The sequence below is a fragment of the Enterobacter sp. RHBSTW-00318 genome, from assembly GCF_014101375.1.
GTDB lineage: Bacteria > Pseudomonadota > Gammaproteobacteria > Enterobacterales > Enterobacteriaceae > Enterobacter > Enterobacter ludwigii.
In genome coordinates, this window is sequence record NZ_JABXQH010000001.1 from 226,010 (window position 1) to 283,073 (window position 57,064).

At 54.5% G+C, this 57,064-nt stretch carries 52 protein-coding genes and 8 pseudogenes (2 of these 60 cut by a window edge); 30 read left to right on the top strand and 30 right to left on the bottom strand.

Annotated features, from left to right (window positions below; genetic code table 11):
* Together ompD and yddG are read right to left on the bottom strand one after the other, a co-directional pair.
* Positions 1–972: the 5' portion of a porin OmpD gene (ompD, locus tag HV157_RS01185; protein ID WP_020884056.1), read on the bottom strand. It extends 102 nt beyond the left edge of the window; only the first 972 of its 1,074 coding nucleotides appear in the window; it begins with the start codon at positions 970–972; the stop codon falls past the left edge of the window.
* Positions 973–1,602: 630 nt separating this feature from the next.
* Positions 1,603–2,481, bottom strand: coding sequence for an aromatic amino acid DMT transporter YddG (gene yddG / locus HV157_RS01190; protein WP_014170222.1), 879 nt, complete (start codon positions 2,479–2,481; stop codon positions 1,603–1,605).
* A 221-nt stretch (positions 2,482–2,702) separates the two neighbouring features.
* On the opposite strand from yddG, the gene fdnG reads away from it, so the two are divergent.
* From fdnG to fdnI, 3 genes are read left to right on the top strand one after another with little or no spacing between them, the layout of a single operon-like run.
* Positions 2,703–5,750, top strand: coding sequence for a formate dehydrogenase-N subunit alpha (fdnG, locus tag HV157_RS01195; RefSeq protein ID WP_182268670.1), 3,048 nt, complete (start codon positions 2,703–2,705; stop codon positions 5,748–5,750).
* 11 nt (positions 5,751–5,761) lie between these two features.
* On the top strand, positions 5,762–6,646 hold the full coding sequence (fdxH, locus tag HV157_RS01200; RefSeq protein ID WP_014170219.1) for a formate dehydrogenase subunit beta: 885 nt from the start codon (positions 5,762–5,764) through the stop codon (positions 6,644–6,646).
* Positions 6,639–7,292: a formate dehydrogenase-N subunit gamma gene (gene fdnI, locus HV157_RS01205; protein ID WP_044859317.1), complete on the top strand. Its 654-nt coding sequence runs from the start codon at positions 6,639–6,641 to the stop codon at positions 7,290–7,292. The genes fdxH and fdnI overlap by 8 nt, the downstream gene beginning before the upstream one ends.
* 43 nt (positions 7,293–7,335) lie before the next feature.
* Here fdnI and HV157_RS26155 read toward each other — a convergent pair.
* The 3 genes and pseudogenes from HV157_RS26155 to ppk2 form a co-directional block, all read right to left on the bottom strand.
* Positions 7,336–7,446 (bottom strand): annotated as a pseudogene (locus HV157_RS26155) (polyphosphate kinase 2); the annotation flags it as partial.
* A 36-nt stretch (positions 7,447–7,482) separates the two neighbouring features.
* Positions 7,483–8,691 carry an IS256 family transposase gene (locus HV157_RS01210; protein WP_015386429.1) on the bottom strand — a complete coding sequence of 403 codons (1,209 nt, stop codon included), beginning with the start codon at positions 8,689–8,691 and terminating at the stop codon, positions 7,483–7,485.
* Positions 8,692–8,751: 60 nt separating this feature from the next.
* A pseudogene (gene ppk2, locus HV157_RS01215) lies at positions 8,752–9,477 on the bottom strand (polyphosphate kinase 2); the annotation flags it as partial.
* 166 nt (positions 9,478–9,643) lie between these two features.
* On the opposite strand from ppk2, the gene araJ reads away from it, so the two are divergent.
* A complete protein-coding gene (gene araJ / locus HV157_RS01220) occupies positions 9,644–10,822 on the top strand; it encodes an MFS transporter AraJ (protein ID WP_040017569.1) in 1,179 nt (392 codons plus the stop codon).
* 30 nt (positions 10,823–10,852) lie between these two features.
* Here araJ and HV157_RS01225 read toward each other — a convergent pair whose 3' ends face one another.
* Positions 10,853–12,055: an NAD(P)/FAD-dependent oxidoreductase gene (locus HV157_RS01225; RefSeq protein WP_063156452.1), complete on the bottom strand. Its 1,203-nt coding sequence runs from the start codon at positions 12,053–12,055 to the stop codon at positions 10,853–10,855.
* A 199-nt stretch (positions 12,056–12,254) separates the two neighbouring features.
* On the opposite strand from HV157_RS01225, the gene HV157_RS01230 reads away from it, so the two are divergent.
* A complete protein-coding gene (locus HV157_RS01230; protein WP_014170178.1) occupies positions 12,255–12,761 on the top strand; it encodes an Rrf2 family transcriptional regulator in 507 nt (168 codons plus the stop codon).
* A gap of 43 nt (positions 12,762–12,804) precedes the next feature.
* Here HV157_RS01230 and adhP read toward each other — a convergent pair whose 3' ends face one another.
* The 6 genes from adhP to HV157_RS01260 all read right to left on the bottom strand — a co-directional run bounded on the left by adhP (position 12,805) and on the right by HV157_RS01260 (position 19,458).
* Complete coding sequence (adhP, locus tag HV157_RS01235) at positions 12,805–13,815, bottom strand: alcohol dehydrogenase AdhP (protein ID WP_025204137.1); 1,011 nt, start codon at positions 13,813–13,815, stop codon at positions 12,805–12,807.
* A 204-nt stretch (positions 13,816–14,019) separates the two neighbouring features.
* Positions 14,020–15,729, bottom strand: a complete 1,710-nt coding sequence (locus HV157_RS01240; RefSeq protein ID WP_182268605.1) for an ABC-F family ATP-binding cassette domain-containing protein — start codon at positions 15,727–15,729, stop codon at positions 14,020–14,022.
* Between the two features lie 323 nt (positions 15,730–16,052).
* On the bottom strand, positions 16,053–17,750 hold the full coding sequence (locus HV157_RS01245) for an NAD-dependent malic enzyme (RefSeq protein WP_020884079.1): 1,698 nt from the start codon (positions 17,748–17,750) through the stop codon (positions 16,053–16,055).
* Between the two features lie 176 nt (positions 17,751–17,926).
* Complete coding sequence (sra, locus tag HV157_RS01250; protein ID WP_013096533.1) at positions 17,927–18,064, bottom strand: stationary-phase-induced ribosome-associated protein; 138 nt, start codon at positions 18,062–18,064, stop codon at positions 17,927–17,929.
* A gap of 95 nt (positions 18,065–18,159) precedes the next feature.
* Positions 18,160–18,375 (bottom strand): biofilm-dependent modulation protein, encoded by a 216-nt coding sequence (gene bdm / locus HV157_RS01255; protein ID WP_020884080.1) that lies wholly within the window; start codon positions 18,373–18,375, stop codon positions 18,160–18,162.
* Positions 18,376–18,606: 231 nt separating this feature from the next.
* Positions 18,607–19,458, bottom strand: a complete 852-nt coding sequence (locus tag HV157_RS01260) for a Vmh family MBL fold metallo-hydrolase (protein ID WP_182268669.1) — start codon at positions 19,456–19,458, stop codon at positions 18,607–18,609.
* Positions 19,459–19,569: 111 nt separating this feature from the next.
* Here HV157_RS01260 and HV157_RS01265 point away from each other — a divergent pair, with 111 nt between their 5' ends.
* Entirely contained in the window at positions 19,570–20,382 is an 813-nt protein-coding gene (locus HV157_RS01265) for a LysR family transcriptional regulator (RefSeq protein ID WP_249420787.1), read from the top strand.
* A 100-nt stretch (positions 20,383–20,482) separates the two neighbouring features.
* On the opposite strand, the gene HV157_RS01270 is transcribed toward HV157_RS01265, so the two are convergent.
* Positions 20,483–21,463, bottom strand: a complete 981-nt coding sequence (locus HV157_RS01270; protein WP_000019445.1) for an IS5-like element ISKpn26 family transposase — start codon at positions 21,461–21,463, stop codon at positions 20,483–20,485.
* 62 nt (positions 21,464–21,525) lie between these two features.
* On the opposite strand from HV157_RS01270, the pseudogene HV157_RS26160 reads away from it, so the two are divergent.
* A pseudogene (locus HV157_RS26160) lies at positions 21,526–21,645 on the top strand (LysR family transcriptional regulator); the annotation flags it as partial.
* Positions 21,646–21,668: 23 nt separating this feature from the next.
* On the opposite strand, the pseudogene HV157_RS01275 reads toward HV157_RS26160, so the two are convergent.
* The 3 genes and pseudogenes from HV157_RS01275 to HV157_RS01285 form a co-directional block, all read right to left on the bottom strand.
* A pseudogene (locus HV157_RS01275) lies at positions 21,669–21,878 on the bottom strand (hypothetical protein); the annotation flags it as partial.
* Positions 21,871–23,022 carry an IS30-like element IS30 family transposase gene (locus HV157_RS01280; protein WP_001254932.1) on the bottom strand — a complete coding sequence of 384 codons (1,152 nt, stop codon included), beginning with the start codon at positions 23,020–23,022 and terminating at the stop codon, positions 21,871–21,873. The pseudogene HV157_RS01275 and the gene HV157_RS01280, both read right to left, overlap by 8 nt.
* Positions 22,979–23,851: a hypothetical protein gene (locus HV157_RS01285; RefSeq protein ID WP_249420786.1), complete on the bottom strand. Its 873-nt coding sequence runs from the start codon at positions 23,849–23,851 to the stop codon at positions 22,979–22,981. Before HV157_RS01285 ends, HV157_RS01280 begins: the two co-directional genes overlap by 44 nt.
* 127 nt (positions 23,852–23,978) lie before the next feature.
* Here HV157_RS01285 and HV157_RS01290 point away from each other — a divergent pair, with 127 nt between their 5' ends.
* Entirely contained in the window at positions 23,979–24,407 is a 429-nt protein-coding gene (locus HV157_RS01290; protein WP_014170171.1) for an OsmC family protein, read from the top strand.
* Positions 24,408–24,486: 79 nt separating this feature from the next.
* Here HV157_RS01290 and HV157_RS01295 read toward each other — a convergent pair whose 3' ends face one another.
* From HV157_RS01295 to HV157_RS01305, 3 genes are all read right to left on the bottom strand, one after another.
* The gene (locus tag HV157_RS01295; RefSeq protein ID WP_182268604.1) at positions 24,487–24,906 is read right to left on the bottom strand and encodes a hypothetical protein; all 420 of its coding nucleotides are present in this window, start codon (positions 24,904–24,906) and stop codon (positions 24,487–24,489) included.
* Complete coding sequence (locus tag HV157_RS01300; RefSeq protein ID WP_223862526.1) at positions 24,884–25,186, bottom strand: polymorphic toxin type 44 domain-containing protein; 303 nt, start codon at positions 25,184–25,186, stop codon at positions 24,884–24,886. The genes HV157_RS01295 and HV157_RS01300 overlap by 23 nt, the downstream gene beginning before the upstream one ends.
* A gap of 237 nt (positions 25,187–25,423) precedes the next feature.
* Positions 25,424–26,329, bottom strand: a complete 906-nt coding sequence (locus tag HV157_RS01305) for a LysR family transcriptional regulator (protein ID WP_182268603.1) — start codon at positions 26,327–26,329, stop codon at positions 25,424–25,426.
* 153 nt (positions 26,330–26,482) lie between these two features.
* On the opposite strand from HV157_RS01305, the pseudogene HV157_RS01310 reads away from it, so the two are divergent.
* Positions 26,483–27,231 (top strand): annotated as a pseudogene (locus HV157_RS01310) (SDR family oxidoreductase).
* Positions 27,232–27,260: 29 nt separating this feature from the next.
* Here the strand turns inward: HV157_RS01310 and HV157_RS01315 are convergent.
* The 7 genes from HV157_RS01315 to HV157_RS01345 are packed head-to-tail and all read right to left on the bottom strand — an operon-like array spanning position 27,261 to position 34,095.
* Entirely contained in the window at positions 27,261–28,190 is a 930-nt protein-coding gene (locus HV157_RS01315) for an ABC transporter ATP-binding protein (protein ID WP_182268602.1), read from the bottom strand.
* Positions 28,183–29,169, bottom strand: a complete 987-nt coding sequence (locus HV157_RS01320) for an ABC transporter ATP-binding protein (protein ID WP_047744694.1) — start codon at positions 29,167–29,169, stop codon at positions 28,183–28,185. Before HV157_RS01320 ends, HV157_RS01315 begins: the two co-directional genes overlap by 8 nt.
* Positions 29,166–30,062 carry a D,D-dipeptide ABC transporter permease gene (gene ddpC / locus HV157_RS01325; protein ID WP_181216536.1) on the bottom strand — a complete coding sequence of 299 codons (897 nt, stop codon included), beginning with the start codon at positions 30,060–30,062 and terminating at the stop codon, positions 29,166–29,168. Before ddpC ends, HV157_RS01320 begins: the two co-directional genes overlap by 4 nt.
* Complete coding sequence (locus HV157_RS01330; RefSeq protein ID WP_014170162.1) at positions 30,059–31,081, bottom strand: ABC transporter permease; 1,023 nt, start codon at positions 31,079–31,081, stop codon at positions 30,059–30,061. The genes ddpC and HV157_RS01330 overlap by 4 nt, the downstream gene beginning before the upstream one ends.
* A 23-nt stretch (positions 31,082–31,104) precedes the next feature.
* Complete coding sequence (locus tag HV157_RS01335; protein WP_025204146.1) at positions 31,105–32,637, bottom strand: ABC transporter substrate-binding protein; 1,533 nt, start codon at positions 32,635–32,637, stop codon at positions 31,105–31,107.
* 15 nt (positions 32,638–32,652) lie between these two features.
* Positions 32,653–33,228 (bottom strand): D-alanyl-D-alanine dipeptidase, encoded by a 576-nt coding sequence (gene ddpX, locus HV157_RS01340; RefSeq protein WP_014170160.1) that lies wholly within the window; start codon positions 33,226–33,228, stop codon positions 32,653–32,655.
* 12 nt (positions 33,229–33,240) lie between these two features.
* Positions 33,241–34,095, bottom strand: coding sequence for a MurR/RpiR family transcriptional regulator (locus tag HV157_RS01345; protein ID WP_025204147.1), 855 nt, complete (start codon positions 34,093–34,095; stop codon positions 33,241–33,243).
* Positions 34,096–34,361: 266 nt separating this feature from the next.
* On the opposite strand from HV157_RS01345, the gene HV157_RS01350 reads away from it, so the two are divergent.
* From HV157_RS01350 to HV157_RS01390, 9 genes are all read left to right on the top strand, one after another.
* Positions 34,362–35,843, top strand: coding sequence for an alpha/beta hydrolase (locus HV157_RS01350; RefSeq protein ID WP_182268601.1), 1,482 nt, complete (start codon positions 34,362–34,364; stop codon positions 35,841–35,843).
* Positions 35,844–35,936: 93 nt separating this feature from the next.
* Positions 35,937–37,148: a diguanylate phosphodiesterase gene (locus HV157_RS01355; RefSeq protein ID WP_182268600.1), complete on the top strand. Its 1,212-nt coding sequence runs from the start codon at positions 35,937–35,939 to the stop codon at positions 37,146–37,148.
* An 89-nt stretch (positions 37,149–37,237) separates the two neighbouring features.
* Complete coding sequence (locus HV157_RS01360) at positions 37,238–38,143, top strand: aminoimidazole riboside kinase (protein ID WP_151887476.1); 906 nt, start codon at positions 37,238–37,240, stop codon at positions 38,141–38,143.
* A gap of 173 nt (positions 38,144–38,316) precedes the next feature.
* Positions 38,317–39,834, top strand: a complete 1,518-nt coding sequence (locus tag HV157_RS01365) for a carbohydrate porin (protein ID WP_182268599.1) — start codon at positions 38,317–38,319, stop codon at positions 39,832–39,834.
* Positions 39,835–39,901: 67 nt separating this feature from the next.
* Positions 39,902–41,272, top strand: coding sequence for a sucrose-specific PTS transporter subunit IIBC (locus HV157_RS01370; protein WP_182268598.1), 1,371 nt, complete (start codon positions 39,902–39,904; stop codon positions 41,270–41,272).
* Positions 41,272–42,678: a sucrose-6-phosphate hydrolase gene (locus tag HV157_RS01375; RefSeq protein WP_182268597.1), complete on the top strand. Its 1,407-nt coding sequence runs from the start codon at positions 41,272–41,274 to the stop codon at positions 42,676–42,678. Before HV157_RS01370 ends, HV157_RS01375 begins: the two co-directional genes overlap by 1 nt.
* Before the next feature lie 28 nt (positions 42,679–42,706).
* Complete coding sequence (locus HV157_RS01380; RefSeq protein ID WP_182268596.1) at positions 42,707–43,723, top strand: LacI family DNA-binding transcriptional regulator; 1,017 nt, start codon at positions 42,707–42,709, stop codon at positions 43,721–43,723.
* Between the two features lie 97 nt (positions 43,724–43,820).
* Positions 43,821–45,371: a methyl-accepting chemotaxis protein gene (locus tag HV157_RS01385; protein ID WP_040017542.1), complete on the top strand. Its 1,551-nt coding sequence runs from the start codon at positions 43,821–43,823 to the stop codon at positions 45,369–45,371.
* A gap of 71 nt (positions 45,372–45,442) precedes the next feature.
* Complete coding sequence (locus tag HV157_RS01390) at positions 45,443–45,604, top strand: phage virion morphogenesis protein (RefSeq protein WP_249420785.1); 162 nt, start codon at positions 45,443–45,445, stop codon at positions 45,602–45,604.
* Positions 45,605–45,606: 2 nt separating this feature from the next.
* Here HV157_RS01390 and HV157_RS01395 read toward each other — a convergent pair whose 3' ends face one another.
* Positions 45,607–46,260 (bottom strand): hypothetical protein, encoded by a 654-nt coding sequence (locus HV157_RS01395; RefSeq protein ID WP_182268595.1) that lies wholly within the window; start codon positions 46,258–46,260, stop codon positions 45,607–45,609.
* 25 nt (positions 46,261–46,285) lie between these two features.
* Between HV157_RS01395 and HV157_RS01400 the strand changes: the two genes are divergently transcribed.
* The 12 genes and pseudogenes from HV157_RS01400 (at position 46,286) to dsbG (ending at position 54,569) form a co-directional block, all read left to right on the top strand.
* Positions 46,286–47,266 (top strand): IS5-like element ISKpn26 family transposase, encoded by a 981-nt coding sequence (locus HV157_RS01400; protein ID WP_000019445.1) that lies wholly within the window; start codon positions 46,286–46,288, stop codon positions 47,264–47,266.
* Positions 47,248–47,433 carry a hypothetical protein gene (locus HV157_RS26415; protein ID WP_346010509.1) on the top strand — a complete coding sequence of 62 codons (186 nt, stop codon included), beginning with the start codon at positions 47,248–47,250 and terminating at the stop codon, positions 47,431–47,433. Before HV157_RS01400 ends, HV157_RS26415 begins: the two co-directional genes overlap by 19 nt.
* 530 nt (positions 47,434–47,963) lie before the next feature.
* Positions 47,964–48,502 (top strand): annotated as a pseudogene (locus tag HV157_RS01410) (phage baseplate assembly protein V).
* 9 nt (positions 48,503–48,511) lie between these two features.
* A pseudogene (locus tag HV157_RS01415) lies at positions 48,512–48,679 on the top strand (phage late control D family protein); the annotation flags it as partial.
* Between the two features lie 36 nt (positions 48,680–48,715).
* Positions 48,716–49,144, top strand: coding sequence for a hypothetical protein (locus tag HV157_RS01420; RefSeq protein WP_233100372.1), 429 nt, complete (start codon positions 48,716–48,718; stop codon positions 49,142–49,144).
* Positions 49,145–49,200: 56 nt separating this feature from the next.
* A pseudogene (locus HV157_RS26165) lies at positions 49,201–49,315 on the top strand (phage tail protein); the annotation flags it as partial.
* 308 nt (positions 49,316–49,623) lie between these two features.
* Entirely contained in the window at positions 49,624–50,043 is a 420-nt protein-coding gene (locus HV157_RS01425) for a hypothetical protein (RefSeq protein WP_182268593.1), read from the top strand.
* Between the two features lie 5 nt (positions 50,044–50,048).
* On the top strand, positions 50,049–50,609 hold the full coding sequence (locus HV157_RS01430) for an RNA polymerase sigma factor (RefSeq protein WP_080010525.1): 561 nt from the start codon (positions 50,049–50,051) through the stop codon (positions 50,607–50,609).
* An 87-nt stretch (positions 50,610–50,696) separates the two neighbouring features.
* Positions 50,697–51,068: a hypothetical protein gene (locus HV157_RS01435; protein WP_040017533.1), complete on the top strand. Its 372-nt coding sequence runs from the start codon at positions 50,697–50,699 to the stop codon at positions 51,066–51,068.
* A gap of 47 nt (positions 51,069–51,115) precedes the next feature.
* Entirely contained in the window at positions 51,116–53,149 is a 2,034-nt protein-coding gene (locus HV157_RS01440; RefSeq protein WP_182268592.1) for a protein-disulfide reductase DsbD domain-containing protein, read from the top strand.
* A gap of 7 nt (positions 53,150–53,156) precedes the next feature.
* Positions 53,157–53,768 (top strand): DsbA family protein, encoded by a 612-nt coding sequence (locus tag HV157_RS01445; RefSeq protein WP_020884110.1) that lies wholly within the window; start codon positions 53,157–53,159, stop codon positions 53,766–53,768.
* 42 nt (positions 53,769–53,810) lie between these two features.
* A complete protein-coding gene (dsbG, locus tag HV157_RS01450) occupies positions 53,811–54,569 on the top strand; it encodes a thiol:disulfide interchange protein DsbG (RefSeq protein WP_032678179.1) in 759 nt (252 codons plus the stop codon).
* Positions 54,570–54,614: 45 nt separating this feature from the next.
* On the opposite strand, the gene HV157_RS01455 is transcribed toward dsbG, so the two are convergent.
* The 3 genes from HV157_RS01455 to HV157_RS01465 all read right to left on the bottom strand — a co-directional run.
* A complete protein-coding gene (locus HV157_RS01455) occupies positions 54,615–55,907 on the bottom strand; it encodes a glycoside hydrolase family 10 protein (RefSeq protein WP_025204161.1) in 1,293 nt (430 codons plus the stop codon).
* Positions 55,908–55,914: 7 nt separating this feature from the next.
* Positions 55,915–56,202, bottom strand: coding sequence for a VF530 family protein (locus HV157_RS01460; protein WP_014170105.1), 288 nt, complete (start codon positions 56,200–56,202; stop codon positions 55,915–55,917).
* A gap of 153 nt (positions 56,203–56,355) precedes the next feature.
* A protein-coding gene (locus HV157_RS01465; RefSeq protein WP_020884113.1) for a UbiD family decarboxylase crosses the window boundary here: on the bottom strand, positions 56,356–57,064 show its end. It continues 782 nt past the right edge of the window; only the last 709 of its 1,491 coding nucleotides appear in the window; the start codon falls outside the window, past its right edge — the gene reads right to left on this strand; the stop codon is at positions 56,356–56,358.

Below are 57,064 nucleotides of genomic sequence, written 5' to 3' on the forward strand. Positions count from 1 at the left end.
GTAGGTAGACATGTTTTTGTTGAAGTAGTAGCTCGCGCCAACGTCAACGTATTCAACCAGATCCTGGTCGCCGTAAGTACCAATGTCTTTACCTTTGGATTTCAGGTAAGCAATGGATGGACGCAGACCGAAGTCGAACTGGTACTGAGCAACCACTTCGAAGTTCTGCGCTTTGTTAGCGATGAAACCGCTACCGAAGTTGGTCATGTTACGGGTTTCAGAGTAGGTGGTTGCCAGGTAGATGTTGTTGGCATCGTATTTCAGACCCGCAGCCCATACTTCCGCGTTTTCGCCGCCTGCATTCAGATTGCTTGCAGCAGCAACCTGACGGTCAGTACGGTCAGATTTCGCGTAGGTAGCACCTACACCGAAGCCTTCGAATTCATAAGTAGAAGACAGACCCCAGCCGTCACCGTTCGCTTCGGTGATGTCGTTACGGTCGTTTTTACCCTGGTACTGAGCAGCCACGTTCAGGCCATCAACCAGACCGAAGAAGTCGGTGTTACGGTAAGTTGCAACGCCAGTCGTACGGCCAGTCATAAAGCCATCAGTCTGAGTCCAGGTATCACCACCGAATTCTGGCAGAACGTCAGTCCATGCGCCGATGTCGTAAGCAACACCGTAGTTACGACCGTAGTCGAAAGAACCGAATTCGTTGAATTTCAGGCCCGCGAATGCCAGACGGGTTTTGTTGCCGTCAGAACCCTGAGATTCAGAGCGGTTGCCTTTGAACTCGTATTCCCACTGGCCGTAACCGGTCATCTGGTCGTTGATCTGAGTTTCACCTTTGAAGCCCAGACGAACATAGGTTTTGTCGCCGTCGTTGCCAGCGTCATCAGAGAAATAGTGCAGACCTGTTACTTTGCCGTACAGATCCAGTTTGTTACCGTCTTTGTTAAAAACTTCAGCCGCGTTTACAACGCCTGCTGCCAACATGGAAGTCACTGCCACTGCAACTAATTTAAGTTTCATCTTAAATATTCCTTATAATTTTCTTCAGTATTTCCTGAGCCACTTTGAACGATTTCTAAACGAGGCTAATCATCAATGGCATGCTATTTTTAAGAATCTTGTAGTAGGGTTTCAATAATAAGTTTCAAAATATTAGCAATAATTTCAATTAGTGTGATCCGGATCGGATAAATTGCGGCTGTAACGAATGAGATGGTGGGGATTTGTGCATTTTTTGATGAATTATTCAACAAAACCATTGGCCGCAATATAGTTTTCGGCCGTTTTAGTTTCTTTTGTTAATTGTCGGTATTTTCTGTCTTTTTGCTCGTTTGATATAAATGTCAGTTGTTTAAAATCAATGGGTTAACTATTCCATTGTACGGGATGATCGTTGTTGGACATGAAACACACAGAAACACACTATTGCACTTTGTGCTATATACATTGTTAATATTCGCAAGGGATTAATAACGTAACGGTGTCAAGTTATGTCAATAAAAGACGACGGGGATTTACGAAAGGGCGGTAATATAAACAGAATCTAAACGGCTTTTCTAACGCGCCGATCATTATTTTGACGCGCGATCACATATTAAATTTATGTTAATTCCCGCCGGGCGATTATGGACCCGGCAGAGAAGAGCGATATTATTTTCGCGTGGCGTACCAGCACAACAATGACCCGGCACAAACCATTAATGCGCCTTGCCAGAAAGAAAACGAGAGGGGGGAATTCAGCAATACGGCAGCAAGTGCTGCTGAGAGTACAGGCGTGAAATAGGATACCGCTGCGAGTACCGTGACGTTGCCATGAAGAATACCGATATTCCATGCCGCATAGCCAAACCCCAGTGCGACGCTGCACATGATGAGCTTCACGACCACCGGGAGAGTAAACACCATTTGCGGCTGTTCGCTGAACGCATATTTCACCCACAGACTGAGCGCGGTGAGCAGCACGAAAAGCGTTATCCCGTTTTGCCCGTTGGCAAACTTACTGGTGACGGTGCAGTAAGCCGCCCAGATAAAAGCCCCGGCGAACGCCAGCGCGTAGCTGAGCGGGCTAGAGATGACATTACGCATGATGTCATCAAGATGTAGCCCTTGTTCTCCGCCTAATACCCAACAGACGCCCAACAATGAGACGGCTAAGCCCGGGATCACCCACAGGGTGGACCGTTGGCCGTTAAATAAAATGGCAAACACTATCGTCAGGCTTGGCCAGAGATAATTGACCATTCCCACTTCGATAGCCTGGGAGCGCGTTGCGGCATAGCCTAACGACAGGGCGAGGCAAATTTCATAGCTGACAAACAGCACGCTGCCGGCAATAAGATACCGGGGTGAAAACCGTCTGATATCAGGAAATCCTACCGTCACCAGGCACAGTAATCCGCTGAGGGTGTATATCATTGCTGCGCCTCCCACCGGTCCCAGCCCCTCACTGACGCTACGAATGAGGCCAACCATGGTGCTCCACAACAGTATCGCCGCCAGTCCCGTGAGCGTTGCTCTCTTTCTGTCCATAACCCTGCCATCGCTATAAAAATCAAAGGAAAAATTTATAGCATTAATCCTCCTGCCATCGCGAATTATTCTCTTAAGTCTTTAATCAAAAAGAGGTATTTAAACTCCGTGGGGGTGACTATTAAGGGGGTGAAGACAAGTGACCTTGATTTGACGCAAAAAAAACAGGGGCTTTACTGCTAGTTTGCGGCGCGAAGTCTTAAATGAAAACGAGGACAACAATGGACGTCAGCCGCAGACAATTTTTTAAAATCTGCGCGGGCGGTATGGCCGGAACAACAGCCGCAATGCTGGGATTTGCACCCAAAATGGCGCTGGCTCAGGCACGCAACTATAAACTGCTGCGCGCGAAAGAGATCCGTAACACCTGCACATACTGTTCCGTAGGTTGTGGGCTTTTAATGTATAGCCTGGGCGATGGCGCGAAGAACGCCAAAGAAGCGATTTATCATATTGAAGGGGACCCGGATCATCCGGTGAGCCGTGGCGCACTTTGTCCGAAAGGGGCGGGTCTGCTGGATTATGTCCACAGCGAAAACCGTCTGCGCTATCCGGAATACCGTGCGCCAGGATCTGACAAATGGCAGCGTATCTCCTGGGATGAGGCGTTTTCCCGAATCGCAAAACTGATGAAAGCTGACCGCGACGCCAACTTTATCGAAAAGAACGCGCAGGGCGTTACGGTGAACCGCTGGCTGTCGACCGGCATGCTGTGCGCATCCGCGGCAAGTAATGAAACCGGCATGCTGACGCAAAAATTTGTGCGTTCCCTCGGCATGCTGGCGGTAGATAACCAGGCGCGCGTCTGACACGGACCAACGGTAGCAAGTCTTGCTCCAACATTTGGTCGCGGTGCGATGACCAACCACTGGGTTGATATCAAAAACGCCAACGTCGTGATGGTGATGGGCGGTAATGCCGCTGAAGCCCATCCGGTGGGTTTCCGCTGGGCGATGGAAGCGAAAAACAATAACGATGCGACGCTGATCGTTGTCGATCCGCGCTTTACGCGTACGGCATCGGTGGCGGATATCTATGCGCCTATTCGCTCCGGTACGGACATTACGTTCCTCTCGGGCGTTCTGCTGTACCTGATTGAAAACAATAAAATTAACGCTGAATACGTTAAGCATTACACCAATGCCAGCCTCCTGGTACGGGATGATTTTGCCTTTGAAGAGGGGTTGTTCAGCGGTTATGACGCGGAAAAACGGCAGTACGATAAATCGTCCTGGAACTACCAGTTCGATGAAAACGGCTACGCCAGACGCGATGAGACCCTGAGCCATCCGCGCTGCGTATGGAATTTGCTGAAACAGCATGTTTCCCGCTATACGCCGGACGTCGTGGAGAATATCTGCGGTACGCCAAAAGCAGATTTCCTCAAGGTGTGTGATGTACTGGCCTCTACCAGCGCCGCCGACAGAACCACGACGTTCCTGTATGCGCTCGGCTGGACGCAGCATACCGTCGGTGCGCAAAACATCCGCACCATGGCAATGATTCAGCTGTTGCTCGGAAACATGGGGATGGCCGGCGGTGGCGTGAACGCCCTGCGCGGACACTCCAACATTCAGGGCTTGACCGATCTGGGCCTGCTGTCGACCAGCCTGTCAGGCTATCTGACGCTGCCGTCTGAAAAGCAGACTGATTTGCACAGCTATCTGTCGGCCAACACGCCAAAAGCAACGCGTGCCGATCAGGTGAACTACTGGAGTAACTATCCGAAGTTCTTCGTCAGCCTGATGAAGTCGTTCTATGGCGATGCCGCGCAGAAGGAAAACGACTGGGGCTTCGAGTGGTTGCCGAAATGGGACCAGGCCTACGACGTCATTAAGTATTTCAACATGATGGATAAGGGCAACGTTGCGGGCTACATCTGCCAGGGCTTTAACCCGGTGGCGTCTTTCCCGGACAAAAACAAGGTCGTTCGCAGCCTGAGCAAACTGAAATACATGGTGGTTATCGATCCGCTGGTGACCGAGACCTCCAACTTCTGGCAGAACCACGGCGAGATGAACGACGTCGATCCTGCATCGATTCAGACCGAAGTGTTCCGCCTGCCGTCCACCTGTTTTGCAGAAGAAGACGGGTCGATTGCCAACTCCGGCCGCTGGCTGCAGTGGCACTGGAAAGGCCAGGATGCACCGGGTGAAGCGCGTAACGACGGCGAAATCCTCGCCGGGATTTACCATCGTCTGCGTGAAATGTATCGCACCGAAGGGGGGAAAGGCGCTGAACCGCTGCTGAGGATGAGCTGGAATTACAATCAGCCGGACCATCCTGAATCCGAAGAGGTCGCCAAAGAGAATAACGGCGTTGCGCTGGCGGATCTGTATGACGCGAACGGCACGCTGCTGGCGAAGAAAGGTCAGTTGCTCAACAGCTTCGCGCTGCTGCGGGATGACGGCACGACCGCGTCGTCATGCTGGATCTACACCGGTTGCTGGACGGAGCAGGGTAACCAGATGGCTAACCGCGATAACGCTGACCCGTCAGGGCTGGGCAATACGCTGGGCTGGGCGTGGGCATGGCCACTGAACCGTCGCGTGCTGTACAACCGTGCTTCTGCGGATATCAACGGCAAACCGTGGGATCCGAAACGGATGCTGATCGAATGGAACGGCAGCAAATGGACGGGTAACGATATTCCGGACTTCAGCACCGCCGCACCGGGCAGTGAGACCGGGCCGTTTATCATGCAGCCGGAAGGGCTGGGACGCCTGTTTGCCCTCGATAAGCTGGCGGAGGGGCCGTTCCCGGAACACTACGAGCCAATGGAAACGCCGCTCGGCACCAACCCGCTGCACCCGAACGTTATATCCAGTCCGGTGGTGCGTATCTATGAAGAGGACGTCCTGCGTTTAGGCAAGAAGGACAGGTTCCCGTATGTCGGGACAACCTACCGCCTGACCGAGCATTTCCATACCTGGACCAAGCATGCACGGCTTAACGCCATTGCCCAGCCGGAACAGTTTGTGGAGATCAGCGAAACGCTGGCGAAAGCGAAGGGTATTGCCAACGGTGACCGCGTGAAGGTGAGCAGCAAGCGCGGCTTTATTCGCGCGGTTGCGGTGGTAACGCGTCGTCTGCAGGCGTTGAACGTGCATGGTCAGCAGGTGGAAACTGTCGGTATTCCGCTGCACTGGGGCTTTGAAGGGGTGGCGCAAAAAGGCTACCTCGCCAATACCCTGACGCCAAACGTCGGCGATTCCAACTCGCAAACGCCGGAGTACAAAGCGTTTCTGGTCAACATCGAGAAAGCGTAAGGAGCGAATACATGGCAATGGAAACACAGGACATTATTAAACGCTCCGCGACCAACTCCATCACCCCCGCGCCTCGTGCGCGGGATGATAAGGCAGAAGTCGCCAAGCTTATCGATGTCACTTCCTGCGTAGGCTGTAAAGCCTGCCAGGTGGCCTGCTCGGAGTGGAACGATATCCGCGATGAAGTGGGACACTGCGTCGGGGTTTACGATAATCCGGCGGACCTGAGTGCCAAATCCTGGACGGTGATGCGTTTTAGCGAAACCGATCAGAACGGCAAGCTGGAGTGGCTGATCCGTAAAGACGGTTGTATGCACTGCGAAGATCCGGGATGCCTGAAGGCCTGTCCGTCAGCCGGGGCCATCGTCCAGTACGCCAACGGGATTGTCGATTTCCAGCAGGATAACTGCATCGGTTGCGGCTACTGCATTGCGGGCTGTCCGTTTAATATTCCGCGCCTCAGTAAAGAGGATAACCGGGTCTACAAATGCACCCTGTGTGTCGATCGCGTGAGCGTCGGGCAGGAGCCTGCCTGCGTGAAAACCTGTCCGACCGGGGCTATCCACTTCGGGACAAAAAGAGAGATGCTGGAGGTAGCCCAGCAGCGCGTGGACAAACTGAAAGCGCGCGGTTACGCCAGTGCGGGCATTTATAACCCGCAGGGGGTGGGGGGAACGCACGTGATGTATGTTCTGCACCATAACGACCAGCCGGAGTTGTACCACAATCTGCCGAAAGATCCTGCGATCGATACCTCGATCAACCTGTGGAAAGGGGCGCTCAAACCGCTCTCTGCGGCGGGCTTTATCGCTACTTTCGCCGGGTTGATTTATCACTACATCGGTATCGGACCCAACAAAGAGGTGGATGACGATGAGGAGGAACCTCATGAGTAAGTCATGGATTGTGCGCACGAAGTTTGTCGACCGCGCCTGTCACTGGACGGTAGTGATCTGCTTCTTCCTGGTGGCGGTCTCGGGGATCTCCTTCTTCTTCCCGACGCTGCAGTGGCTGACGGAAACCTTCGGGACGCCACAGATGGGGCGTATTTTGCATCCGTTCTTCGGCGTGCTGATTTTCGTGGTGCTGATGTTTATGTTTGCGCGCTTCGTACATCACAATATTCCGGATAAGCATGACATTCCATGGCTGAAGGGGATTATTGAGGTTCTGAAGGGCAATGAGCATAAGGTTGCGAAGGTCGGGAAATACAACGCCGGGCAGAAGATGATGTTCTGGACCATCATGAGCATGATTTTTGTTCTGCTGGTCACCGGCGTCATTATCTGGCGGCCGTACTTTGCGCACTACTTCCCCATTCAGGTGATTCGCTACGCGCTGCTCATTCACGCGACGTCAGCCATCATTCTGATCCACGCCATCCTGATCCACATGTATATGGCCTTCTGGGTCAAAGGGTCGATTAAAGGCATGATTGAAGGGAAAGTGAGCCGCCGCTGGGCGCAGAAACACCACCCGCGCTGGTACCGTGACGTTGAGCGGCTGGAAGCGAAACAGGAAAGTACGAAAGGGATGCCGTAAGTCCCGCGCTCGCGGGTCAGCGAATGACCCGCGAACGCTTCAGTCAAAAACGCTCTTCAACATACCGGAACGGGTATTGGGTCGGCTTCACTTTACCAATCTTACGCTTCGGCAAACTCACCGCTTCGATGTGAATGGCTTTGTACGGGATTTGCGGACCCTGTACACGATTCTGTGTAAATGCCTTTTCTCAGAAGTGACCGTCCAGGCGGTCACCGAACTCGATAATAAAGCGGCTCATTGCCATACGCCAGTCCCTCAGCGGCATCGTCCATTTCTGTGAGGCCGCCTGGATTGCCAGCCACACCACCTTTTTCACCGCGTCGTCCGTCGGGAACACCTTACGCTTTTTGATAGCATGCCGGATCACGCTGTTCAGTGATTCTATGGCGTTGGTGGTGTAGATGACTTTGCGGATGTCTGCCGGGTAAGCGAAGAACGTCGCCAGGTTGGCCCAGTTTGCCTGCCAGCTTCGGCTTATCTGCGGATAGCGGCTGTCCCAGGCTGCGGCGAACGCTTCCAGCGCCTGCTGGCCTGCTTCTTCCGTCGGTGCCTGGTAAATCGCTTTCAGGTCGCGGGTGACGGCTTTGTAGTCCTTCCAGGAGACGAACCGCAGGCTGTTGCGCACCATATGCACGATGCACAGCTGGATGCGGGCCTCCGGATACACCGCGTTGATGGCGTCCGGGAAACCTTTCAGGCCGTCAACGCAGGCAATGAGGATATCGTTCAGGCCACGATTCTTCAATTCTGTCAGCACATTCAGCCAGAACTTCGCCCCTTCATTTTCGGCCAGCCACATCCCCAGCAACTCTTTCTGGCCTTCGATATTAATGCCCAGCGCCAGGAACACTGATTTATTGATGACACGACTATCCTGTCGGACTTTCAGGACGATACAGTCAAGATAAACAATGGGATAGACTGCATCCAGCGGACGATTTTGCCATTCGACAACCTGCTCCATGACCGCATCGGTGACCTTTGAGACCAGCGCGGGTGAGACATCCGCGTCATACAACTCTTTGAACGCGGCGGCGATCTCGCGTGTGGTCATCCCTTTGGCATACAACGATAAAATCTGGTTATCCATGCCGGTAATGCGGGTCTGGTTTTTCTTCACCAGTTGGGGTTCGAAGGAGCCATCACGATCGCGTGGGGTACGTAGTTCCAGAGGGCCATCGCCGGTGGTAACGGTCTTTGTGGAATAGCCGTTACGGGAATTAGCCCCCAGTTTGGGCTGATTTTTATCGTAGCCCAGATGGTGGGACATTTCGGCGTTGAGAGCCGCCTCAACGCTGATTTTCTTCAGCAGGCGATCGAACTGGTTGAGATCGTCAGGGGTTTTGAGATTTTTGGCCAGTTCGTTAGCCAGAGCCTGCAACTGTTTTTCGTCCATAAATTAACCTGCTTTTGATGTTGGATTGAACATATCAAAATCAGGCAATTACACAAATTTATGTACAGACTCGATTTGCGCCAGCAGGTGCGAAATAATGTTCAGGCGCACGCGTTTTTTATCTTCCGAACGGGCGACAAACCACGGCGCCCAGGCGGTGTCGGTGGCTGCAAACATCGCATCTCGCGCCACGGTATATTCATCCCACAAATTGAAAGACTTAATGTCCATTGGCGATAATTTCCAGGTCTTTCGCCCGTCGTTAATACGATCGCGCAGACGACGCTCCTGTTCTTTCGGCGTGACCTCCAGCCAGTATTTAAGCAGGATGATCCCGGCATCCACCATTGCTTTTTCCATCACCGGCGTGCCATCAAGAAACTTCTCGACCTGCTCCGGTGTGCAGAATCCCATCACTCGTTCAACGCCCGCGCGGTTGTACCAGCTGCGGTCAAAAATGACGATTTCGCCGGCGGCTGGCAGGTGGGGGACATAGCGCTGGAAATAGAGCTGGGTCTTCTCTTTTCCCGTCGGCGCGGGGAGCGCAACAACCCGGAAGACGCGTGGGCTAACGCGTTCAGTGATGGCTTTAATGGTTCCGCCTTTACCGGCACCGTCGCGCCCTTCAAAGACAATACAGACCTTTAAACCCTTTGCGACGACCCACTGCTGGAGTTTAACCAGTTCAACGTGGAGGCGACGAAGCTCTTTTTCATACTCTTTCGTTTTTAACGGCTCATGCTTTATGACATCAACTGCGACACTGGTTTTCTTCTTGCTTCCCATGATTGTCATCCTCAGGTTGTCCGGCGCGGGAAAAAGCGGGGCCGCACTATGAAGTGTAATCCACCTGAATTAATGGATTAACGTGTCAGCCAGCTGATTTGAACTGGCTCACCATACAAGATTGTTCAATAATGCCCGTCGCGCGTTGTTAACCAGTGGTTGTGGTATGAAAAAGACAATTTTTTCTTTGGCACTTGGCACGTTTGGCCTGGGAATGGCTGAATTTGGCATTATGGGCGTATTAACTGAACTGGCCCATGACACCGGAATTTCAATTCCCGCCGCCGGGAATATGATTTCGTTTTACGCCTTTGGTGTGGTGATTGGTGCCCCGATTGTGGCGCTGTTCTCAGGCAAATTTTCGTTAAAATCCACGCTGTTGTTTCTGGTGGTGCTGTGTGCCGTCGGTAATGCAATTTTTACCTTTTCTACGTCGTATGCCTGGCTGGCAATAGGGCGGCTGATTTCCGGTTTTCCGCACGGCGCCATTTTTGGCGTCGGGGCGATTATTCTCTCGAGAATTGCGCCTCCGGGGAAGGTGACGGTCGCCGTGGCGGGCATGATAGCCGGCATGACGGTTGCCAATCTGGTGGGCGTACCGCTGGGCACCTGGCTGGGTCATGAATTCAGCTGGCGCTATACCTTTTTCCTGATTGCCCTGTTTGATGCTCTGGTGATCATCTCGGTACTGGTCTGGGTGCCGCACATCCATGATCGCTCCGAAATCAAATTGACCGCGCAATTTTCCTTTCTGAAAAAACCGGAGCCGTGGCTGATTTTTGCCGCCACCATGTTTGGCAATGCTGGCGTGTTTGCGTGGTTCAGCTTCGTCAAACCGTTTATGGTCAACGTCTCTGGCTTCTCCGAAGGTGTCATGACGGTCATCATGATGCTGATGGGGCTGGGTATGGTGTTAGGTAATCTCCTGAGCGGGAAATTATCGGGTCGCTTCAGTCCGCTGCGTATTGCCGCCACCACCGACATGGTCATTGTCGCGTCACTGCTGTTGCTATTCGCCTTTGGGGAACATAAAACGGCGTCGCTGGTGATGGGCTTTATCTGCTGTGCCGGGCTGTTTGCACTCTCTGCGCCGCTGCAAATTCTTCTCCTGCAAAATGCGAAGGGCGGTGAGATGCTGGGTGCCGCAGGCGGGCAGATGGCATTTAACCTCGGCAGTGCGATAGGGGCGTATTTTGGCGGGATGATGATCACGCTTGGCTTTAGCTGGAGCTATGTCACGCTGCCAGCGGCTGTGCTCTCTTTCTCAGCCATGAGTTCACTGCTGATCTACGCGCACCTTCGGGCCAGAAAGGCAGACGCCGGTTCGCTCGCTTCCGCACGTTGAACCGCGCCGGTAAGGCGCGGTAGAAGGGCATTAGACAAATTTCGCCAACGGATCGGCAGCGGCAAACGCCACGGCTTTGTCCGCTGCTGGCGGGTAGATAAGTTCATTGGTGATGGCGATTTTGATTTTCTTTGCGTCATCACGCACCGATTTGACGGCCTGGTCCCACCCTTCAGTGTAAACGGCACCCCAGGCACCCAGGTCCAGACAGGTCACGTAGTTAACCTGGCGGTAAGGATAAGGCGTGCGATTCAACAGGCTGGCTGCCGCGTTGTGGCCGGCAAATTTACCCAACTGGATCGCGTGCTGGCAGGTCATTAGCGCCGTGTTCCCCATCTCGTCCGTTCTGGCGTAGGCCATATCTCCCGTCGCGTACACGTCCGGATGAGCCGGAACCTGCAGCGTTTCTGTCACTTTCAGACGCCCCTGGTTATCGCGTTCGCCGTTAATCTGTTGTCCAAGCGGGTTTGCTTCAACGCCTGCCGTCCAGACTACGGTTGCAGCGGGGATACGTTCGCCGTTTTTCAGCGTTACGCCGTTCGCATCGATGGCCTCAATTTCACTGTTCAGACGCCACTCAATCCCCAGTTCCTGGCTCGCGTCTTCAATGGTGTTACGCAATGCTTCACTGTATCGTCCGCCAATGACATGACCCCTTTCAACTACGATAACTCTTGTCGCTGTATCATCACCGAAGCGAGCGCGCAGTCGGGCAGGAAGCTCGGTTGCCAGTTCAATGCCGGTAAAACCGCCGCCACAGACAACCACGGTATTGCGCGCAGCGGTGGAAGGGCGCGAGACCAGGGAGTCAAGATGCTGCTCAAAGGTCTGTGCGGATTCAAGCTGATCGATATCAAAGGCGTACTCAGCCAGCCCGGCAATCGGTGGACGCTTGCTCTGACTGCCGGTGGCCAGCACTAACCGCTCGTAACTCACTGCGGCAGTTACGCCATTCGCATCACGATAGAAAACACTTTTCCCTTTTATATCAATGGATTCTGCTTTGCCGGCGATAAAATCAATACCCAATTCAGCGAACAGTCCGGTCAGCGGCGAGACCAGCGACGTCACGTTCTCTTCATAGAAGCGCGGGCGAACACGCAACTCAGGGGCGGGTGCCAGCACGGCGATCTTCAGGCTGTTATTGCCCTCCAGCGCATTCAGACGCGCGGCACTGACGGCAGCCCACATGCCGGAAAAACCACTGCCCACAATTAAAATCTGCTTTTTCATCTTCGATCCTTTTGATCATCACGCTGTATACCTGACATAACTGCAACTATACTTGTCGCAGTTAACTGCGACAACTTCTTTCTGAGTTAAATTTTAATGTTGCATAAAATCAGCATGTTAATGAAAAAGGGGAGGGTAGTTGTGATTGTGGGCAATAACGCCGTTATAATGACCCAGATAAATAACTTCGGAGTTAACCATGGCGTTTTACAGTTCCGGTGTGGAATACGGCATTCACAGCCTGATGTGCATGGTGGATGCAAAAGGCAATGAGCGTGAGATGAGCGTCCGGGAAATGGCCGCCTTGCAGGGGGTGCCGTATGATTACCTGGGAAAAATCTTCACCCGTTTGTCACGTGCCGGGCTGGTGAGCAGCACGGAAGGTAAGGGCGGCGGGTTTAAACTGGCGCGCCCGGCGGAGTTGATCACCGTACTGGATGTGGCGCACGCCATTGACGGTGAGAAGAACATGTTTGAGTGTCGAGAGGTGCGTCAGCGGCTGGCGGTGTTTAATGAAACGCCTCCTGCCTGGGTGTGCAATGGCCCGTGTGGCGTACGTTCGGTCATGGACAGCGCACAGCAACGGATGGAAGAGGAGTTAGCGCGACATACCATTCTCGATCTGGCGCGCAAGATGTACCGCAAAGCGCCGGATACCTTTCAGATTGAGGTTCAGGAGTGGATTTCTGACCGGCGATCGTCGTAGTGAAATGCCGGGTAAGGCAAAACCGCCCCCCGGCAACCGGCGATTAAGAGCGTAAATCAATCACCATACGACCGCGGATTTGACCCTGCTCCATCTCTTTAAAGATGGCATTGATATCTTCCAGCGGACGCATTGTCACTTTTGGCACCACTTTGCCCTCTGCCGCAAACTGGAATGCCTCCATCAGGTCCTGACGGGTTCCCACCAGCGAACCGACGACCTGAATGCCGTCCAGAACCAGGCGTGGAATATCCAGGCTCATCGCTTCCGGCGGCAGGCCCACGGCGACCACGCGGCCACCGGCACGCACGGCATCCACCGCTGAGTTGAAGGCTGCTTTTGCCACGGCAGTTACCACCGCAGCATGTGCGCCTCCGGTTTTCTCCTGAACAATTTTCGCTGCATCTTCGCTGCGAGAGTTAATGGTTAAATCTGCCCCCATGCTGGCGGCCAGTTTCAGCTGTTCATCGTTCACATCAATGGCGATGACCTTGGCGTTGAACACGTTTTTAGCGTACTGCAGCGCAAGGTTACCCAGACCACCAAGACCGTAAATCGCAATCCACTGGCCCGGCTTAATGTGGGACACTTTTACCGCTTTGTAGGTGGTGACCCCCGCGCAAGTGATGCTGCTCGCCGCTGCGGACTCCAGACCGTCCGGCACTTTTACCGCATAATCGGCTGTCACGATGCACTCTTCAGCCATCCCACCGTCAACGGAATAACCCGCGTTTTTCACATCCCGGCACAGGGTTTCGTTGCCGGTATTACAGTATTCGCAGTGTCCACAGCCTTCAAAAAACCATGCCACGCTCGCACGGTCGCCAATTTTCAGCGAGTTGACGCCTGGGCCAATCTCTTTAACGATCCCTATTCCTTCGTGACCCAGGATCACCCCGGTCTTATCGCCGAAATCACCGTTCTTCACGTGCAGATCGGTATGACATACGCCGCAGCATTCCATCTTCAGCAGGGCTTCTCCATGCTTAAGCGGGCGTAATGATTTTTCGGTGACATTGACCTGATGATCCTGAGTGACAACAGCAGCCTTCATATGTTTCTCCTTGTTCATGATGAGATTCTGCATAGCAGGTGTACTACTTCTTAAGGATTAATACTTAGGCGCGTTAATGCAAGGTGGCAGCAACATAATGTCATCTTTTGATTCGATTTCGGATTAAGAATACAGCGATCCTCTAATAATCAGGGGGGCGTTCAGGGGGAGAGCGGCCCGGCGAGACGCTCGCCGGGCGCGGACTTACAGTTTTGCTTCTATCGCCTCAATCTCCTGGCGCCATTGCGCCTGCAACTGCGGCTTCTGGTGCTTCGGTTTGCGGGCCAGGTCTTCCTCCAGCAATGTCTCCAGCGCGATCAGCCATTCAAGCAGGTCGTCAAACTGCGAAGGGCGATCGTGCTGTTGTTTCGGTGAACACGGCGATGTTATCAGGCCTGCACTTTCACGCAGCCGTTCAAAGACCGCTTCGGCGTCATGCCATTCACTCAGCCTGCCGTCCTCAATCAGCCAGAAACGGTTGCAGCTTTGGCTGATTAATTGACGGTCATGGCTGACCAGCAGCACGCCACCTTCAAATTGCTGCAGGGTTTCCGTCAGCGCCTCTTTACCTTCCATGTCCAGATGATTGGTCGGTTCATCCAGCATCAGCAGGCTATAGCGCGCTAACGTCAGGCCAACAAACAGCAGGCGAGAGCGTTCTCCACCGCTGAGCGTACTGACTTTCTGACCGTGACGTGGCCACGCAAAGCCGGCACCGATCAGGGCCATCTTGCGATTCTGCGGATCGGGTGCAAACGGCTCCAGTGCGTCAAACAGCGATGCATCGTCCGGGAGCTGGTTCAGCGTCTGGTCATAATAGCCAGGCGATACGCGTGGATGGAGTTTCAGCCCATCGTCAGCCTGCTCGCCGCGAAAATGCCGCCAGATCAGCTTCATCAGGGATGATTTACCGCAGCCGTTACGTCCAACGATGGCCACGCGATCGCCGCTTTTGAGACGCGCGATGTCAATGCTAAACAGCGCAGGCAGCCCGGGCGCCGGCGGCACCGCGAGGTTTTCCAGCTCCAGCAGACGATCGGCCCGTAGCGCGTCGCCGCGCAGGGTTAATGTCCACTGACTTCCCGCCGTGACCTCCGTCTGGCTCTCTTTCAGCCGTTCAACCTGCTTTTCCATCTGTTTCGCTTTGCGGGCCAGGTCTTCGTTGTCGTAGACTTTGCCCCAGGTCGCCAGTCTTTTTGCGCTGGCCGCGACGCGGTCGATCTCCTTTTGTTCTGCCTTGTGGCGCTGCGCATCACTTTCGTCTTTCGCATCCAGCGCTTTGCGTGCGGCGGTGCAGGGAAGGGCAAAGTAATGCAGCATCTTATCGCGCAGGATCCAGCTGCCGTTGGTCACGGCATCCAGCAGCTGCCTGTCATGTGAAACCAGCACAAAGCTGCCTGACCAGGCCTGTAAAAATTGCTCCAGCCAGAGCATGGTGGGTAAATCGAGGTGGTTACTCGGTTCATCCAGCAGCAGCAGGTCCGGCGCATTAATCAAAGCCCGCGCCAGCAGCAGACGCGTATGTTGCCCGCCGCTCAACGTTGCCGAGGTTAATGTCCAGTCCTGCGGCGTAAAGCCCATACTCGCCAGCAGCGTTTCCGCTTTCCAGCGAAGGCTCTCGCGTTCAGCCGCAGGCAGTTGTGCCAGCACGGCATCCAGCATGCTCAGGGGATAAATCCCGTCCGGCAGATGTTGTTCTACGCGCGCCATGATGCAGTGCCCGGCCAGCGCGACCGTTCCGGCGGCAGGCGTGTCCGTACCGTCCAGCACCTTCAGCAGCGTGCTTTTACCGCAGCCGTTGTCGCCCAGCAGACCGATGCGATCGCCTTTTTTCAGCGTAAAGGAGAGAGAGTCGAAGAGCGTACCAAACGCCGTATCAACACGTAGAGATTGTGCAGTGAGTAAAGTGCTCATTGTTGCTTACCCAAGAGTTACAGGCATGTTTATGCCTCGTCAAACATCGCTGACGATAACTCAGTAAGCCCGAGAGAAGGGATTTCAGGGGTTGGTGTCTTCGCTCAAGCAGAAGTTATCGCAGCACGATACCGATAACGCTTGAGCTGGTGCGATCACCAAATGTATGTGAAACATTGAAAATTTCACAGTACAGCATAATTGGCCTCCTTATATATTCAGTAGGTTAATGGATGAAGACAGTGTAACGGGGATTTTACGGCCCGGCAAGCGCGGGCAGAATGGCAGGCCGGGAGGCATGATTGCCTGACCCGGCCTGTTCTTTAGATAGACGTTCTGCGATAGCTGCGGTATTCCGGCATCCAGAAGTTGTCGTCAATGGCCTGCTGCAGCGCATCGGCGGAGGTTTTCACCGCCACGCCTTGCTGCTGTGCCATTTTTCCTACTGCGAAAGCGATCGCGCGGGACACCTTATGAATGTCTTTCAGCTCTGGCAACACCAGGCCTTCACCGTTATTCACCAGCGGTGAGTGTTTCGCCAGGGTTTCGCTGGCTGACATCAGCATTTCATCGGTAATGCGTGACGCACCGGACGCGATAACCCCCAGACCAATCCCCGGGAAGATGTAGGAGTTGTTGCACTGCGCGATCGGATAGGTTTTATCCTTCCACACCACCGGGTCGAACGGACTGCCGGTTGCCACCAGTGCGTTACCTTCGGTCCAGGCGATGATGTCCTGCGGCGTTGCTTCTACACGGGAAGTCGGGTTAGAGAGCGGCATCACGATAGGGCGTTCACAGTGTTTGTGCATTTCGCGAATAATCTCTTCGGTGAAGAGACCGGTTTGCCCGGAAACGCCGATAAGAATGTCCGGCTTCACGTTGCGCACCACGTCCAGCAGGGAGAGCACCTCGTTGTCGGTATCCCAGTTTTTCAGGTTCTCACGTTTCTGAACCAGTCGGGTCTGGAACGGCAGGAGGTTAGGCATACCGTCGGTCAGCAGGCCGAAACGGTCAACCATATAGACACGGGAACGGGCCAGTTCTTCACTCAAGCCCTCGCGCTGCGTCTGAGCAATAATCTGCTCGGCAATACCGCAGCCCGCAGAGCCTGCGCCCAGGAAGACGATTTTCTGGTAGCTCAACTGGCTGCCTGCCGCACGGCTGGCGGCGATCAGCGTCCCAACGGTCACGGCGGCGGTGCCCTGAATGTCGTCGTTGAATGAGCAGATGTCATCGCGGTAGCGATTCAGCAGCGGCATGGCGTTCTTCTGCGCAAAGTCTTCAAACTGCAGCAGCACGTTCGGCCAGCGTGCCTTAACGGCCTGGATAAAATCATCAACAAACTGATAATACTCATCGTCGGTAATGCGCGGATGACGCCAGCCCATGTACAGCGGATCGTTGAGCAGCTGCTGGTTGTTGGTACCCACATCCAGCACTACCGGCAGGGTGTACGCCGGGCTGATACCCCCACAGGCGGTGTACAGGGAGAGCTTACCGATAGGGATCCCCATTCCGCCAATGCCCTGATCCCCGAGGCCGAGAATACGTTCCCCGTCGGTCACAACAATGACCTTGATATTGTGGTTCGGCACGTTCTGCAGAATATCGTCCATATTGTGGCGGTTCTGATAAGAGATGAATACGCCGCGGGAACGACGGTAGATCTCAGAGAAACGTTCACACGCCGCACCCACCGTTGGGGTGTAGATCACCGGCATCATCTCTTCGAGGTGGTTCTGAACCAGGCGATAGAAGAGGGTTTCATTGGTGTCCTGAATGTTACGCAGGTAGATGTGCTTGTCGATTTCAGTCTTGAAACCCTGATACTGGATCCACGCACGTTCAGCCTGTTCTTCAATGGTTTCCACCACTTCGGGCAGCAGACCAAGCAGGTTGAAGCTGCTGCGCTCTTCCATGCTGAAGGCGCTGCCTTTGTTGAGCAGGGGGAATTCCAGTAAAACCGGACCGGCATAAGGGATATATAAGGAACGATGTTTTTTCAGTTTGTTGTCCATGTCACTCACTCTTTTTTTGAAGATCCGTCCCTGACACTGCTGTTTGTCATCTTTCTGGCCTGTGCGGTGGGGTGCGGTCAGGCGGTATTATAAAGGAGCTAAATGTTAATTACCGCAACACATAAACAAAAACACCATCGGTTTTGCCGATGGTGTTCAGGATCTCTTACTGGAACTTACTTGCCAGCGTGGCGTTTTCTGCCGGTGGCATGGGTGACTTGCGTTTCACTGTCGCCCTCAATCACCACTTTACGTTGGTTAGAAAGCTTGTAGTTCAGTCCCAGAATATGGCGTGCCTGACGGTTCGATTTCATCTTTACTCCTCAATCCTGTTGATAGTTTTAAGGACAAGTTTGCTTACGCAAACGAAATGTAACCCCTTAGGTTGCAGATCCAGCTTAGCAGGTTTTTACAAAGAGGCATTCTGTCCACTGACCACGTAGTTAATGGTCTGTTGGTAGATGTCACTGAGGATGTCATTGTCTGTAGATTCCACCCATTTGGTCAGTTCCATCAAAATGTCATCTTCAGTCACAGCACCGTGTTCGGCGTGAAGACCTTGTGCGATTGCGTTAACGAGTTCAGGTTGTGCTGCTGCAGTATTTGCCGGGTAATAAGTAAACATGCTGCCTCCGTGTCGTTGTCTGTGTAATGGTACGGCTCGCAAAAAATGTAATTCACAAACAGAATGGCAAATATTTCCCTTACTGTGTCTAAGATTCATCTTAGAAATAAAAATGACATAAGTGCATGCTTTTAGACACTTTTAGAAATGGAGGAATAATAACAGGGGACGAGGGGGGAAATTTTGATGCTGCTCCTGCTATCCGAGAAAATAGCAGGAGCAGAGATTAATTTACCATTTCATTTCGCCGGTATTCACTTTCGCACTTAATTCCAGCGAGCTCTCTTCGGCCAGGCCCGGATACGCTTTTTTCATGGCGCTAATGACGCCAGCAGAATCTTTGTGATTAGCCAGCGTCTGCTCGAACCGCTGCAGATATTCACGGGTAAAATCGATAGCGCCGGTACCTGACGGTGGCGTCCCCAGATAGTGACCCGGGATCACGCGCTCAGGTTTGTGCGCCGCCATGTTTTCCAGCGTGTCCTGCCACTGCTGGCGACGCGCCCGGGTCTGGGTATCGGCCGTCCACAGATGGATGCCCCATGAAACGCCCGTGCCGCCAAGAATCGTCTTCGCTGACGGGATCCAGACATAGGCCGCGTAGCTGTCTGGCTGTTCAATATCGATTTTCTCACCATCAACCATAAACGTGGTGGAGGTCAGCACCTGGGGAACGATCAGCGTTGTTGGCGCGCCGTCTTTCATCTGTGGGCCCCAGAAGGCCAGCTTGGCATCTTTGGTGGCCTTGATATGGTCAACCACCTGCTGAGTCGCCACGACTTTCGCATTCGGGAATGCTTTAACCAGCGGTTGCAGACCAAAGTAGAAGTCCGGATCGCCGGAGGTGATCACAATCTTGTTCAGGGTTTTACCGCTGCGGCGAATTTTCTCCACCAGTGCTTCACCGTCTTTCACGCTGAACTGCGCGTCAAACAGGACGGCCTCTTTCGTGCCGGACACCAGCGTCGACGAGACCGCAAAAATGCCTTTCTCCTGCGGGTTCCAGGTATCAATGGTCAACGGTGCGGCAAAGACCGCCGGCATGAAGAGGGTGCATAGCAGTGCAAGGCGAGTGAGCTTCATCATCATGTCTCTTTTTATCAGGAAAGACCCTATTGTACCGAACTCTACATTTGCCAGAATTCCTGAAACAAGACATGCTTAGTTTCATAAATCGAGCAAATGGAGCGTTATATGGATCGCGTTATTGCCGCACAGGTCTATAACCGGATTTGCGAGCTGGGAAGTTTGAGTGCCGCAGCCCGTGCGCTGGGCATTTCCCGGCCCATGGTAAGCCGTTATCTTGAGCAGATGGAGAAGTGGGCGGGGACCCGCCTGGTGAACCGCTCAACGCGTAAGCTGACGCTGACCGCAGCAGGGGAAAAGGTACTGCAGAAAACGCGTACCCTTTCGCAACTGTCGCAGGAGATTGAAGGCCAGTCGGAGAAAGATTTACCTTCCGGCACCTTACGGGTAGCCTGCGCGCACTTTACCGCCATGCACATGATTGCGCCGGTACTGCCCGGGCTGCTGGCGCGTTATCCGCAGCTCAGAATTGAACTGGATGTGAATAACCATCCCGTGAGTCTGGTGGGCGAGCGTATTGACGTAGCCGTGCGAATTACCGATAACCCGGAGCCGGGGATGATTGCCCGCAGGCTGGGCGAGTGCCGTTCGGTGCTTTGCGCCTCGCCGGACTATCTTGCGCAGCACGGCACGCCCGTGACGCCTGAGGATTTGGCGCAGCACAATTGTCTGCATTACAGCTTCTTTGCGGGTCAGTCGTGGCATTTTGTGACGCTGGAAGGCGAAAGCGTGAGCGTCGCGGTGAGCGGCAATCTTAGCGCCAGCATCTCGTCGTTGTTGATGGACGCGGCGGTTAAACATTGCGGTATTGCAATGCTGCCCGAGCACGAAGCGCAAGGGGCGCTCGAGCAAGGGCTGCTGGTCCCGGTGCTAAGGAAGGTGCGAATAAGCAGGTCATGTCTTCCCAAGCTGACTCGTTGATTAAAATTTCGCGGATCTGGGCCGATTTTTTTCCCGCAAACACATCGAATCAGCCTATTTAGGCTATTTTTTCCACCATTTCTGGCGTTATTTCCGGTTTTTACTGAGATCTCTCCCACTGACGTATCATTTGGTCCACCCGAAACAGGTTGGCCAGGGTGAATAACATCGCCAGTTGGTTATCGTTTTTCAGCAGCCCCTTGTATCTGGCTTTCACGAAGCCGAACTGCCGCTTGATGATGCGAAACGGGTGCTCCACCCTGGCACGGATGCTGGCTTTCATGTATTCGATGTTGATGGCCGTTTTGTTCTTGCGCGGATGCTGCTTCAAGGTTTTTACCTTGCCGGGACGCTCGGCGATCAGCCAGTCCACATCCACCTCGGCCAGCTCCTCGCGCTGTGGCGCTCCTTGGTAGCCGGCATCGGCTGAGACAAATTGCTCCTCTCCATGAAGCAGATTACCCAGCTGATTGAGGTCATGCTCGTTGGCCGCGGTGGTGACCAGGCTGTGGGTCAGGCCACTCTTGGCATCGACACCAATGTGGGCCTTCATGCCAAAGTGCCACTGATTGCCTTTCTTGGTCTGATGCATCTCCGGATCGCGTTGCTGCTCTTTGTTCTTGGTAGAGCTGGGTGCCTCAATGATGGTGGCATCCACCAAAGTGCCTTGGGTCATCATGACGCCTGCTTCGGCCAGCCAGCGATTGATGGTCTTGAACAATTGACGGGCCAGTTGATGCTGCTCGAGCAGGTGGCGGAAATTCATGATGGTGGTGCGATCCGGCAGGGCGCTATCCAGGGATAATCGGGCAAACAGGCGCATGGAGGCGATTTCGTACAGGGCATCTTCCATGGCACCGTCGCTCAGGTTGTACCAATGCTGCATGCAGTGAATACGCAGCATGGTCTCCAGCGGATAGGGCCGTCGGCCATTGCCCGCCTTGGGATAAAACGGCTCGATGACAGCGGTCATATTCTGCCATGGCAGAATCTGCTCCATGCGGGAGAGGAAAATCTCTTTTCGGGTCTGACGGCGCTTAGTGCTGAATTCACTATCGGCGAAGGTGAGTTGATGGCTCATGATGTCCCTCTGGGATGCGCTCCGGATGAATATGATGATCTCATATCAGGAACTTGTTCGCACCTTCCCTAACAGACTTAGTCCCTAAGCCGCTCGCCATTCACGGGATTTACCAGTCGCGGGAATATCAGCCTGCGGCCCTGCGCGTCTTTCTTGATGAAATTGCAGGGCATCTGAACTGATGCCCGCGCAGTGAGCCTGTGGCTTATTTCGTCGTCAGCCAGGGCGACGTCGTGCTCCAGAAAATAATATCTGCGGCGAGATACGCTTCTGCGAACTGAACAAATTCATCTTTGGTGAAGGGCTTGCCGGTAGCCGGGTTTCGGTAGGTGAGCGTGGGCTCCTGAACGGCCATGGCGACCAGCGGCAGTTTGTTTTTATACTGGTTAAAGAACGGATATGTAGATTCAATCTGTCAATGCAACACCCCTTTCAATTATCTCTTTCGGTGTTTTGAACTTCAGTGTCTTTCTCGGTCTGTTGTTTAGCTGAGCAGCAACCAGATCTAGTTCATGTTGAGTATATTGGGCAAGACATGTCTTTTTAGGAAAGTACTGCCGAATTAGCCCATTTGTGTTCTCATTTGTTCCCCGCTGCCAAGGACTCTGAGGATCGCAGAAGTAAACTTTAACGCCGGTGCTGACAGTAAATTCTAGATGTCTGGCCAGTTCCATTCCTCTGTCCCATGTCAGTGATTTTCTGAGTTCTGACGGTAAACTCAGGAATTTGTCGGTAAGAGCCTGATTTACTGAGACAGAATCTTTGCCCCTGAGTCTAAGGATGATCGTATAACGTGATTTTCGGTCTACAAGTGTGGCTATATGAGAGTTTTTTGTACCTGAGACTAAATCGCCCTCCCAATGCCCCAGAGAGCGTCTGTTATCGATATTTCGGGAACGTTCGTGAATTGGTGTTCCGTTCACTATGTTAATCGTACCTCTTTCGCCTTTGCGGGTATGACGCCTGCCATGGCGAAGGCTATGCGACCGTCGCAGATGCTGTATATTCAGGTGGTGTAGCGCTTCACGGCTACGAAAGTACAGCGTTTTATAAATTGTCTCAGGTGATATTCGCAGCGTTTTTTGACGTGGTTTTGTTCGCCTTAACCATCCTGATATTTGCTCTGGAGACCATTTCATCTCCAGCTTTTCCAGAACAAGCTTTCGCAATGGTAAATTTTGATCCAGTAAGCACGGTTTTGGCCTTTTCGCCATTCTGTTGGCTCGGTTATTAGCATCAACAGCTTTGTAATAGCGTCTGCCCCGATTACGCTGAACTTCACGTGAGATCGTCGAAGGACTGCGATTCAGCGCAGTAGCTATCGCACGAATGCTCATTTTGGCTGACAAACCAGCTCGTATCTCCTCGCGCTCAGACAGTGTCAGGTGAGCTACAGCCCGCTTACGCTCATGGGGTTTTATGCCGCCAGTATCCCTTAACATAGTGAAGATCGTTCCGGGTTTTGAACCCAGGATATTCGCTATTTCACTGAAGCCTGTTCCGTTCTTCCATAGTTCAAAAACAGAGGCTTTTTCCTCTGCTGTAAATGTTCGTCTCATTCAAAAAACCTCCGCAACCCCATGTTTTCACATAACTGTTGCGTTGACCAATTGAATCTACATAGGCGTTTTTCATTTGCGCCTTGCGGTTGGGAACAATATCCGGTCCGCCAAGCCCGATATTATGGGCACTGGCGTATTCAAACAGCCGCCCCATGTAATTATGGTCATTGTTCCATTCACACGGCCAGAAGTTCACATATTGTACGACATGGGATTGCGTGAAAACCTTTCGCGCAAAGGCGAGGTTTTCCATTTCTCCGGCAAAATAGTTGTCGCACGAAAATCCTGTCGGCGGCTTTTTCTCATCAAGGTCAATCGCGGTTTCCGGTAAGTTCACACCATAAACCTGGCCATCAAAACGCTTCGCCAGGGCTGCCAGTAAGGCCTGATACCGTTCACGCACGGCAGGATCCCACTGCCGGGCTACCCAGCCTGAACCTGTTGGTTTCCCTTCACCAGGGTTGTCAAACTGCGGAGAAATACCGCCGCTGTACTTCGTGTCTGCCATCAGATAATCAGGGACATACCGGGCATCTTTTTCGAAGAAGCGATCCTGAATTTGAATAAACAGCTTTTTATCGCTGGCCTTCAGGCGCGCCAGGTCTCGCTCTATGGGTGAGAAGTCATATCTGTCTTTCTCAGGCTCCAGTGCACGCCAGTTATAAACAATCTGCGCGCCACCGATATCACGACGGGCGATAAACGCGGCGGCGGCATCAAGGTCGCCCGAGCTGGTATAGATAAAATTCTCCGGCGTGCTGGCAAAGAGGGGGAGCGTCACGGCGAGCGTGGTCAGTGCCACGACAAGCCTGGTGTTTAGCATCATAGGCCTTTCCCTTTTGATGGTTCGAAGTGATGTATCGCATCAGCGCCAACCAGAATACTCTGTGTTCCAGGACGCGTCAGATCTCTGGTCTATACTTAACCCTTTGTAAGCCAAAAGGAGAGCAAGAATGACAATTCATAAGCACGGTTCAGCACACTGGTCTGGCGATATTAAACGCGGAAAAGGAACTGTTTCTACCGAGAGCGGCGTTCTCAATCAACAGCCTTACGGCTTCAACACCCGTTTTGAAGGCGAAAAAGGGACCAACCCGGAAGAACTGATTGGTGCCGCACACGCAGCCTGTTTTTCGATGGCACTGTCGCTGATGCTGGGTGAAGCAGGCTACACCGCCGATTCCATTGATACCACCGCCGACGTGTCACTGGATAAAAAAGAGGGCGGTTTCGCCATTACGAAGGTCGCACTGCAGAGCAAGGTTACTGTCCCTGGCATTGACCCTCAGCAGTTCGATGGCGTTATTCAGAAAGCGAAAGCCGGCTGCCCGGTTTCCCAGTTGCTGAACGCGGAAATCACGCTGGATTACACGCTCAATTAAACCAAAGCTCATTAAAAGCCCTCATGCGCGCAGCTGTGCGCATGAGGATAGGTGTAATTTGTGGGTAGCAAAAGGAACCTTAACGCGTGCCGGTTGCGTTAAGGCTGATAATGGGCATGATGGCCACATTACCTGCGTAAAAGAGATCTGAATTCGTAAACGAATAAACACGCCCGCTGAGGTTTACATTGACGTGAGAGCCGTAGCCAGAGATTTTGGCGTCGCCAGTGTCAGCTACCATAAAGGGTGAGCGTTTCTTCAGGTGCTCCAACAGATTATCCTGCAATTTTGTGTCCAGGTAATAGCGATAAACATCTGAAACCGTCGCACCCCCGCCTTTGTACTTTGTAACGTACAAATAGATCTCGGGTGTAATTTGTTGTTGTGAGTAAAGGTCATCATCCGGTGGCTGGTTTGCAAAATACTGAAACCCTACAAAAACCAGCAGCGCGGCAGTTAGCGCTCTGTGCAGCCACTTAATAACCGTGCTGTTTGGCATAATCTATTCCCTGTTTAATCCAAAACTGGTCATGAGGGTCATCCCCATAAGGTAACTCACCGTACCATGTTCCCCATTGCGGCTTCGACGTTCCCGCCCGGCTTTGTGCAAAACCCGCGCCCATATACAAGGTTGCTTCTGGTATCCCTGCTGCAAACCCGGTGGCCCCATAATTAAAATTACCAAAATTAGCCAGGTCACGGCGTTGCTGTTTGTAATCCCACGGGCCACGATTTTTGACCTGTTGATAGAACCAGTAATAGGTTTGCGGTAGCGCCATATTCCGCCCTGCGCCATGCGTGCTAGCTTCACGCATATTGCTATCAATTTACCTTGTGCCTCCACTCGGCATTTGTGGCAATACAGCCATAACGTCATCCTTAACGTTTGATTTTTGGGTAGATATCAACCCATTATCCGCACCAGGTCAATAAAAAACGCTGAATTAAAGGATAGAAATAAATGCATTAGCACCGGATTTTCATGGATTATAAAGTTTATCCGTACTTTGCTCCGGCTATCCCTTCAGCGCGGCAGGAAACACCTCTGCCAGCCAGGCGATAAACACTCTCAGTCGATGTGTCAGATGCCGGTTCTGCGGATAAACCACATGAAACGGATAAGCGTCAGGTCGCCAGTCGCTAAGAATTTCAGTTAACGTCCCCGCCTGTAAATGCCTTTTTGTCGAATACTGAAATGTCTGAATAATACCTAAACCTGCCACCGCCGCCGCCAGATGCGCGTTGCTTTCATTGACCCCAAGGAAGTGCGGAATGCTTATCTCCAGCTTTTCTCCCTTTTCCCTGAAGCGAAACGGAAAGGCCCGACCGGTGACGGGAGAAAGGTAGCTAATCAGCTTATGGCCATTGCACAGTTCCCGCGGATAGGCCGGTACGCCATGATGTTTTAAATAATCGGACGTCGCGCAGGTGACCATTTCAGCGTCGCCCAGATGACGGGCAATAAGGGAGGAGTCGTCCAGAGGGCCGCCGCGGATCACGCAGTCAACGTTACCGCTGATCAAATCCACGGGCCGGTCGGCCACGCCAAGGTCGATGCGTATTTCCGGGTAACGCTGCATAAAATCCGGGAGCAGGGGGATCAGCACGTCGCGCGCGGTAGAACCGCCCACATCCACGCGCAGATGGCCTTTCGGCGTCGCGCGAGAAACGCGAAACGACGTATCGATATCTTCAATATCAATCAGCACCCTGAGCGCTTTTTCATAGTACCCGGCACCCTCCGGTGTGGTGACTACCCGTCGTGTTGTGCGGTGTAAAAGCCGGATCTCCAGGCGCGCTTCGAGCGATTTCACCAGCTTGCTCAGGGTGGCGATAGGCATATTCAGAGAATCAGCCGCACGCGTAAAACTTCCGGTTTCCACCACCCGCGTAAATGCGCGCATTGCCATGAGCTGGTCCATTCGTACTCCGGATTATTTCCACCTGTGAATAGTGATTTTCATTTTTGCCCGTTTTTCATTAATCCTGCAACCGATAGAGTTTATTCAACGCAAGCGAAAACCTCTTCAACCGTTTTTGCAGGCATCCTGAAAACATGATTAAAGGTGAATAACATGAATACATCTCTCGCAGGTAAAATTGCCCTGGTTACGGGCGGTAGCACAGGTATCGGTCTCGCCACCGCGCAGGAACTGGCGGCCCAGGGCGCGAAGGTTTATATCACCGGACGTCGTCAGGCAGAGCTGGACGCAGCCGTTGCACAAATTGCCACCGCGGCGGTCGGCATCCGTGCGGACGTCTCTCAACTTTCCGACCTCGATAAAGTCTATGCACAGATTGCAAAAGACGAAGGGCGTCTGGATATTCTGTTCGCCAATGCGGGGGGTGGCGACATGCTGCCGTTAGGCGCTATCACTGAAGAGCAGTTTGATCGCATCTTTGCAACCAACGTTCGCGGTGTACTGTTCACCGTGCAAAAAGCGTTACCGCTGTTATCTGCTGGATCGTCGATCATTCTGACCGGATCCACGGTGTCCATTAAAGGAACCGCAAACTTTAGCGTATACAGCGCCAGTAAAGCCGCCGTGCGCAACTTTGCCCGTTCGTGGGCGCTGGATTTGCAGGGGCGCGGTATTCGCGTCAACGTGGTGAGCCCGGGGCCCATCAAAACCCCAGGGCTGGGTGACCTGGTGCCGGAAGAACATCGTCAGGGCTGTATGACGCGCTGGCCGCCCAGGTGCCGCTGGGACGCTTAGGCGCGCCGGGGGAAGTGGGGAAAGCGGTGGCGTTTCTGGCCTCAGATGCAGCAAGCTTTATCAACGCCACCGAACTGTTTGTCGACGGTGGAATGGCGCAAATTTAAACGTGAAACAGCGCCACCCTGCGTGGCTATTAGCTCAGATTGCGCCAGCAGCGCACGCTACAGCCCTCAACTGAAGGCTGTAGCGGCTGCGATCGCTCGCACCCTTGCGCTGCCTGCGGACAGCGGTCCCGGAAATAACAGCCGGTGGGTAGGTGGCGATTGCCAGGAAGCTCTGTTTTACGCAGCGCCAGGTTTTCATCCAGCGGTTCACCGGTTCTGGGAACGGAATCAAGCAGCAGCCGGGTGTAGGGATGGCGCGGCCTGACAAGGACCTGATCGGTGGTTCCCAGTTCCACGATCTGGCCCAAATACATCACCGCCACACGATCGCTCATGTGTCTGACCACCGAAACGTTATGTGAGATCAACACATAGGTGAGGTTCCGTTCCTGCTGCAGTTTTACCAGCAGGTTGAGGATTTGCGCCTGCACGGAAATATCCAGCGCGCTGGTGGGTTCGTCGAGCACGATGATGTCTGGATTGGACGACAGCGCCCGGGCGATAGCAATGCGCTGGCGCTGCCCGCCTGAAAAGGCATGCGGTAGCCGGTCAAGATATTCCGCACGAATACCCACCTGCATCGCCAGCGTCTCTGCAAGCTGGCGCCGTTCGCGTTCACTGCTGCGTTTTTGCACCCACACCGGCTCGGTGATGATGCGCCACACCGGTAAACGCGGGTCGAGGGACGAGAGCGGGTCCTGAAAAACCATCTGCATGCCGCCCGCGTGATGCGTCCGCTGATAGTCGCCGGTGCTGGGCCTGAGCATGCCCATCAATAGCTGTGCCAGCGTGCTTTTCCCGCAGCCGGATTCCCCAACAATGCCCAGCGTTTCGCCGCGACGGATCTGCAGGTCCAGCCCATTGAGGGCATGCACCTGTTCCGTGACGCGGCCCAGCCAGTTTTTGCGCGCGGGAAAGTTGACATGCACGCTATCCAGTTCAAGCAAAATGTCAGACATGGTGTTTCTCCCGTTGCGGGTACCAGCAGGCAGCCATCTGGCCCTCTGCACCATTAGGAAGCAAGCGCGGTGCCTCACTGCATTTCGTCCCGGCGGCAAAGCAGCGCTCGCGGAACGCGCAGCCTTGTGGAAGCTGGCTGAGATTAGGAACCGTGCCGGGAATGGCCGGAAGCAACTCGCGCGGCGCACCGTTTTCAGGTGCACATTGCAACAGGCCGATGGAGTAGGGATGAACGGGATGGTGGATCAGCGTTTGCGTGGCACCGCTCTCAATTACGCTTCCCGCGTACATCACATACATCCGGTCACAGAGCTGGGAAACCACGGCCATATCGTGGCTGATAAACAGCACCGAGGTTCCGCTGGCCCGCGCCTTGTGCTTCAGCAGACGCAGTACCTGCAGCTGCACGGTCACATCCAGCGCCGTGGTCGGCTCGTCGGCGATGATAAGTTCAGGCTCGCAGGAGAAGGCAAGGGCGATCATCACTCGCTGACGCATGCCGCCGGACAGTTCAAACGGATAACGCGCCATCACCGCTTTTGCGTCCGGGATTTGCATCTCCTCCAGCAGGGCAATCGCTTTTTGCTGCGCCGCGCGACGGTCGAGCGGCTGATGCTGGCGGATCACCTCCACCATTTGCTTACCAATCCGCCGCGTTGGGTTCAGGGCGGTCATGGGCTCCTGAAAAATCATCGCCACTTTTGCCCCGCGCCACTGGCGAAGCTGTTTTTCCGATGCGGTCAGAACATCTTCTCCCAGCAATGTCACCTGACCGTGATGAATTCGGTAGCTGCCTTCCGGCAACAGGCGCATGGCGAGCATGGCGGTAACCGACTTCCCCGACCCCGACTCGCCCACTACGCCGACAATCTCACCCCGTTTAATCTCCAGCGAGACGTGGTTCAGCGCATGAACCTCACCGCGGTATATCGGGAAACTCAGATGTAAATCCTCGATGGTTAAAACAGAGTCGGTCATGACTGTTTCCCTCCTGATTTCGGATCCAGCAGGTCGCGGATGCCGTCACCAAAAAGATTAAAGCCCACGGCGGTAATCAAAATGGCCGCGCCAGGAAAAGCGCAATACCACCACTGGTCAAGTACATAGTTGCGCCCTACGGCAACCATCGCGCCCCATTCGGCGGTGGGTTGCTGTGCGCCCAGACCGATAAAGCCCAGCGTGGCGGCCATCAGAATGGCGCTGCCAATATCCAGCGAAGCCTGCACAATCAGCGGCGGCAGGGCGTTGCGCAGAATATGCCAGCTGATTAAATGCCAGCGTGATGCGCCGAAGGTGCGGGCCGCCTGAACATAGGTAAACTGGCGCACGACAAGGGTTTGCCCGCGTGCCAGACGCACGTAAAACGGAATACGTACAATCGCGATGGCGAGCATTGCGTTAAACAGGCTCGGCCCCAGCGCCGCCGCCAGCGCCATGGTCAGCACCAGCGAGGGAATGGAGAGCATCACGTCCATAATGCGCATAATAATGGCGTCGCCGCGCCCGCCCAGCACGCCAGACAAACAGCCCAGCAGCGAGCCAATACCACCCGCAATCACCACGACGGCCAGCCCCGCGCTGATCGACTGCTGGCTGCCGGCGAGCACCCGGCTGAACAGATCGCGGCCAACCTCATCGGTGCCAAACCAGTGTTCGGCAGACGGAGCCTGCAGACGCGCGGTCAAATCCAGCGCATTGGGGTCATGCGGCACAATCCACGGTGATGTCACCATCAGCAGGAGCATCAGGATCATGATCGCGGCGCCAATCAGCGTGAGGGGGCTTTTACGCAGCATCCAGAACAGTTTTGCCCAGTTGATGCCTGCTTTCGCTGTTTTAATCGGGACGGGCGTTTCCTGAGTCAACATCATTCGGCACCTCCGCGCCCGATTCGCGGGTCAACCCACAGATAGAGCAGATCGACCACCAGATTAACCAGCACATAGGCCAGTGAGACCACTACCGCGAAGCCCATGACGGCAGGGAAATCGAGCGCCTGAATAGAGGTGACGACCCAGGCGCCCATTCCCGGCCAGGCAAAGACGGTTTCAGTGAGGACTGCGCCATACAGCAGATCGCCCAGTGCCAGTCCAAGCACGGTAATCGACGGGATCATCGCATTGGGCAGGGCATAGCGCAGCACGATGTACCAGCCGGGCAATCCGCTGGCGCGTGCGGTTCGTATGTAATCTTCACTGAGCTGCTCCAGCATGGCCGAGCGGACCTGACGCGCTACAATGCCAAGATGAACAAATGCCAGCGTCATTGAAGGTAAAATCAGATGCTGCAGGGCATTGAAAAAGACCTCCCCGTTGCCTTCCAGCAGCGCATCCACCAGATAAAAGCCAGTAACGCGCGTCGGTGGATCGAGCCAGTCGTCAAGCCTTCCGCCGCCCGGCAGAAGTTGCAGATGCCCGTAGAAGAGGACAATCACCCCCAACCCAAGCCAGAATGCGGGCGTTGAAATGCCCGTCATCGCCATTAACCGCACCAGATGATCCAGCCAGCGGTCGCGGTAGACCGCCGATAAAATCCCCAGCGGCACGCCGATAACCAGCGCCAGCAGCAGGGAACAAAAAGCCAGCTCCAGGGTGGCCGGGAAAAAGGCCTTCAAATCTTCCGCAACCGGTCGCCCGGTGCGGATGGAGGTGCCTAAATCGCCATGGGCCAGGGCATCCACATAGCGACCAAACTGGATATACAGCGGTTGATCCAGCCCCAGCTGCTGGCGGATGCCTTGCACAATGTCGTCGCTGGCGCGGTCTCCGGCCAGCAGGCGGGCCGGATCGCCGGGGATCAGGTGTGAAATAATAAAGGTGATGATACAGACACCGGCCACCACCAGGATTAACCCCCAGCAGCGCTGGCGCACAATGCTCCAGAACGTCATACACTTTCCCCCGGCGAGAACCGTTATTTACTCATGGTGGCAATGTTAAAGACCTGCTCCAGCATTGGATTAAAGGTGAAGCCTTTCACCTCTTTGTTCATCGCCAGCTGGTAGTTCTTCTGGAACAGATACACGTAGGCCGCCTCGTCGATCACCACCTTCTGCGCCTGCTGGTAATCGTGGGTACGCTCCGCCTGATCGGTGGTTTTCAGGGCCGCCTTCAGCAGGGCGTCGACCTCTTTGTTCTCGTAAAACGAGCGGTTACCCGGCAACCCTTTTTTGTCCGACTCAAACCAGTAGTTCATGAACATGTACGGGTCGGCAAAGTCCGGGCTCCAGTTGCCAATGGCGATGTCATAGTCACCTTTCCCGACACGATCGCGCATGGTGGCGTTAGCCAGTTTTTCCAGCTTCACGTTGATGCCGATCTTGCCGAGGCTCGCCTGCGTGGACAGGGCGATCGGCTCCCAGTTGGGGTCGTTGTCTGAATAGAGGAATGTCAGGCTTGTCGGCTTGTCTTTGACTTTCTCCAGCGCGGCTTTGGCTTTGGCCTCGTCAAAGCTGTACTGCATTGCCGTGGCGTCAAACCCCCACATGCCGTCCGGTATCGGGCCGCGCATCTGTTTACCATTGCCGCTCAGGATGCCTTTCACCATCCCCTGATAATCCGTTGCCCAGGAGACGGCCCGACGTAAATCCACCTGATTGAGCGGGGCTTTGCTGTTATTCAGATAAAGATAGGTCACGCGCAGGGACGGATATTCCGCCACCGCCACTTTGCCTTCTTGCTTAAGGGCTGAAAGCTGATCGACGGGCAGTGAATCGGCGATATCCAGATCGCCACGGGAAAGCTGCAGGCGGCGTGAAGCGCTTTCACCAATAATTTTCACCGAAACGCGCTTGAAGTGCGGCTTCTCACCCGCCCAGTGTGGGTTCGGAACGAGCACCAGCTGCTGACCTTTCTGCCAGCTTTTCAGCATGAAAGGCCCGGACCCGGCGGTGTTTTGCGCTAAATAGCCGCGTGCATCATCGGCAGCGTTCGCCTTTAACACCGCCGGGTTAACGATCGACGCACCGTCGTTGGCCAGGGTGTAGAGGAACGGGGCAAACGGCTGGCTGAGGGTGAATTTCACCGTGTGCGGATCGACCGCATCAATTTTGAGATCTTTCGGGAACGCTTCAGACGGCCCCTGGCTAAGCTTCAGCAGACGTTCAAAGGAGAGTTTTACCGCCTCGGCAGTAACCGGCGTGCCATCGGCGAATTTTGCGTTATCGGTAAGGGTAAAGGTCCACTCTTTCTGATCCTCTGACGCTTTCCAGCCCGTTGACAGGTCGCCCTCCACCTCGGTGGAGCCTGGCTTGTACTTCACCAGACGCTGATAGGCGGGGTAGGTCACCGTCCAGTCGTTGTTATCAATGGTCACCGCCGGGTCGAGCGTTTGCGGGTCGGCCGCTTTCCCGATCACCAGCATATCTTTCGGGACGGCAGCCAGCGCAACCGGGGCGCTGAGTGCCAGCGAGGCGGCGATCAGGGTAGTAAGAAGCGTTGTTTTCATGGCAGTGCTCCAGTTTTAAAGAGGGGTGTGCGTCAACGGGAAACAGGCAAAACGATCGTCAAGCAGGGGATAGCTGGCCGCGTTCGGCAGCTCGAAGTGCCACCATTCGCTGCTGATCCCCACAAAGCCGCCACCGGACATGATGGCGTTAAGCAGCAGGCGATTGCGCTGCGCGTGCGGCGGCACGGACGGGTGCCAGGCATGCGAGCGGTCGTGCATTTCGTCAAAACCGGCCCCCATATCCAGCACGGTGTTCTGTTCGTCCATCAGCGTAACGTCGATGGCCGTCCCGCGGCTGTGGTTGGAACCAATCGCCACATCAACCACGTATTCCGGGTTCGGGCAGGCATCCCACAACTGAGCCTGCGCTTCCTGCGGGCGATAAGCGTCGTAGACCACCAGCTTCAGCCCGGCCAGTGCGGCGATGCTGATGGCTTTCGCCAGCGCGGTGGCCGCATCGGTATGCAGCAGGCACAGCGCCTCCTGATAAATCGGACGGCCCGTGATGTTGTCGGCTGTGGCGTATTTCAGATCGATATGCAGCGCAGGGAAGGTCTTCGCCACATCAATCAGTTCACTCTCTGGGGGCATAGCTCCGCTCCTTTAACGTTCGAATTGACCAAACTCTTGTTGTAATTGCCGGTTTACCGCCAGCCGCTGTGGAAGGGCATCACCCAGCGCTTCCACGACACCTGACAGCAGCAGGTTGAACAGACAGCTCACAGGTGCCAGCGAATCCCAGAAATGGCCGGTTTCGGTTTTCACCTGCAGTAAATCAAGCGGGTAATCCCGCGCCCACGGGCACCAGATATCGGTGATCAGGGCCAGCGAAATACCTTTTTCGCTCGCGACCCGACAGTACTGCCGCGCAATGGTGGAATAGGTGCGGGTATCGGTCAGCACCACGTAGGGGTGGGCGAAACCGGAGTTCAGGGATTCAACCCAACTGCCGGACGCGCCTTCGGCGTAGCTGACGCGCGGGCGAAGGTACTCAAGATGACTGAAGAAGGCGTTGGCTATCCCACGTGTCGACTGGATCCCCAGCACAAAAACCGCATCCGCGTGGGCAAGCTGATGAACCACCTGGCGAAATGCGTCGGTGTGCGCCAACTGATAAACCTGAGTGATGGCATCCACCTCCAGCGACAGAGAGTGCTGAAGGCGGTTGGGCAGAGGGGACTGCTGCTGCCAGGAGTCCAGCCGCTCGTTCATACCCCAGGGCTGATGCGGGTCGCGCAGGCTCTTTTTGGCATCTTCCAGATTGCGATAGCCGAGTTTTCGCAGAAAGCGTCCCACGGTAATGCCGCTGGTGCCGGTCGCCAGACCCACGCTTTCAGCCGTTTCAAACGGGATCTGTGCGGCATGCGCCAGCAGCCAGCTCGCCACCCGCTTCTCGCTGGGGGTCAGCTGGCTGAAAGTGGCTTCAATACGGCTCAACACCTCGGGTTTCGTCGTCATACCGCCTCGCTGTTAACAGGCTGTCAGTCATCAGGTTTGTGTTATTTGATTAACAATGCATGACGCGTGCCATGTCCACAGAGCGACGGGACGCCGCTGTGCTGCAAACTTCATGCAATATTTAGTTAACCAATGATCAACATTTGTGCAGCGTAGTTCACTTTTGGTGCACTGGCTGAGCGGGGAGGTATGAATTTCGTGAATACGTCAGCGTCTTCACATTTTTGATAAGATAGAGACAACGTAAATATGAAAGGGATCCCGGCATGGCGAGCTTGCCCTGGCGTATCAGCGTGCGCCTGATGGCGCTCGCAAAGAAAATGGCGATGATCGCAGGAGTGGTACTGATCGTCCTGCTCGCGGTTCGGGTTTATCTCTCGCAGCAGGGGCCGGAACTGCATCTCTGGCATACCTGGCGGGCAAATGAGATGTCCGTACGCGAGATCGATAAGGCGAGTTTTGCCCAGTATGTCGCCCGGGAAAACGCCATTTTCACCGATCTGGATAACGCGGTAACGCGCAAAACCCAGGGTGAGGAACGCACGCCGTTAAACCGCTACTACCGTCAGAGCCTGGTTTGGCCCGGTAAATTTTCACCCGATGCTAACCGCTCCTTTGTGCTGATGCCCGCCGGAACGCCACGCGGCGCGGTGGTGTTGCTGCACGGGCTAACAGATTCGCCTTACAGCATCCGGCATCTTGCCCGTGATTATCAGCAGCACGGTTTTGTGGCGGTGGTCCCACGCCTGCCCGGACACGGCACCGCGCCCGGCGCGCTGACGGACGTTGACTGGGAGAGGTGGCTGGCAGCGACGCGCCTTGCCGTGCGTGAAGCCACGCGGCTGGCGGGAGACAATGTTCCCCTGCATCTGGTGGGTTACTCCAACGGTGGGGCGCTGGCGATGAAATATGCCCTTGATGCGCTGGACACGCCTGCGCTTCGCAAACCGCAACAGCTCATTCTGCTCTCGCCAATGATTGGCGTCACGGCGTTCGCCCGGTTTGCAGGATTGGCCGGATTGCCGGCGATGTTACCGCCGTTTGCCAAAGCGGCATGGTTAAACATCTCGCCGGAATATAACCCGTATAAATACAACTCCTTCCCGGTCAATGCGGCGCGCCAGTCATGGCTCTTGACCCAGGCCCTGCAGGAGCAAATGGGGCGGGATACCCGGGAGCACAGACTGGACCAGCTGCCGCCGGTACTCGCATTTCAGTCAGTGATGGATTCAACGGTCAGCACCCGCGCCGTGGTCACCGGGTTATTTGACCAGCTTCCGGCGAACGGCAGCGAGCTGGTTGTATTTGATATCAATCAGGCCGCCAGCTTCCGTCCTCTCTTTAAACCGTCGTCGTGGGCGGCGACCTCTGAGTTACTGCCTGTGGCGAAAAGGCGTTACGGTGTCACGATTATTACCAATGCCAGCGCGGACAGTTTCGCCGTGGTGGCGAAAATAACCCCTGCGGGACGCACCGATGAGACCGCGGTACCGCTGGCGATGTCCTGGCCGCAGGAGGTCTATTCACTGTCGCATGTCGCCGTGCCGTTCCCGCCTGATGACGATCTCTATGGCCGACATCCTGCGGAGAAAAACCGGTATGGCATTAGCCTCGGCACGATTGCGCTGTGGGGGGAAACCTCCGTGCTGAGCGTAGGCAAAGACGCGTTAATGCGGGTGACGGCGAACCCGTTTTATGCCTACATGCAGGAGAGAATTGACAGACGCATCGGGGATGAGAAAAAGTAGCCTTTCCCGCAAGGGGTTAATCTGTTAGGTCGCGCAGATGAAGTATGTTAAACAGTAATGTCCAACGCATACCTCTTATCGGAACACGTTTTTGTGCTGACTACTCTTATTTACCGCAGCCAGTTGAATTTATCCTGCCGATCCGCCGAACTCCAGGCGCTGGTTGAACAGGCCAGGACGCGCAATGCCGGGTTGAATATTACCGGCGTTCTTCTTTCAAAAGGAGATGATGTCCTGCAACTCCTCGAAGGCTCGGAAGAGAGTGTGGTTAGGTTGTTTCAGAAGATCCGTGAGGATAAGCGGCACAGCGGCGTGGTTGAGCTTATGCGGGATTACGGCCCCCGCAGACGTTTTGAGAATGTCGGTATGCTGCTGTTTGACCTGCAGAACCAGTCGCCGAAAGACGTTCTGCAGTCGGTACTGCACTACAGCAAACTGGACAGTTATCTGACATCTGATGATCGGGTGTTTAAATTTATTCAGACGTTTATTACCGGCAAACGACCGGCCCCGTCGGGGGCGCGTTTTGCCCCGGAGAAATGGACGCTCTCGCGTGAGAAATCGCCGTTTGGCGAGAGTCTGGGTCTGCTGGACAGACAAACCTGCCAGTTCGCCCTCCTGCCCATCGTCGAACCGCTGGAAGGGAAAATCAGTTCACTTGAGGCCCTTATCCGCGGTAATGACGGGGGAAGCCCGGAGCATTTTTTCAGCCGCCTCGATCAGGACAAAATCTATGAAGTCGATCTCCAGACCAAGGCCTGGGCTTTTGCGCTGGCCGACAAACTGGGGATCGGGAGCCATAAAATCGCGGTGAATCTTCTCCCGATGTCGCTGGTGAAAGTGCCTGGCGCCGTGGAGTTTCTGGTTGAACAGATTAAACAACATGGGCTTCAGCCGGAGCAGGTGGTCATTGAAGTGACCGAAAACGAGATGATTTCCGGGTTCAACAAGTTCAATAGCGCCATTAAACATCTGCGTGCTGAAGGTATTGGCCTAGCGATCGATGATTTCGGTTCCGGTTACGCCGGGCTTTCACTGCTGACCCGATTCCAGCCGGATAAAATTAAAATTGACCGCGAAATTGTCAGCAATATTCATCTCAGCGGGCCAAAACAGGCGATTGTGCGCTCGATAGTCAGCTGCTGCACCGACCTTGAAATTACCCTGGTGGCGGAAGGCATCGAGAAGCTGGAAGAGTGGTGCTGGCTTGAATCTGCCGGGATCCGACGTTTTCAGGGCTTTCTGTTTGCCCGTCCAGCGCTGAATGGCGTAGGCGATATTAGCTGGCCACACCTGGTGCGTTAAGCCAATTTTCCTTCCGTATTATTTCCCCGTCGTCCTGCCTGTGCTTAAATAGCTAAAACGGTTTAATATTGTTTAGCTAAGAGGATCACATGCAAAAAATCTGGGTACTTGGCGATGCGGTAGTGGATTTATTACCGGAGGGAGAAGGCCGGTTGCTGCAATGCCCCGGCGGCGCGCCGGCGAACGTGGCGGTCGGTATTGCCCGTCTGGGCGGGAAAAGCGCCTTTATCGGCAGGGTCGGCGACGATCCTTTCGGTCGCTTTATGCATAAAACGCTGGCTGACGAGCAGGTTGACGTAAAGTGGATGCGCCTCGACCCGGCACACCGCACGTCAACCGTGGTCGTGGATCTGGACGAACAGGGCGAACGCTCTTTCACCTTTATGGTTCGCCCGAGCGCCGATCTGTTTCTGGCATCAGCCGACCTGCCGCCCTTTAGCGCAGGAGAGTGGCTGCATGTTTGTTCCATTGCCCTGAGCGCTGAACCGAGCCGTTCTGCAACGTTTCAGGCCATGAACGCGGTCAGGGAAGCGGGGGGTTATGTCAGTTTCGACCCCAATATCCGCCCGGATCTCTGGCCGGATGAGGACGACCTGCGCCGCTGCCTCGAACAGGCGCTGCAATGCGCTGACGTCGTCAAACTCTCCGTCGAAGAACTGGCTTTTTTAACCGCCGACCTTGGGGTCACGGAAGGGCTGGCCGCGCTGATGCGCCGCTGTCCGGCCCGGCTGGTGCTGGTCACTCAGGGCAAAGATGGGGTCATCGCCTGGCATGACGGAACGATGAAGCATTATCCGGCAACCCCCGTTGAATGCGTGGACACCACCGGCGCAGGTGATGCCTTCGTGGCGGGACTGCTTTATGGACTGGCTTCCGCTGGGAGTATCGACAGCCACGATCTTCCACGCGTGATCGCATTAGCCCAGCGCTGCGGCGCGTTAGCCACCACGGCTAAAGGGGCGATGACCGCGCTGCCTTATCACCCGCAACTGTAATTCCTCCCGCAACGGGCCGTCTGTCGACGGCCTGAATTGTCGCCTCGATCACACTTACTAAATCGGTTTAGCAAAAAAGATTGCCGATCCAAAATTGGCAGGTTTAGTATCATCAACCTAAACCGGTTTAGCAATTTAGCACTTTCAATGACTTCTTTTAGGGATGCGACAAAATGTATAAAAAACGCAGACTTGCCGTGATGATAGGCATGCTGGCCGGGAGTACCTCTGTTTTTGCCCAAACGGATATGACGAGTATCGAAGCGCGTCTTGCTGCTCTGGAGCAGCGTCTTCAGGCTGCGGAAACCCGCGCGCAGGTTGCGGAGAAACGCGCCACCGACGCAGAACAAAAAACGCAGCAGTTGGTGACTGCCCAGCAGCAGGCGCAAACAACAACCCAGCAAGTGGCGCAGCGTACCGCCGCACTGGAGAAGAAAGCCGATCAGAGCAGTGGGTTTGAGTTTCATGGCTATGCCCGTTCTGGCCTGCTGATGAACGATGCGGCGTCGAGCAGCAAAAGCGGCCCTTATCTGACGCCAGCCGGGGAAACCGGTGGTGCGGTCGGGCGTCTGGGGAATGAAGCCGATACCTACGTTGAGCTGAACGTGGAACACAAACAGACCCTGGATAACGGGGCGACCACGCGCTTCAAGGCCATGCTGGCGGATGGTCAGAAAACCTATAACGACTGGTCCGCTGACACCAGCGATCTCAATATTCGTCAGGCGTTTGCTGAACTGGGCAATCTGCCTGATTTTACCGGCGCGCTGAAGGGCAGTACCTTCTGGGCCGGTAAACGCTTCGACCGGGATAACTTTGATATTCACTGGCTGGATTCCGATGTGGTGTTCCTGGCCGGTACCGGTGGTGGCGTGTATGACGTGAAATGGAATGAATTGCTGCGCAGCAACTTCTCTCTTTACGGGCGTAACTTCGGCAGCGAAGAGCAAATCGACAATAACGTTCAAAACTACATCCTGAGCATGAACCACTTCGCCGGGCCATTCCAGCTGATGGTGAGCGGCCTGCGGGCAAAAGACAACGACGACCGCAAAGACAGCAATGGCGATCTGATAAAAACCGACGCCGCCAACAATGGCGTTCATGCCCTGGTCGGATTGCACAATGAAAGTTTCTACGGCCTGCGTGAAGGCTCAGCCAAAACGGCGCTGCTATACGGCCACGGGCTGGGGGCAGAGGTGAAGAGCATCGGTTCCGATGGCGCATTGCTCTCTGAAGCCGATACCTGGCGCTTTGCAAGTTACGGTGTCACGCCTCTTGGTGGTGGCTGGCATATCGCGCCTGCCGTTCTGGCCCAGAGCAGTAAAGACCGCTATGTAAAAGGCGACAGCTATGAGTGGGTCACGCTCAATACCCGCCTGATTAAAGAGGTCACGCAGAATTTCGCCCTGGCGTTTGAGGGCAGCTATCAGTACATGGATTTAAATCCGGAAGGGTATAAAGACCGAAACGCCGTCAACGGAAGTTTCTACAAGCTGACCTTTGCCCCAACGTTAAAAGCGGGCAAGATCGGCGATTTCTTCAGCCGTCCTGAGTTGCGTCTGTTCGCCACCTGGATGGACTGGAGCAGCAAACTGGATAATTACGCCAGCGATGATGCCTTTGGCAGCAGCGGTTTCAACGCCGGCGGGGAATGGAACTTTGGGGTACAGATGGAAACCTGGTTTTAACCTTTTACGCTCCCGCACTGCGGGGGCGTTTTTCACATCATAAAAATACAGTCAGGCAGAGGTATCTATGGATTTTGATAATATCGCCCGCGCGCTCATTCCGCTGCTCGGTGGCAAAGAGAACATCGCCAGTGCGGCGCACTGCGCAACGCGTCTTCGACTGGTGCTGGTCGACGACACGCTTGCCGATCAGCAGGCCATCGGCAAGGTTGACGGCGTTAAAGGCTGTTTTCGCAACGCCGGGCAGATGCAGGTGATTTTTGGTACGGGGGTGGTTAACAAGGTCTACGCCGCGTTTATCCAGGCGGCAGGGATTACCGAATCCAGCAAGTCCGAAGCGGCCGACATGGCGGCACGCAAGCTGAACCCGTTCCAGCGCATTGCCCGACTGCTCTCAAACATCTTTGTGCCGATCATTCCAGCGATTGTGGCCTCCGGTTTACTGATGGGCCTGCTCGGGATGGTCAAAACCTACGGCTGGGTCAATGCCGATAACGCGCTCTATATCATGCTGGATATGTGCAGCTCAGCGGCGTTTATCATTCTGCCGATCCTGATTGGCTTCACGGCCGCGCGTGAATTTGGCGGTAACCCTTATCTGGGGGCGACCCTCGGCGGCATTCTGACGCACCCGGCGCTGACAAACGCCTGGGGCGTGGCGTCTGGCTTCCACACCATGAACTTCTTCGGCCTTGAGATTGCCATGATTGGCTATCAGGGAACGGTGTTCCCGGTGCTGCTGGCCGTCTGGTTTATGAGTATCGTGGAGAAAAACCTGCGCCGTATTATTCCGGATGCGTTAGATCTGATCCTGACGCCGTTCCTCACCGTTATTCTCTCCGGCTTTATTGCCTTGCTGATCATTGGCCCGGCCGGGCGTGCGTTAGGGGATGGCATCTCCTTTGTTCTGAGCACCCTGATCGCCCATGCGGGCTGGCTGGCCGGGCTGTTATTTGGCGGGCTTTACTCGGTTATCGTGATCACCGGTATTCACCACAGTTTCCATGCCATTGAAGCCGGGTTACTGGGGAATCCGTCGATTGGCGTTAACTTCCTGCTGCCTATCTGGGCGATGGCCAACGTGGCGCAGGGGGGAGCCTGTCTGGCGGTCTGGTTTAAAACCAAAGACGCGAAAATTAAAGCCATTACGTTACCGTCTGCGTTTTCGGCCATGCTGGGCATTACCGAAGCGGCAATATTTGGTATCAACCTGCGTTTCGTGAAACCGTTTATCGCCGCGCTGATTGGCGGTGCGGCAGGCGGGGCGTGGGTGGTCTCGGTACATGTTTATATGACCGCCGTCGGGCTGACTGCCATCCCGGGCATGGCGATCGTGCAGGCAAGCTCGCTGCTCAACTATATTATCGGCATGGTGATTGCCTTCGGCGTGGCGTTTACCGTCTCGCTGCTGCTGAAATATAAAACGGATTCTGAATAATGACGTTACCTTCCCGCTGGCCTGCAATCCTGCAGGCCGTCATGAAAGGCCTGCCGCGTGCGTACGCCGACAGCCATTATCCGCAATGGCATCCGGCACCGGTGACGGGACTGATGAACGATCCTAACGGGTTTATCTGGTTTGCCGGGCGTTACCACCTGTTCTATCAGTGGAACCCGCTGGATTGCGACCATCGCTATAAGTGCTGGGGCCACTGGAGTTCCGCAGACCTGGTGCACTGGCAGCACGAACCGATGGCGCTGATGCCCGATGAGGAGTATGACCGCAACGGCTGCTATTCCGGCAGCGCCGTCGATAACAACGGTGTCCTGACGTTGTGTTATACCGGCAACGTGAAATTTGATGATGGCAGCCGCACCGCCTGGCAGTGCCTTGCCACGCAACAGCCCGACGGTACATTCAAAAAACTCGGTCCGGTCCTTGCGCTGCCGGAAGGCTACACCGGCCATGTGCGTGACCCGAAAGTGTGGCAGCACGACGGGGTGTGGTTCATGGTACTGGGGGCGCAGGATCTGCAAAAACGCGGCAAGGTGCTGCTGTTCACATCTGCCGATTTGCACCACTGGGCGTCTTGCGGAGAGATTGCCGGTCATGGCGTGAACGGCCTGACCGAGGCGGGATACATGTGGGAGTGCCCGGACCTGTTTGCCCTCGACGGGACACACGTACTGATCTGCTGTCCGCAGGGGCTGGCGCGCGAACCGCATCGCTATCTCAATACTTATCCGGCCACGTGGATGAGCGGGGCGTTCGACCATACCCGCGCTTCGTTTGAACATGGCGAGTTGGACGAGCTGGACGCCGGTTTCGAGTTCTACGCTCCCCAAACCACGGTGGCGGAAGACGGACGGCGGATCCTGATCGGCTGGATGGGCGTGCCGGACGGAGAAGAGATGCTTCAGCCCACACGGGCGCAGGGGTGGATCCATCAGATGACCTGCCCGCGAGAATTACACTTCCGTGACGGCAAACTGTGGCAGACGCCGGTGCGCGAACTGCACGCACTGCGTGAAGAGGAATGTCGCTGGCAGGGTAACGCCAGCGATGCCCCGGCTCTTGATGCGACGCGCCTTGAGTTCGAGCTCACCTCATCTTCAGTAACCGTGGATTTCGCCGGTGCGTTGCGCCTTATTGTCGAGGACAGCGGGTTGCGTCTGGAACGCGCCAGCCTGAAAACCGGGGAAACATTGACCCGTTACTGGCGGGGCGACGTTCATCATTTACGCGTCCTGTGTGACAGCTCCAGCGTTGAAATTTTCATCAATCATGGCGAAGGGGTGATGAGCAGCCGCTATTTTCCTGACCATCCGGCACGGGTGCGATTCGAAGGTGGGTCCGACATCACATTACGCTACTGGTCGCTGCGCGGCTGCATGGTAGAATAAGGGTTTTGGCAGCCGGATCTAAGTCGTTGTGAGAAAAACAAAACGCGTCACAATTAAAGACATCGCGGAACTGGCGGGGGTTTCAAAAGCCACCGCCAGCCTGGTACTGAACGGGCGCAGCAAAGAGCTTCGCGTGGCGGAAGAGACGCGTGAGCGCGTGCTGGCGATTGCGAAAGAGCATCATTACCAGCCCAGCATTCACGCGCGCTCGCTGCGTGATAACCGTAGCCACACCATCGGCCTGGTGGTGCCGGAGATCACTAACTACGGCTTTGCGGTGTTTTCTCACGAACTGGAGACACTGTGCCGTGAGGCAGGCGTTCAACTGCTCATCTCCTGCAGTGATGAAAACCCGGGCCAGGAGACGGTGGTGGTTAATAACATGGTGGCGCGTCAGGTGGACGGGCTGATTGTGGCCTCCAGTATGCTCAATGATGCCGACTACCAGAAGCTGAGCGAACAGCTGCCGGTCGTCCTTTTTGACCGCCATATGAACGACAGCACATTGCCGTTGGTGATCACCGATTCCATTACCCCGACGGCGGAACTGGTGGCCGACATTGCGCACCAGCATCCTGATGAAATTTACTTCCTTGGCGGGCAGCCGCGGCTTTCCCCGACGCGCGATCGTCTGGAAGGGTTTAAGCAAGGGCTGCAAGAGGCCAATGTGGCGCTGCGCCCGGAGTGGATTATTCACGGAAACTATCACCCGAGCTCCGGCTACGAGATGTTCGCCGAGCTGTGCGCCCGCCTGGGACGCCCGCCAAAAGCCTTGTTCACTGCCGCCTGTGGTCTGCTGGAAGGGGTATTGCGCTATATGGGTCAGCATAACCTGATGCAAAGTGATATCCGGTTAGCCAGCTTTGACGATCACTACCTCTACGACTCGCTCACCATTCCGGTTGATACCATTCGCCAGGATAACCGCCAGCTGGCGTGGCACTGCTTTGATCTGATTGGCAAACTGATCGACGGCGAAACGCCACAACCGTTACAGCGAAAACTGGATGCCACCCTGCAGCGGCGCTATAAAGCGAAAGCATAGCCCTGGCTGTTGAAGGGAAACGTTAATAACTTTAATTAATTTAAGTTTTGGATCGGCCGATAACGATAGGGAATGTTTATTTTTGAGGTATCGGTCCATGTCGTTAAAAAAATCATCCCTGATTGTCCTTTTTGCTCTGCTTTTCTTCTTTGTCGTCAGCACCATTACCAGCGTTGGCCTCATCATTAAAAGTAATAATTCCCTGGATAATGTGAACAAAGAAATCCAGGTTGTGCTGTCGATCATTGACCCCATCAACCACAGCCGTACCTTGCGCGTCAGGGTGATGGAGTACGTGAAGATGGTGGAAGCGGGGAACTCGGCTGATGAGTCAGCGAAACTTTCCGCGGTTAAAGAGGCCCTCACAAAAGCGGATCATGCTTTTGCGGCGTTTATGGCGTCTCCGCGCCTGTCGGATGAAGCGCCGCTGGTGAGTGCGTATCAGGATGCCTGGCAAAACTACCGTAACCAGGGGCTGGCACCGTTGATTGATGCCGCCGCTGCGCACGATGTCGCAAAGTTTAATGCGCTTATCCCGGAGGTGTCCCGCCTCGACCGTCAGTATGAAATCGTTCTCGACCAGGTACTTGCCGTTCACCAGAAATATGCCAAAACCCTGAACGAGGATGCGAGCAGTAATTTCATCTCCGGTCTGGCGATCATTGCGGCGATTGCTTTCCTGTTTGTAATCGTGATTGTTGCCGTCAGCCTGCTGATGAAGCGCTTTGTTTTCGCGCCGGTCAACCTGGCACGCGAGCACTGCAGCCAGATTGCCGCCGGTAAACTGGACATTCCAGTGCCGGTAAAAGGCACCTCCGGCAATGAAATCGATCACCTGATGGGCTCAATGGAGCAGATGCGCCAGGCGCTTCTGTCGACTATCGCCCAGGTGCGTGACGCGAGCCAAACTGTCACCCACGCCGCGCAGGAAATTGCTTCCGGGAATATCGATCTGGCTTCACGCACCGAGCAGCAGGCCTCCGCGTTAACCCAGACGGCGGCCAGCATGGAAGAGCTGAGCGCGACCGTGGCGAATAACACCGATAACGTTCATCAGGCAGGAAAACTGGTGCAGGACGCGGTGAACAATGCGCACACCGGTGAGGCCGTGACCCGCGAAGTGATCGAAACGATGAATACCATCGCGGCGAACTCTAAGCGCATCGAGGACATCACCAGCGTCATCAACAGCATTGCTTTCCAGACCAACATTCTGGCACTCAACGCCGCGGTTGAAGCAGCACGCGCCGGCACACAGGGACGCGGCTTCGCCGTGGTGGCCAGTGAAGTGCGCACCCTTGCGCAGAAAAGCGCGGTTGCCGCAAAAGACATTGAAAGCCTGATTGCCCAGTCGGTTTCCAGCGTCAAAAACGGTGCTGAACTGGTGAACCGTTCAGGCGAGGTCATTGATTCTATTATCAGCTCCGTGAATAAAGTGAATACGTTGATGGAGCAGATCTCCGTGGCCTCTGAAGAGCAAAGCCGTGGGATCAGCCAGGTTGGTCAGGCGGTGACAGAGATGGATGGCGTGACCCAGCAGAACGCCGCGCTGGTTCAGCAGTCCGCCGCAGCCGCCGCTTCCCTGGAAGAGCAGGCGCAGCAGCTCTCGAGGAGTATTTCGAGCTTTAGTTTGCCGGCGCAGGCTTGATTGATAATGAGAGGCTCCTGATGGAGCCTTTTTAATGTCTGGCGTAGCTGGAAAGTTGCGCCAGACAAGAAGTGCAGCGTATCGCGAGTATTCATCAGTTGGGGCTTAAAGATCGGCCAAACCCGAAAAGTAGGGATGTGCAGTATCCAAAGCGCGTCCTGTTTGGTTTAAACTCGGATAATGAGGGTTTAATAAAAGACATTATTTTACAGTCTTTCCAAAAAAGGAGTTAACCTCACTTTTTTAACGCACCAATTAAATTTGTTAGTTGCTCAATCCCATCAAAAGTCGAGGGTATCTTGTCCTCTGATGGCATTATATTAGAAAAAATAACCTCTTCAAACTTCACTAACAGTTCTGTGTTATGCTCTCTAATTTCTTGAGCGTAAGTTGCGTAATTCTGGATGAATTGGCAAAGGCTTTTTCTAAGGTCAATTTGGATTAATTGTGCGCGGATAGAGTTGAAATTTAAAAGTGAAACTCTAAAGAAATATACGAGTATTAATGTCAGTGAAAGTATGGGGATGTTCTTTGCCATGCTTGACCACCCAGAGAGCAATGCCCCAGACTCTGCAAACGTCAGGATCTCTATCAGTAGAGGGAACGGAATAAGTATGCCCAAGATAAACATAAGATACTTGGCTGATTTTAGCTCTTTAGATTTATTGTCCCCAAGCTCTGCAAATCCCTTATAAAGACCAACAAAGTTAAATTTATTTGCCTGCATAACTAGGGATTCGTTTAGTTTTTCGGATTTAGCCAAGTTCTCCTTTAAAATTGAATCCCAATGGCGCCCTGCATCTTCAAGGTCATTAGCTCTACGGATATACTCTTGGTATGACTTAGGGAAGGTGCGAACAAGTTCCTGATATGAGATCATCATATTCATCCGGAGCGCATCCCAGAGGGACATCATGAGCCATCAACTCACCTTCGCCGATAGTGAATTCAGCACTAAGCGCCGTCAGACCCGAAAAGAGATTTTCCTCTCCCGCATGGAGCAGATTCTGCCATGGCAGAATATGACCGCTGTCATCGAGCCGTTTTATCCCAAGGCGGGCAATGGCCGACGGCCCTATCCGCTGGAGACCATGCTGCGTATTCACTGCATGCAGCATTGGTACAACCTGAGCGACGGTGCCATGGAAGATGCCCTGTACGAAATCGCCTCCATGCGCCTGTTTGCCCGATTATCCCTGGATAGCGCCCTGCCGGATCGCACCACCATCATGAATTTCCGCCACCTGCTCGAGCAGCATCAACTGGCCCGTCAATTGTTCAAGACCATCAATCGCTGGCTGGCCGAAGCAGGCGTCATGATGACCCAAGGCACTTTGGTGGATGCCACCATCATTGAGGCACCCAGCTCTACCAAGAACAAAGAGCAGCAACGCGATCCGGAGATGCATCAGACCAAGAAAGGCAATCAGTGGCACTTTGGCATGAAGGCCCACATTGGTGTCGATGCCAAGAGTGGCCTGACCCACAGCCTGGTCACCACCGCGGCCAACGAGCATGACCTCAATCAGCTGGGTAATCTGCTTCATGGAGAGGAGCAATTTGTCTCAGCCGATGCCGGCTACCAAGGAGCGCCACAGCGCGAGGAGCTGGCCGAGGTGGATGTGGACTGGCTGATCGCCGAGCGTCCCGGCAAGGTAAAAACCTTGAAGCAGCATCCGCGCAAGAACAAAACGGCCATCAACATCGAATACATGAAAGCCAGCATCCGTGCCAGGGTGGAGCACCCGTTTCGCATCATCAAGCGGCAGTTCGGCTTCGTGAAAGCCAGATACAAGGGGCTGCTGAAAAACGATAACCAACTGGCGATGTTATTCACCCTGGCCAACCTGTTTCGGGTGGACCAAATGATACGTCAGTGGGAGAGATCTCAGTAAAAACCGGAAATAACGCCAGAAATGGTGGAAAAAATAGCCTAAATAGGCTGATTCGATGTGTTTGCGGGAAAAAAATCGGCCCAGATCCGCGAAATTTTAATCAACGAGTCAGCTTGGGAAGACATGACCTGCTTATTCGCACCTTCCTTAGCGTTATCGCTACTTAAAATCTCTCTAATCATTGTTAGAGGCATTTCTTTTAGAGTATATGTGATCTGGCTTGATGATCTTTCGTCGAATTCATCTTGTCTACAAATTGCGAATTGTTTTATGGCCTCGGTGAGTTGAAATAGATTGTCTTTATGGAAGATATGATTTTCCATAAAAAATCTGAAGCAAGAAGTGAAGAGTAAGTTAAGATTTTCTTCATTTACAGGTGTCTTTAGCTCTCTAATGAACGTCTCACCGATTAGCTGTATATTAAACTGAACCCTTTCATCCCATATTGCAGCATGTTTTAAAAAAAGTTGTAACGCCCCCATCACGAGGTAGTCTCGTTCTTTACTGAAACTTATCTCGCCATCGGTGTCCATTGCATTCAATTCACGAAGTTTATTTGAAATGAGATATTGATTATCTGGATTGCTGAAGAAAACGGTATTCATTATCTAATCCTGATGGTCATAAGTTTGTTGTGTAAGATATGCCAGAATCTAGTCGAATTTCATGTTAAATCAAAATAACTCACGATTGCGACATAAACATACAAACCAACGAAATTTTACGTCTTCTTAGAAATCTCATTCGCACCGGCATTGTGACCGATATCGACCTCGACGAGGGATGTGTCGTGTCCAGGCCGGTTAAACTGGCTCACCTCTCGCGCCGGTCGCTCCCGCGTGTGGTGGGCTCCCTCGGTTGGTGAGCAGGTGTTATTGCTGGCCATCGGTGGTGAGCTCGATACCGCCTTTTTGCTACCGGGCATTTTCTCTGACGGGGCGGTTATCGAATACGAGCCCGAAAGCGGCGCACTCTTCGTGTCAGGCATCAAAACCGCCGACGTCAACGCGTCGGATTCCATTACGTCCACCGTACCTAAAGCCTCGACCCGCATCACGCTCGATACACCAGAGGTGGTATGAACCAACAAGCTGGCGACCGGCACGCCTGAAGTGTATAAAGGCGGGAACATCGAGCACACCGGAGGGACACTCATCTCAAAAGGTGTGCAGGTTGGATGACCACGCGCACGCCAACGTACAGAGCGGGGGAAGCTGGACTATGGGGACGCAATGACGGTGCGTTGACCGGCATCAGTTTGCCATTGCCGACCGGGAGGTATACACCGGCGTCACGGCGAAATGGCTGCATACCAAAGATCCGAAGCCGCAAAAGCCAAAGGTAAAGCTCAGGCGCAAGCCAAAGGTGAAACACCTGCGAGCGCTGCAGCATCCGAAAGCGACCAAAACCACGACAAAGGATAAAGCTAAATGCCGTGAAGAGGGGATCATGATAGATATCACAAGTGGTGACAGGCACCTTAAATTAACGCCCTATGAAAGGCTGACTGAAGATGAGGTGCCTGCCTATAGCCGTATTATGGTATGGGTTGAATTCTCAATCCCTGTCTTAAAAACTGAGTTTGCTGCAGAGTTTTTTGTCTGTCAACTCGAGCAATTCAGGAATGATAAACATGCTCTCCATCAGGCTTTAAAGACAGGGGGAAAGTCTAAGGATATTAGTTTAACCTCGGCATTCGAGCAGGTTATGCTTAAGTTTCATCAGGCGCATTTTGCCGGTGCTGTTGGCGTTAGTATGGTACTGAAGCCTGAAAACCATGCTGACAGTATTACCCTTGACGATTCCTTCGATATTGATGAAAGTTACCTTCCCGGCATGCTCTCAGGTCTGGACGACATCATTTCATGGCAAAATTGATGTCTGGATTAAGCAAAAAGACCGGCACTTAAAATGCAGGTTGTTTTATTCCATAAGAGGAAAACGGCACATTACATGTCAGTTATGCTGGAGCCTCCGTTGCCGGAGCCCGTCACCCGGCAAAAAGAGCGCTATATCAACGGCGAACTGGTAAGCATATGGTATGAGTGACTTTAAGCCTTTTAACGACCAGCGACTTCGCCCGTTTAGGTGGCATGCTAAACCCGCTATTATCCTCACTCATCTTCCTTACGTTGCTGTCAATCATCCTGGCCGTTATCGCCACCGCATTACTTAAACGAATTTTTCGTACGAGGTGATATGTCGGGAGGTGACGCATAGCGCCCACCCGTCGTGAGCGATATGCGTTAAAATCCGTAAGTACAAAAAATTTTATATTCTCCCCAGCAATATTTCCCCGCCTCATCCGTCTACCTCATCACAAGCCATAATCAATCACTGTAAATGAGGTAAACACCATGAGAGATTTCGATATGCACGGAAGAGGGCACGGACGCGGGTTTGGCCACCACCGTATGGGTAAAGGGCTGGTGATAGGCGCGGTAATCGTCCTTGTGCTGGGACTGGTGGTCATGACCCTGTGGAATGCCTTACTCCCGGCCATTCTTGGCGTGAAAGCCATCGGTTTCTGGCAGGCGCTGGGGATTCTGGTATTAAGCCGGATCCTGTTCGGCGGGCTGGGTTTCCGCCCGGGGATGTTCGGCGCGCACCGTCGTATGCACGAACGCTGGATGAACATGACCCCCGAACAGCGTGAGGCGTTTATTCAGCAGCGTCGCGAAGGCTTTGGTCGCCATGGTCGCGGGCACTGCGGCTGGCACGGTCATCGCGAAGATAAACGCGACGACAGCGCGCCGAAAACGCCGGAAGCAGAGTGAGCGAGATGAAAACCGGGCTGGCGGGAGAGTCATTGCTGATGTCGGCGCTTAATGCCTGCCGCGCCCGGCTGAAAGCCTTTATCCGCGGACGAACGTCCGTGCGCGATGATGCCGACGATATTTTGCAGGAAGTTACCTATCAGCTGATGAAAGTGGAGCAGCCGGTCGAAAACGTCGCCGCCTGGCTGTTTCGCGCGGCACGTAATGAGATGACCGACCGGGCGCGGAAAAAGCGTGAGGTCTCTCTTTCAGGATATTTTACCGGGGATGATGATGAGGACTTCCCCGAAGATGAACTGGCGGAAACCCTGTTCGGTGTCCCGCATACGCCGGAGGAGGAGTACCTTAAAACGCTGCTGTGGGAAGAACTGGGTCAGGCGCTGTCTGAACTTCCGCCGCCTCAGCGCGAGGTTTTTGAAAAAACGGAGCTCCAGGGCTACAGCATTAAAATGCTGGCAGAGGAAACCGGGGCCAGCGAGCAGGCGCTGTTATCGCGTAAGCACAAGGCGGTGCTTTTCCTGCGCACGCGACTGCGGGACGTCTATGATGCGCTGACCGGTGACTAACGCCGACAGACAAAACCTTACATTGTCAGGACTTGTAGATTCATCACTATCGTTTATGATCGGGGCGTCTGGTAAATTTGGAACGTTATGCGCAACCGTCAGCTTCTGGGAAAATGGCTTTTGATAATCACATGTCTGGCGATGGCGATTTGCCTGGTGCAGCGTGCGGTTTATCTCAACCATTTTTTGCAGGGACTGGATCCGCAAACGACCCTGATTGCTGATGCCCCGGCACAAACCAGCGACGCTGAGCCGTCCGGGCCATCGCCGTGTCAGTTAGGCGCACACTCGCTGCTTTGTGCTCAGCCACTGTTCTTTGATGGTGCGCTACCGGCGATTATCATCTTCTTCGCGCTACTTCAGTTGTTTACGCAAGGGCGGGCATGCGTTCCGAGAGAACAGCCCGTTCAGGCACCGCCTCCCCGAATACACCTCAAAAACTGCGTTTTCCGTGAATGAAAAGCATCGTCACCACACGATAATTTTCACTATTCACGGAGTAAAACATGTTTAACCTCTTCAGGGGATTCGTCTTCCTGTGGCTGTCCTGCATCGGCATTGTCCATGCGGCGGATACAGGCTGGCTGGTTTCCCCGCAAAACGATCATGCCCGGATCCGCGTTCAGGCGGAAAGGGAGCAAAACCGCATCCTCGCGCTGCTCACCGTTGAGCTGCAGCCCGGCTGGAAAACCTACTGGCGTTCACCCGGCGAGGGCGGCGTAGCCCCGAAAATCACCTGGCCGGCTGGCGTAACGGATGACTGGCACTGGCCGGTGCCTTCGCGCTTTGATATCTCCGGGATGACCACCCAGGGCTATCACGATAAGGTCATCATCCCCATAACCCTCGACGGTGCGGCGGGGGATGCGCTCGACGGGACGCTTACCCTTTCCACGTGCAGTAATGTCTGTCTGCTGACGGACTATAAGCTGCACCTTGATTTTAACCAGCCGGTGGATGAGGGATTCAGCCACGCGTTTGAACGCGCGATGCAGGCCATTCCCGCGACATCTGGCGTGTCCGCAGACCTGTCAGCCTGGTTATCAGACGACAAGCTGATCATTACGGGAACCACACAAGGGCAATGGGACAAGCCGGGGATCTATTTTGACCCGCTGGAAGGCGACATTCTTCCCGGTGAACCGACCCTCAAAGCCGATGGCAATCAGCTTCGGGTAACGGTGCCCGTGACCGATGAGTGGGGAGATAAACCCACTTCACTGCAGGGAAAAGCGCTGTCATTTGTGCTTACCAATGGCGATAAAGCGCAGCAAACCGTGATGACCGTCGGGGCAACGCCCGCGGAACCGTCAGCGGCGGGCGTGTCTGAGGGAACCGGCAAAATGGTGCTCTTTGCGCTACTGGGCGGGTTGATCCTGAACCTGATGCCTTGCGTGCTGCCGGTGATGGGCATGAAGCTCAACAGCGTGCTCCATGCGGGCTCAGACAGACGGATGATCAGGCTCCGTTTTCTGGCTACCAGTGCCGGGATTTTGGTCTCCTTTATGCTGCTGGCCGCAATGGTAACCGCGCTTAAGCTGACCGGTGCCTCGCTGGGCTGGGGTATTCAGTTCCAGAATCCGTGGTTTATTGGCCTGATGGTCGCGGTGACCTTCCTCTTCGCACTCAATCTGTTCGGGGCGATTGAGATGCTGCTGCCTTCTGCCGCCGCAGGACGGCTGGCAACGGCAGGGGGAACGGGGCTTGCCGGCAGTTTCTGCGAAGGGATGTTTGCCACGCTGCTGGCCACACCATGTTCTGCGCCGTTCCTCGGCACGGCGGTGGCCTTTGCTCTTGGCGCACCGCTGCATTCCCTGTGGCTTATCTTCCTGATGCTCGGCGTGGGGATGAGTTTGCCGTGGTTGTTTGTTGCGCTGGTTCCAAAAACCGCCATGCTGCTGCCAAAACCCGGTCGCTGGATGAACGGCCTGAAAATTATTCTTGGCCTGATGATGCTGGCTTCCAGCCTGTGGCTGGTGACGTTGCTTAACCCGCATCTGGGTGAGGCGGTGAGCCAGAGCGTGATGTTAGTGCTTATCGTCGTCGCTATCGCACTGCTTGCGATGACCGGGCAGAAAACCTCGCCGCTGTTCTGGTGCGTGGTGATCGCGCTGTCAGCCTTTGGCGGGTACCAGCTGCGCGGGTTGCTTACCTCATCGCCTGTAACAAACACCGCAAGCGTCGCTCAGGCAATCCCGTGGCAACCGCTAAGTGAAGACGCTATTCAGGGTGCCCTTGCGCAGGGCAAACGGGTCTTCGTGGATATCTCCGCGGACTGGTGTGTTACCTGCAAGGTAAATGAGCATCGGGTGTTGAATCAGCCTGACGTTATTGCCGCACTTAGCCAGCCGGACGTGGTGGCGCTGCGTGGCGACTGGAGCAAGCCTTCAGCGTTTATCGCCGAATTCCTTGAAAAGCGAAACCGTTACGCCATCCCGTTTAATGAGGTGTACGGCCCGGGCTTCCCTGAGGGGGAGATGCTTTCGCCGCTGCTGGATAAAGACACGCTTATTGCCACCCTGAACAACGCTAAAGGCTAAATGTATTATGAAAAGAATCCTTATTACGCTTCTGCTACTGTTGACCTCAGCGCAGGTGATGGCGGCGCAGACCATGACGCCGGAACAGGAGCAACGTGCACAGAAGATGGTTTATGACTTTCTGTTTAACGACCCGGACTCGCCGCGCATTGGCGCCAAGGATCCGAAGCTCACCCTGGTGGTCTTTACGGATTACAACTGCCCGTACTGCAAGAAATTCGATCCTTACCTGGAAAAGATCGTCGAAAAACACCCGGATGTGGCGGTGGTATTTAAGTTCTTGCCTTTCCGGTCGGAAAGTTCACTGACCTCAGCACGCGATGCCTTAACCGTCTGGCGCGCGCATCCTGAGCAATTTATGAAATTTAACCATACCCTGATGGCCAAAAAGGGATATCACGATGACGCCAGCATTCAGGAGGCGCAAAAACGGGCCGGGGTGAACGTCACAACGCCTGATGATGAGAGCCTGGTGACGATCAAACGCAGCCTGATCATCGCCGAAAAGATGGGTATCCAGGGAACACCGGCCACGCTGATTGGCGAAGGGTTACTCCCGGGCTGGGTTCCTTTTGAGCAGTTCGATGAAATGGTCAGTGACGCACTGAAAAATCGTTAACGTGAAGGGGGCGGTTCGTCCCCAATGATCCCGGAGCGGAAAATGAAAAAATTACTGTTACTGTCGGTGCTGGCAACGTCAGGGCTGGCGCAGGCCGCTGAAGCGATACCGGATGTGGTGAAGCTCTTCAGCGAGCAGCAGAATATCAAAATCATTAAGAAAATTGATGCACCAGGGGGCGCGCCGGCCTGGCTGGGGCAGTATCAGGATATGGGCGTTACGCTGTTTTTAACCCCTGACGGCAAGCACGTAATTTCTGGCTATCTGTACGATGAAAAGGGAAAAAACCTGAGTGAAGGCTATTTCCAGAAAGAGATCTACGCCCCGATGGGACGCGAAATGTGGAAGCAACTGAACGCGGCGCATCCCCTGAAAGAGGGGGCGGATAACGCTCCGCGCAAAGTCTTCGTCTTTGCCGATCCGTTCTGCCCATACTGCAAGCAATTCTGGTCCGAGGCGCAGCCGTGGGTGAAGGCGGGCAAGGTGCAGCTTAATACGCTGCTGGTGGCGTTTCTCAACCCCAACAGTGGGCGTAATGCCTCCGCTATCCTGAATGCGAAAGATCCCGTTTCGGCATGGCGTGATTACGAGCTTTCTGGCGGGAAAAAATTGCCAAAACCGCAGGGCACTGCATCCCGTGAAACCGTCGACATACTGCAAAAACACCAGACGTTAATGGACAACCTGGGCGCGAACGCTACGCCCGCCATTTATTATCTGAATGCCGATAATGAGCTTCAGCAGGTGGTCGGCATGCCGGATGAAAAACAGCTTGAGGCGATGTTTGGGCCGAAGCCGTAGTCAAAAACAGGCAGAAACAGGGTGTTTCTGCCTGATGTTGACCGGTCAGCTACCCCAGCGTCCGCGCAGGTAGCTGACGGCTTCCTGCGTCTGCGGCTGGTTAAGATAATCTTCGCGGAACAGGATCGTGCCATTCACGTTGGGCAGAGAATCGTTGAGATCGAGCTGTTTTTTCAGCTCCGGCACGCCGCCCTGAACCGTCCAGTCCGGTTCATTTTTCGACGGTTCGCCTACCTTGTAGAACGCAATGCCGATATACAGGCGGGTATGCGTCGGTTTCACCACCTCTGCCCACCATTTCGTCAGCACGTCATAGCGCGCCGCATCCCGGGAGAAAGGCCAGTAAATTTGTGGTGCGATATAGTCCAGCAGGCCCTGCTGCACCCACTGACGCGTGTCGGCGTAGGATTCATCGTAGGCTGCGGCACCGCGCGTGTCTGAGCCTGCCGGGTCGAATGAGCGGTTACGCCATACGCCAGCCGGGCTGACACCAAACTCCACGCCAGGCTTCGTCTGCTTAATGGCCCGGGAGACCTGCACAATCAGCTGCTGCGTATTGTGGCGGCGCCAGTCTGCTTTAGAGGCAAATCCCTGACCGTATTGTCTGAAAGTCTGCGCGTCATTGAGCGCGGATCCCGGTGATTCAGTATAGAAATAGTCGTCAAACTGCACGCCATCAATGGGATAGTGCGCAACCACTTCGGTGACCACCTGCGTTATCCAGTCACGCACTTGCGGAATGCCGGGGTCGAGTACAAAACGATCGCCGGCAATACGAATCCATTCCGGGTGCTGGACATAAACGCTGGAAGGCTGCAATGACGACGTGCGGTTCAGCGCGGCAATGGTCGACGGTTTGGTATTGGTTGAAACGCGGTAAGGGTTGAACCAGGCATGGACTTTCATGCCGCGCTTGTGCGCTTCATCGAGCATAAACTGCAGCGGATCGTAGCCCGGGTACTCGCCGATATTGCCGGTGAGCATATCTGACCACGGCAGAATTTTAGACGACCAGAGCGCCGTGCTGTCCGGTTTGACCTGGAAAAACACGGTATTGATACCGAGGTGCTTAAGCTTGTCGAGCTTGTTCGTCAGGGCCTGTTTTTGCATCGCGATGCGGTCTTGCGCATCGCGGCCATTCACTGAGGCCACCGGAGGCCAGTCCAGGCGTGAGACGGTTGCCAGCCAGATCCCACGCATCGGCTCGTTAGCCTGCTGGGTCGGTTTGCTCGCGGTTGGGAGAGGCGTTACCAGTGATTTTGGTGGTTTTGAGGAGCAACTAACAAGTAAAAGTGCACAGGCAGTCAGCGCACCAATCCGTTTTACATGTCGCGTCATTTGCGTTTTAGCTCTTGGTTATCCGACTGTTAGCCCAGGGGTTAAAGGCGGGTTCGTCCGGTTCTGCGATCCCCTCATCATTCAGGGAATCAAGATACAGGGCTTCAACTTCTGCGCGAGCCCAGGGCGTGCGGCGCAGAAATTTCAGGCTCGATTTAACGCTTGGGTCTTTTCTGAAACAGTTAATTTTGATTCGATCGCCCAACTCACTCCAGCCATATCGTGCAACCAGGGCATTGACCTGCATCTCCAGCGTTACGCCATGTAAAGGGTCTTTAGAAAGGTGTGCAGTCATAAGCGTCCGGATGTCTCAGTTCTTGTGGGGTTGGGGTTAACGACGAAAGGGTACAAGAAAGCAGGGGAAGCGGCAATTTCCCTTTTTGCCTGCGATGAAAAACAGAAGAGCGTATGACCCGAAAGCCATACGCTCTTTTGTATCGCGAACGCGCTAGTCGTGTTTTGTGTCAAACAAATCTGGTGCCCACGGACGTGGGTCAACCTCCATAAACGGCGCGCGTTCGAAGCGGTCCTTCAGCGCCCACGGTACCGTGCAGTCGAAGATGGTCTTACAGGAAATGCCGTTTCCGCGAATCGACGTGCTGTAATCCGGCGACTGCGACGGATCCAGCTGGTGGCCGCGGATCCCTGGAATAGTGGTGATGCTGACATCTCCCTGCATGCGGGTGGTCATCGCCCACAGGATGTCGTCGCTGTCGAAAATATCCACGTCTTCGTCGACAAGAATGATGTTTTTCAGCTCGGAATAGGTCGCGAGTGCGATAAGCGCCGCCTGTCCCTGACGTCCTTCATCGGATGGCTGGCGTTTTTTCACCTGCAGAATGCCGAGGAACTTACCGCCGCCCGCGGTATGCGCATAGACATTTTGCAGGAAGCCCGGAATGGCCTCTTCAACGGCATTGCGGATGCTGGCCTCCGTTGGCAGGCCTGCGAGCGTGGTGTGCTCTTCACCTGGCCCCACCAGCGTTTGCAGGATTGCCTGGTGACGCAGGGTGACGGCTTTCACTTTGATGACGGGCAAAGAAGGGTTTGCCTCGCCGCAGTAGCCCGGAAATTCCGGCATCGCATGGCCACTGTTGGTGTGCTGGTCTTCTCTAACGCGCACGCCTGGCAGCAGTTCGCCTTCGATAATGATTTCA

What these genes read in the sequence shown, in the direction of transcription:
- yddG (WP_014170222.1), bottom strand. Translation starts at nt 2,481, where the DNA reads ATGGACAGAAAGAGAGCAACGCTCACGGGACTGGCGGCGATACTGTTG.
- fdxH (WP_014170219.1), top strand. Translation starts at nt 5,762, where the DNA reads ATGGCAATGGAAACACAGGACATTATTAAACGCTCCGCGACCAACTCC.
- fdnI (WP_044859317.1), top strand. Translation starts at nt 6,639, where the DNA reads ATGAGTAAGTCATGGATTGTGCGCACGAAGTTTGTCGACCGCGCCTGT.
- HV157_RS01210 (WP_015386429.1), bottom strand. Translation starts at nt 8,691, where the DNA reads ATGGACGAAAAACAGTTGCAGGCTCTGGCTAACGAACTGGCCAAAAAT.
- araJ (WP_040017569.1), top strand. Translation starts at nt 9,644, where the DNA reads ATGAAAAAGACAATTTTTTCTTTGGCACTTGGCACGTTTGGCCTGGGA.
- HV157_RS01225 (WP_063156452.1), bottom strand. Translation starts at nt 12,055, where the DNA reads ATGAAAAAGCAGATTTTAATTGTGGGCAGTGGTTTTTCCGGCATGTGG.
- HV157_RS01230 (WP_014170178.1), top strand. Translation starts at nt 12,255, where the DNA reads ATGGCGTTTTACAGTTCCGGTGTGGAATACGGCATTCACAGCCTGATG.
- adhP (WP_025204137.1), bottom strand. Translation starts at nt 13,815, where the DNA reads ATGAAGGCTGCTGTTGTCACTCAGGATCATCAGGTCAATGTCACCGAA.
- HV157_RS01240 (WP_182268605.1), bottom strand. Translation starts at nt 15,729, where the DNA reads ATGAGCACTTTACTCACTGCACAATCTCTACGTGTTGATACGGCGTTT.
- HV157_RS01245 (WP_020884079.1), bottom strand. Translation starts at nt 17,750, where the DNA reads ATGGACAACAAACTGAAAAAACATCGTTCCTTATATATCCCTTATGCC.
- sra (WP_013096533.1), bottom strand. Translation starts at nt 18,064, where the DNA reads ATGAAATCGAACCGTCAGGCACGCCATATTCTGGGACTGAACTACAAG.
- bdm (WP_020884080.1), bottom strand. Translation starts at nt 18,375, where the DNA reads ATGTTTACTTATTACCCGGCAAATACTGCAGCAGCACAACCTGAACTC.
- HV157_RS01260 (WP_182268669.1), bottom strand. Translation starts at nt 19,458, where the DNA reads ATGAAGCTCACTCGCCTTGCACTGCTATGCACCCTCTTCATGCCGGCG.
- HV157_RS01265 (WP_249420787.1), top strand. Translation starts at nt 19,570, where the DNA reads ATGGATCGCGTTATTGCCGCACAGGTCTATAACCGGATTTGCGAGCTG.
- HV157_RS01270 (WP_000019445.1), bottom strand. Translation starts at nt 21,463, where the DNA reads ATGAGCCATCAACTCACCTTCGCCGATAGTGAATTCAGCACTAAGCGC.
- HV157_RS01280 (WP_001254932.1), bottom strand. Translation starts at nt 23,022, where the DNA reads ATGAGACGAACATTTACAGCAGAGGAAAAAGCCTCTGTTTTTGAACTA.
- HV157_RS01285 (WP_249420786.1), bottom strand. Translation starts at nt 23,851, where the DNA reads ATGATGCTAAACACCAGGCTTGTCGTGGCACTGACCACGCTCGCCGTG.
- HV157_RS01290 (WP_014170171.1), top strand. Translation starts at nt 23,979, where the DNA reads ATGACAATTCATAAGCACGGTTCAGCACACTGGTCTGGCGATATTAAA.
- HV157_RS01295 (WP_182268604.1), bottom strand. Translation starts at nt 24,906, where the DNA reads ATGCCAAACAGCACGGTTATTAAGTGGCTGCACAGAGCGCTAACTGCC.
- HV157_RS01300 (WP_223862526.1), bottom strand. Translation starts at nt 25,186, where the DNA reads ATGGCGCTACCGCAAACCTATTACTGGTTCTATCAACAGGTCAAAAAT.
- HV157_RS01305 (WP_182268603.1), bottom strand. Translation starts at nt 26,329, where the DNA reads ATGGACCAGCTCATGGCAATGCGCGCATTTACGCGGGTGGTGGAAACC.
- HV157_RS01315 (WP_182268602.1), bottom strand. Translation starts at nt 28,190, where the DNA reads ATGTCTGACATTTTGCTTGAACTGGATAGCGTGCATGTCAACTTTCCC.
- HV157_RS01320 (WP_047744694.1), bottom strand. Translation starts at nt 29,169, where the DNA reads ATGACCGACTCTGTTTTAACCATCGAGGATTTACATCTGAGTTTCCCG.
- ddpC (WP_181216536.1), bottom strand. Translation starts at nt 30,062, where the DNA reads ATGATGTTGACTCAGGAAACGCCCGTCCCGATTAAAACAGCGAAAGCA.
- HV157_RS01330 (WP_014170162.1), bottom strand. Translation starts at nt 31,081, where the DNA reads ATGACGTTCTGGAGCATTGTGCGCCAGCGCTGCTGGGGGTTAATCCTG.
- HV157_RS01335 (WP_025204146.1), bottom strand. Translation starts at nt 32,637, where the DNA reads ATGAAAACAACGCTTCTTACTACCCTGATCGCCGCCTCGCTGGCACTC.
- ddpX (WP_014170160.1), bottom strand. Translation starts at nt 33,228, where the DNA reads ATGCCCCCAGAGAGTGAACTGATTGATGTGGCGAAGACCTTCCCTGCG.
- HV157_RS01345 (WP_025204147.1), bottom strand. Translation starts at nt 34,095, where the DNA reads ATGACGACGAAACCCGAGGTGTTGAGCCGTATTGAAGCCACTTTCAGC.
- HV157_RS01350 (WP_182268601.1), top strand. Translation starts at nt 34,362, where the DNA reads ATGGCGAGCTTGCCCTGGCGTATCAGCGTGCGCCTGATGGCGCTCGCA.
- HV157_RS01360 (WP_151887476.1), top strand. Translation starts at nt 37,238, where the DNA reads ATGCAAAAAATCTGGGTACTTGGCGATGCGGTAGTGGATTTATTACCG.
- HV157_RS01365 (WP_182268599.1), top strand. Translation starts at nt 38,317, where the DNA reads ATGTATAAAAAACGCAGACTTGCCGTGATGATAGGCATGCTGGCCGGG.
- HV157_RS01370 (WP_182268598.1), top strand. Translation starts at nt 39,902, where the DNA reads ATGGATTTTGATAATATCGCCCGCGCGCTCATTCCGCTGCTCGGTGGC.
- HV157_RS01375 (WP_182268597.1), top strand. Translation starts at nt 41,272, where the DNA reads ATGACGTTACCTTCCCGCTGGCCTGCAATCCTGCAGGCCGTCATGAAA.
- HV157_RS01385 (WP_040017542.1), top strand. Translation starts at nt 43,821, where the DNA reads ATGTCGTTAAAAAAATCATCCCTGATTGTCCTTTTTGCTCTGCTTTTC.
- HV157_RS01395 (WP_182268595.1), bottom strand. Translation starts at nt 46,260, where the DNA reads ATGAATATGATGATCTCATATCAGGAACTTGTTCGCACCTTCCCTAAG.
- HV157_RS01400 (WP_000019445.1), top strand. Translation starts at nt 46,286, where the DNA reads ATGAGCCATCAACTCACCTTCGCCGATAGTGAATTCAGCACTAAGCGC.
- HV157_RS01420 (WP_233100372.1), top strand. Translation starts at nt 48,716, where the DNA reads ATGATAGATATCACAAGTGGTGACAGGCACCTTAAATTAACGCCCTAT.
- HV157_RS01425 (WP_182268593.1), top strand. Translation starts at nt 49,624, where the DNA reads ATGAGAGATTTCGATATGCACGGAAGAGGGCACGGACGCGGGTTTGGC.
- HV157_RS01430 (WP_080010525.1), top strand. Translation starts at nt 50,049, where the DNA reads ATGAAAACCGGGCTGGCGGGAGAGTCATTGCTGATGTCGGCGCTTAAT.
- HV157_RS01435 (WP_040017533.1), top strand. Translation starts at nt 50,697, where the DNA reads ATGCGCAACCGTCAGCTTCTGGGAAAATGGCTTTTGATAATCACATGT.
- HV157_RS01440 (WP_182268592.1), top strand. Translation starts at nt 51,116, where the DNA reads ATGTTTAACCTCTTCAGGGGATTCGTCTTCCTGTGGCTGTCCTGCATC.
- HV157_RS01445 (WP_020884110.1), top strand. Translation starts at nt 53,157, where the DNA reads ATGAAAAGAATCCTTATTACGCTTCTGCTACTGTTGACCTCAGCGCAG.
- dsbG (WP_032678179.1), top strand. Translation starts at nt 53,811, where the DNA reads ATGAAAAAATTACTGTTACTGTCGGTGCTGGCAACGTCAGGGCTGGCG.
- HV157_RS01455 (WP_025204161.1), bottom strand. Translation starts at nt 55,907, where the DNA reads ATGACGCGACATGTAAAACGGATTGGTGCGCTGACTGCCTGTGCACTT.
- HV157_RS01460 (WP_014170105.1), bottom strand. Translation starts at nt 56,202, where the DNA reads ATGACTGCACACCTTTCTAAAGACCCTTTACATGGCGTAACGCTGGAG.